Source organism: Rhodobacter aestuarii (assembly GCF_900156655.1).
Lineage (GTDB): Bacteria > Pseudomonadota > Alphaproteobacteria > Rhodobacterales > Rhodobacteraceae > Rhodobacter > Rhodobacter aestuarii.
Genome location: NZ_FTOG01000008.1, coordinates 170,937 through 227,657, shown reverse-complemented (window position 1 = coordinate 227,657; position 56,721 = coordinate 170,937). Strand labels below are relative to the sequence as shown.

Genomic DNA, 56,721 nt, shown 5'->3' with positions numbered 1-56,721 from the left:
GACTTGCCCATGCCAATGCGCGGTTTTTCTGCCCAGAGCCCGGGTTAGGGTTGATCCCCGCCGCAGGCGCGCTGGTGCGTTTGGTGCGCCGCGCAGGCGGGGCGGCAGCGCTTGATGCCGTGCTGGCCCCTACGCCGCTTGATGCCCAGTCCGCCATGCATTTGGGCCTATGCGATGCCGTTGCCTCCGAAGGCACGATTGAGACCGCCGCGCTCAGCGAGGCCTTGCGCGTGGCAGAGGGCGGCGCGCCCTTCACCACGCCCGATGCCGCCTTGGCCGATGCCGGCACAGCGCTTGATGCGCTGCTGCAAGCCCGCGCGCGCCATGCGCAAGGCCCCCATGCATCGCTTTTGCCACAGCTGACCGAATTGGCCGAGGCGGCCTTGCTGTTGCCGCTTGAGGCCGCGCTCGATGTAGAAGCCGTTTTGATGGCAGACCTGCTTTCGCGCGAAGACAGCGCCGCGCTGCGCCATCTTAGCCGCGCACGCCGTATCGCTCTGCAACTGGGGGGGCTTCCCACAGAGATTGCCGTGGCCGAGCCGCGCCGGATTGCGCTTTGGAACCCGCCGGAGCGGTTGGTGCGCGCCCTGCTGAGCCGTGGTGTCACGGTGCAAATCGGTGCCAGTCAGCCTGAGCGGCTGGAAGCCACGCTCACCGCCGTTGCCCACGCCCAGCACAAGGCCCTGACAGCAGGCCGGATTGATGCTGCCCGGCGCGATGCCGATTGGGCAAGGCTGGAACCCGTCGCAAGCCCTGCCGATTTCACGCAATCCGATCTGCTGATTGCCAACCCCACGACGCCCGAAGACCTTGCCGATTTGCGCGCGCGCCCCGCTTCCGCCGGGATCATGGCACTGACCGGGGCCACCCCGGCCCCGGGCGAATTGGGCGTGGATCGCACGCGCGGCCTTGCCGCGATTTGGGCACCCGAACCGGGCCACGACGGGTCCCTCGCCCAGCTTGCCATGGTGCTGCGCACGGATGGCACGCAGATCATTCATGGGGTGGCACTGCCGCTGCGCCTTGAGGTGGCTTTTATCGCTGCCGCCGAGCGGGCCATTTTGGCGGGCGCAAGCCCGGCGCAAGTGGATCGCGCCTTGACCGAGTGGGGCTTTCCTGAAGGGCCTTGTGTGCGACTGGATGCGCTTGGGCTGAATGCAGTGCAGGCACGCTTTACCGTCGCCGGGCGGCGGGGACGCGCGCTGATCGCGGCTCTTGTCGGCACCGGGCGGTTGGGCAAAGCAAGCGGCGCGGGGGTCTATGACTACCCCGATGATGCGCCGCCCCAGCCCCGTGTGGGCGAGGAAAACTGGCTAGCGGCCTTACGACTGGCGGAAGGGATCACCCCACAGGGTCTGACCGATGCAGAGATCGTCGCGCGTGTTTTGGCCGAGCTTGCGGGCGAAGGCGCCGCCGCGCTCGAAACCGGGCGCGCCCACCGTGCCAGCGACATTGACCTTGCCGCAGAGGCTGCGCTTGGCTTTCCACGCCGACACGGCGGCCCAATGTTCCAAGCGGACCGGATCGGCGCCCTTGCGCTCCGCAAACGGCTGCGGGCGCTTGTGGCTGAGGGATGCCCCCTGCCCTCCCCGCGCCTCGATCGCATGATCCGCGATGGCGAAAAGTTCTTTGAAGACGAAAGCTAAAGCGGCGCTTATTTAAAGGTGATCCCGATCACCACAAGCATCAGCCCAATCGCAGAGACGAACAGCGCCCCAAGGTTCAGCGCCACGATCTGGCGCAACCGATCGCGCAAGCCCGCATCATCAAGCCCTGCGCCCTTTGCCTTGGCCACAAGCGAGGCACAATAGAGAATGCCGACAAGACCCACCAGCGACACGGCTGCTCCGATCCAGATCAGTATTTCCATGGCTCCCTCCGCTTTCCCTTGGGCTACACGGATGGCGCAGCAATGGCAAGCGCAGGCTGTGCCAAGTGGCTTGACCACCCTCAATGCTTGAAGCCCGGCGGGGGCTGCGCTAGGGAGAGGCTCCATCGCCAGCGAGGATCCCATGCCCAACGACGTCTATAACGTGGCCGCCGACGAACTGCGCCAGTTCATCGAGCAATACGAACACCTCGAAGCCGAGAAGAAAGACATCACCGAGCAACAAAAGGATGTCATGAGCGAGGCCAAGGCCCGCGGTTACGACACCAAGGTGATGAAAAAGATCATTGCCATGCGCAAGCGTGACAAGAACGATCTCGCCGAAGAAGAGGCGATCATGGACATTTACAAAGCCGCGCTTGGAATGATCTGAGCGCAACCGCGCGTTTAAAAAGGAACAGGGCTGGGGCGTTCCCCTGCCCGTTCCAGCACGAAATGTTGCATATTCAACAGCACTTGACCGCATTCCGCGCGGTTTTCCCGTTCGAAAATGAACGTCTTTCACCGCCAAACGGCCCCGCAATCATCTAAGATGTTGCATTTGGGCAAAAGAGTCTGGCCGCGCTCACGGCGTGATCAGCGTCACCCCCGGCAATTGCGCAATTGCCTCGATGTCTTCGTCATAAGCGGCCCCGATTTCGGCGACAAGCTCATCGGTCCAGCCCGGCAGCGGCAACTCTGCCTCCAATGCTTCGGGGCGCGCGAATTTATCCAAGAACGCGATCAACACTTTGCGGCGCTGCTCAACCGAAAGCGGCGGATGCTGCGCCACGTAAGCGCGCAGGCGCTTCACGCCCTCGGGTTCCATGATCTCTTCGACCAGAGCCATTTCCCCCTCAACCACCACATCATCGGCAATGCCGGACATGGCGCGCAGCACCTCTGGGAAAATCAGCGGCAAATCTTCATTGCACCACAAAACAAGCTTGGCATCGCAGCGTGCGGCCGCCTCGGCCATGCGCGCGACCACCGGCCCCCAACGCAAGTCAAGCGGGTCTTGCCCGGCCATCATCTCCGTATAATCGCGCCCATTCTGCCGCGCCATCAAGGCGGCAATCAAGACGGCCGGATTGATGAGCCCCAGATGAAACTCGGTCTCTTCTTCCGGGAACAGATTTGCAAGCGGGCCGAGTTTGTCCGCCGCCGAAGGGTAAAAGCCAGAGCCACCAATCGTCCGGTCCGGCAGCGCTAAGAAATTTTCATAGCTGAACACCAGTCGTTCAACCGGTCCGCTCGCCCCCCGAAGACAGGCGGTGCGCAAGTTTTCTTGCGTTTCTTCATCCGCTGGCCCGCCCTTGAGCGCGAGCAGCGCGTCGCGCAGCGCCGTGCGATAGGCACCGGGCGCGGGCGCATGGGCCTGCGCTTGCGCCATTTTTTCGGGGTTGGCGGCCAACGTGCGGATCAAACGCCCCTCGTCGGTCGCATGCGCGCCAAGATGAAAAACCAGTTGCATGATCCTGCTCTCCTCCGGCGGACCATAACCGGGCGGCAGATGTGTGGCAAATCGCTTCTGATCACCCCACCACGCCCCTTGCGCGCCCCTTCGCCCGACGTTATTTCAAGGCAAGGCCGGCGTAGCTCAGTTGGTAGAGCGTCTGATTTGTAATCAGGGGGTCGGGAGTTCGAGTCTCTCCGCCGGCACCATGAAATCCTTCAAAATACTGACAAGGCTCCGCTTTATCGCGTGATGGCGTATGCGTAGAACACAGTCGCGTACAAAGCGGCGTCGAGCTGTTTCGCGAAAGCGGCCCGCGCCGAATGGGCGGGACTGAGTCCGCTAGGCCCGTGCCAGCACGCAATACGCTAAAATCTTCTGTAGTTTGTTGGGGCGTTTGGAGGCGGGCAGGATGGACGCTGCGCGTCGGTTCCGCCCGTGAAACCCCGCCCGTTCCCCTGCCTTTTTGCGCCCCAGAACGAATGACCTTCAGTCAGATAATTCTGACCCAGGGTCATTTGATAAAGGAAAATGCGCGCTCAACGCGCAAAACTGGACGGTTTCCAAGAACAGGTGCGCGTGGCGAACACCGTCGCGTTTGGCGGAGCAGCCCTTCCGGTCAGCTCGACAAAATATTATCTATATCAATAGTTTGAATGCGTTTTTCGAATAGCCATGACAACCATCCGTTAAGACCCGAGGCATAGACAAAAAGCACCCAAGCTGAGGAACTACCATGCGGTTCATGTCGTCATTGAAGATTGGTGCTCGTATCTATTTCATCGTTTTAGCTTCGATCCTAGCCAGCGCGGCCATTGCCGGCACGATGTATGTTCTGGCCGTCGATAACGTCTATTCCATGCGGGAAAAGAACCTCACGGATGTCGTTGACCTTGCGGTCAGCAAGCTCGATCAGCTCAACACACGCGTAGAAGCGGGAGAAATCAGCCTTGATGCGGCAAAGGCCGAGGCCCGCGATTTCATCAGCACGCTGCGCTATGACAATGGAAACTACCTATTTGCCTTTGACTATGATGCGGTGGTGGTGGCTCATGGCACCAAACCAAGCCGGGTCGGCGCGAACCAGATGGACCTGCAAGACCCGAACGGTGTCTATTTCTACCGCGATATGATCGATGTCGCGCGCACCAATGGCGGCGGCATTGTCATGTATAGCACCGCGCGGGCGGGCACCAATGGCGGCCCCGACACGCTGATTCCGAAAATGAGCTTTAGCCGGAATTTTCCGCAATGGGGCTGGGTCATCGCGACCGGGACTTATATCGAAGATTTGCACGCGGTGATTGCCACATTGCGCAACTCTGCCCTGATCGTGTTCGGAGTGGGCATTCTGCTTTTGTCCTTGCTCAGCGTGGCCATTGCCCGCAGCGTGACGAAGCCGATCCAAGGCCTGAACACCCGCATGCGCGCCATGTCAGATGGCGATATTGCGGCGCCGATCCCGTTCATCGAAAAGCGCGATGAAATCGGGGAAATGGCCGCCTCGGTTCAATCCTTCCAGCATGGGCTTCAACGCACCGCCGAATTGGAAGAGGCGAACGCTCGCGCGCGCCGTGAACAAGAAGAAGCACGTTTGCAAGCCGAGGCGGAGCGGGAAGCCCGGCTTGCCCGGGAAGCCGCCATGGAACGCGAAGCTCAAGAACGCGAAGCCCAAGAAGCCGCCGAGCGGGAACACATGCGCGAACTTGCGGAAGCGGAGCGCACTGCCCATGCCGAACAGCAAAAAGTGGTTGTGGACGCCTTGGGGCAGGCGCTCAAGCACCTGTCACAAGGTGATTTGACCAGCACGATCGCCACCCCCTTCTACGGCGCCTATGAGGTGATCCGGACCGACTTCAATGCCGCGGTTGCCAGCCTGCGCGAAGCGCTTTCAACGGTGATTTATAATGCGGGTGCGATCCGTTCTGAAACCTCGCAAATCAGCACTGCCTCGAATGAATTGTCGCATCGCACCGAACGGCAGGCGGCAACGCTGGAAGAAACCGCTGCCGCGATGAATGAATTGGTGGCCTCGGTCAAAGAAGCCTCGAAAAACGCGAGTGAAGCGAATGTCATGTCGAAAGACGCGCGCCATAACGCCACCAAGGGCAGTGAAATTGCCACCCTTGCGGTAGATGCAATGGATGCGATCCGCGTGTCTTCGGAGGAGATTTCGAAGATTTCGTCGGTGATTGAGGATATCGCCTTCCAAACCAATCTATTGGCGTTGAACGCAGGTGTCGAAGCCGCGCGCGCGGGCGAAACGGGCCGTGGCTTTGCGGTGGTTGCGACCGAGGTGCGCGCACTCGCACAGCGTTCTTCAGAGGCGGCAGGCGAGATCAATGATTTGATCGAAAAGTCCGGCCAACACGTGGCCACCGGGGTGAAATTTGTCAAAGAAACCGGCGGGGCGCTGTCTTCGATCTTGGCATCTATCAAAGATATCTCGGGACGGGTCGAGGATATTGCAACCTCTGCTGCCGAACAGGCGAGCACATTGGTCGAAATCAATTCGGCCGTCATCGATCTTGATCAAGTGACCCAGCACAATGCGGCCATGTTCGAGGAAACCAACGCCGCCACACATTCGCTGCGCCGCGAAGTGGATGCCCTGTCCGATGCGGTCTCAGTGTTCAACTTGGGCACGCCAGAAGCGCAAGCTGCACGGCAAACGGCAGCATGAGGCAAAACACGAAGTTGTTCGCATCCGGCCCTTCAGATGCGGGCAATCGGTCAAGCATCCCCCTTAGCGCGGCGTAGCTTGGGGGCGATGCGCGGCCTCAAACCTTGCCATTTCGCGCGCGTTTGGCGCGGCTCCGGTGTAAATTTTCACGTAATCGGGGATCCTTGCGAGCCGTTCTTCAAAGCTTTCGCGCATCTGCATCGAGATATAACCGATCTGCACAAGATAGGCGTTGCGCGCGCGGACATCGGCCTCGTGCGCAGGCACGCCAAAGCGCGTAAAGAGCGCGGTAATAGCGGCGAGCCGCGCGGCATCCGCCGCCTGCACCCGCGTGGCCACCGCCGCATCGCCATGCGCCCAACCGCGCACGGCCCGCTCAAACCCAGGGGAAAAGGCACCATCTTCCAAGAATACGCCGATTAAGTTCAGCGCCGTTTCCTGCAGCGTTTCGGCATAGGCCGTGCTGGCGCCCAAAATCGCGCCGGTGTTGGTTTCCTCCCAATCAGAAAGCAACGCCTGCAGCAACGCCTCGCGATTTTCAAAAAACCAATAAAACGAGGTCCGCGAAAGCCCGAGCCGCTGCGCCAAAGGTTGGATTTTTACCGCCTCAAAGCCTGTCTCGATAAAGACCTCCCGCGCGGCGGCAAGCCATCCTTCGCGCGAACCGCGCCATCCTCCGGGCTGATCTTCTTTTTGTTCCATCCTCTTAGCTTAAATGCTGAGCAACGCGGGCACAAGAAATATACACCTATGACCTAATACTTGACAGTTGTGAACATTTCTTCGCATCCTGCCCCAAACTAGGAGGCCGCGATGTCCAACGATCCGCTTTTGCAACCCTATCAACTCAAGCATCTGACCCTGCGCAACCGGATCATGACGACGAGTCACGAGCCCGCCTATCCCGAGGATGGCATGCCGAAAGAGCGCTACATCGCCTATCACGCCGAGCGCGCGAAGGCGGGGGTGGCGCTCGCCATGACGGCGGGCTCGGCGGCGGTGTCGCGCGACAGCCCACCCGTCTTCAACAACGTGCTGGCCTATCGCGACGAGGTGGTGCCGTGGGTGCGTCGGCTGACCGATGCGCTGCACGAACATGGCTGCGCGGCGATGATCCAGCTCACCCACCTTGGCCGCCGCACCACTTGGTCAAAGGGCGACTGGTTGCCTTCGGTCTCCTCCTCGCGCCACCGCGAACCCTCGCACAAGGCCTTCCCCAAGCTTGCCGAGGATTGGGATATTGCTCGCATCATCAACGACTTCGCCGATGCCGCCGAGCGGATGCAGGCGGGCGGCATGGACGGGATCGAGCTTGAGGTTTACGGCCATCTGCTCGATCAATTCTGGTCGCCGCTGACCAATGACCTCGAGGGGCGCTATGGCGGGCAAAGCCTCGAGACCCGGATGCAGATGCTGACGGATGTGCTGGGCGCGATCCGGGCGCGGGTGGGGGCGGAATTCATCGTCGGCATTCGCTACACGGCGGATGAGGCGCAGGCGGGCGGCATCGACGCCGCCGAGGGGATCGAGATTTCCAGACGCCTTGCCGCCTCGGGGCAGGTCGATTTTCTCAACGTGGTGCGGGGGCGCATCCATTCCGACCCGGCGCTGACCGACATGATCCCGGTGCAAGGCATGCCCGCCGCGCCGCATCTGGATTTTGCCGGGCAGGTGCGCGCCGCGACCGGCCTGCCCACTTTCCACGCCGCGCGCATCCCCGATGTGGCGACGGCGCGGCATGCGGTGGCCTCGGGGCTTTTGGACATGGTGGGGATGACGCGGGCGCATATGGCCGACCCGCATATCGTGCAAAAGATCCTCGCCGGACGCGAGGACGAGATCCGCCCTTGCGTTGGTGCCACCTATTGCCTTGACCGGATCTATGCCGGGGGGCCGGCGCTCTGCATCCACAATGCCGCGACCGGGCGGGAGTTGAGCCTGCCGCATGCAATTGCCCCAGCCGAGACGCGCAAGAAGGTGGTGGTGGTCGGCGCCGGGCCGGGGGGCCTTGAGGCCGCACGGGTGGCGGCCGAGCGTGGCCATGCGGTGACGGTCTTCGAGGCGCAGCCCGACCCCGGCGGTCAGCTGCGGCTTTGCGCGCAAAGCCCGCGTCGGCGCGAGATGCTCTCGATCATCGACTGGCGCATGGCGCAATGCGCCGCGCGCGATGTGGTGTTTCGTTTCAACACTTGGGCCGAGGCCGAGGATGTGACCGCGCTTTCCCCCGATGTGGTCATCATTGCCACCGGCGGCCTGCCGAACCTGACCCTGTTCGAGACGAAGGCGGAAGCGGCGCTCGTCACCTCGACCTGGGATATCATCGCGGGCGATGTGAAGCCGGGGCGCGAGGTACTGGTTTACGATGAAAGCGGCGATCATCCGGGGCTGATGGCGGCGGAAGTGGCGGCGAAGGCGGGGGCTGCGGTCGAGGTGATGACGCCCGACCGGACCTTTGCCCCCGATATCATGGCGATGAACCTTGTGCCCTACATGCGCGAATTGCAGCCGCGCGGGGTGCGCTTCACCGTGGCGCGGCGGCTGTTGGGGGTGAGCCGCGCGGGCAACCGGCTTTGCGCGCGCATCGGCTCGGATTACGGCGATTTCACCGAGGAGCGGCTGGTCGATCAGGTGGTGCTGAACTACGGCACCTTGCCGCTCGATGACCTTTACTTCGCGCTCAAGCCGCTCTCGACCAACCTTGGCGCGGTCGATTACGACGCGCTGATCGAGGGCCGGGCGCAAGGGCTCGCGCCGAACCCCGCAGGCGCCTTCGCGCTTTACCGCATCGGCGACGCGGTCAGCGCGCGCAACACCCATGCGGCGATCCATGATGCGCTTCGGCTGATGAAGGATATCTGAGGAACAAAACTGCGCAGGCGATGAACCGAGCGATCTTAGCCGTTCAACGCCTCGCGCAGGCTCGCATAGGCCGTGGCGCGGTGGCGCAAATCGAGCGAACTGAGCAAATCCAGCAGATGGTTTTTCATCAATTCCTCGGCCAAGGCGCCGTCGCGTGCAGCAAAGGCTTTCATCAGCGCGTGATGGGCATGGCTTTCGCACAGCGCGCCGCGGCGCTGCCAGTAAAGCGCGATGATCAAGGACGAGCGCGCGATCAATTGGTCCGTGAATTCCGCGATGGTTTCTTGATCGGCGATCCGGGCGATCTCTCGATGAAAAAGCCCAGAAAGATGCAAGGCGCGCCCCGCCTCCCCCGCCGCAATCGCGGCATGTTCATCGTCGATATGATGCTGTAGCGCGGCCAGATCTGCCTCGGTGATCCGCTCTGCCGCCGAACGCGCGGTGCGTGGCTCCAAAAGCGCGCGCGCCTCAAACACTTCGCGCGCCTCGCGCACCGTGGGCTGGGCGATAAAGGCCCCGCGGTTGCGGCGCAACTCCACCAAGCGATCATGGGCGAGCCGTTGCAAAGCGGCGCGAATGATCGTGCGCGACACGCCATAAATCTCGCCCAATTCTTCTTCCGAGAGCTTCGTGCCGGGGGCAAGACGATGCTCGTGAATCGCCAACGCCAAATCGGCGGCGATGGTCTCGGGAATCGGGTGGGGCTGCGGCGCACTCATATCGGAATCCTTTTGACTTCAACTTGCGGGCACGCGGTCAAGAGAGGCAAGCCGCAGCGTTCGTATCGAAGATTGTATACAATTATGTTTCACGTTTTGCGCACAACCTATCCAACAATGGTGAATTTTTTGGCACTGTCTGTTTCGCATTCCACCAAAGACAAAAAACTGTCGCCCGCAGCGCAAAGCCAAGCAAAGGATGAACCAACCCACAGGACACGGATGCGATGCGAACAGCACACGATCTCGAATTGGCTAATCTGACAAAGCGTTATGGCGACACCATCGCCGTGAATGCGATCAACCATGTCTTTGCGCCGGGCAGCTATGTCTGTTTGCTTGGCCCCTCCGGCTGCGGCAAAAGCTCGACACTGCGGATGATCGCCGGGCATGAAAGCGTCAGCGAAGGCGCGATTTTGCTGAGCGGGCGCGATATTTCGGCCCTGCCCCCCGCCCGGCGCGGCACCGCGATGATGTTTCAAAACTATGCGCTCTTTCCGCATCTATCGGTCAAGGACAATGTCGCCTTCTCGCTGCGGATGAAGGGCGTCGACAAGCCGACCCGCCACGCCAAAGCGATGGAGCTTTTGGAGCTTGTCGATATGGCCCCGCTGGCCGAACGGCTGCCCGCGCAGCTTTCGGGCGGGCAGCAACAGCGCGTCGCGCTGGCCCGGGCGCTGGTCACCGAACCCGAAGTGCTGCTGCTTGACGAACCGCTTTCCGCGCTTGACCCGTTCTTGCGCATCCGGATGCGGGCCGAGTTGAAACGGCTGCAACGCGAGTTGGGCATCACCTTCTTACACGTCACCCACGGCCAAGATGAAGCGCTCGCGCTCGCCGATGAGGTTGTGGTGATGAACAACTCCGTCATCGAACAGGCTGGCCCCGCGCGGGAGGTGTTCAACACCCCGCGCACGGAATTTGTGGCGCGCTTCATGGGCGGGCACAATGTCGTCACGCTCGATGGGCAACGCCATGCTGTGCGCTCGGATGCGGTGCGTCTGGCAAGCGACGGCCTGCCCGCGACGGTCAGCGCGATTGAATATCAAGGCGACCGCGTGGCGGTGACCGCGCAGGCCGAAGGGCAAGAACCGATTATCGCGCTTATGAGTGACGAGGCGTTTTATTCCAATGACATAACGCCGGGCCAACCGGTTCACCTTGCCTGGGACGCAGGGCGGCTCCACCGCCTTCAGGCATAATCTACGACAGTTCAACGAGAGGAACTCCCTAACATGGCAAAGACCGGTTTCACCCGCCGTTCGCTTTTGAAGACTGGCGCTGCGGCGGCGGTGGCCTCGGCGCTTCCCGCGCCGATGATCTGGGCGCAAGAGATCAAAAACATCACCCTGCGCCAGTTCGGCACCGGTGTGTCCAACCTCAATGATGTGGCCACCCGCGTGAAAGAAGACCTTGGCTTCACGCTGGAAATGACAGCGCTTGACAGCGATGCGGTGACCCAACGCGCCGCCACCCAACCCGACAGCTTCGACATTGCCGATATCGAATACTGGATCTGCAAAAAGGTCTGGCCGACCGGCAACCTGCAAGCGATGGATACGTCGAAAATTGCCAATTACGACAAGATCGTGGGCATCTTCCGCAGCGGCAAACTGACCCCGGAAAGCACCATCGCTCAAGGCACCGCGCCCCATAGCGTGGGCTTTGTCGAAGGCCCCGGCGGCACCAGCTTCGCGAAAGAAGAAACCGGCTGGATGACGCTGATCCCGACGATCTACAACGCCGATACGCTGGGCATCCGCCCCGACCTGATCGGCCGTCCGATCAGCAGCTGGACCGAGCTTCTAAACCCCGAGTTCAAAGGCAAAGCCTCGATCCTCGACATCTCCTCGATCGGCATCATGGATATGGCCATGGTCTGCGAAGCGATGGGTGAAATCACCTATGGCGACAAAGGCAACATGACTCGCGAAGAGATCGACAAAACGATGGCGATCTTCACCGAAGCGAAGAAAAACGGCCAGTTCCGCGCATTCTGGAAAACCTTCGACGAGTCGGTCAACCTGATGGCCTCGGGCGAGGTGGTGATCCAATCCATGTGGTCGCCCGCGATCACCGCAGTTAAATCGCGCGGCATTCCGTGCGTCTATCAACCGCTCAAAGAAGGCTATCGCAGCTGGGGTGGCGGGCTTGGCCTGTCGAAATCGCTCACCGGCATGGAGCTCGATGCGGCCTATGAATACATCAACTGGTATCTCTCGGGCTGGGTCGGCGGCTATCTGATGCGCCAAGGCTATTATTCGGCGGTGCCGGAAACCTCGAAGAACTTCATGTCGGAAAACGAATGGGGCTACTGGTTCGAGGGAAAAGCCGCAACCGATGTCATCACCTCGCCCACCGGCGACGTGCTCGCCCAAGCTGGCGAAACGCGCGATGGCGGCTCGTTCTACGACCGCATGGGCGCCGTCGCCTGCTGGAACGCGGTGATGGACGAAAACCAATACATGGTCCGCAAATGGAACGAGTTCATCGCTTCCTAAGCACTGCCTTGTAAGGGGGCGCAAGCCCCCGCCCGAACCGGCGCGCCCCCGCGCCGGTTCCCTCTATGACCTCCTGTTTTGATCAGATCGAAGGGACGCCGCGCGATGAAACATGCACGCGAGACGGTGATCGGATGGCTCCAAGCCGCGCCGCTAACGCTGGTGCTGCTGGGCTTCCTTGTGGCGCCGATCGTCACCATTTTTATCGTCAGCTTCTGGCAGGCGACGGAATTTTCGATCATTCCGGCTTTCAGCTTTGAAAACTACGAATTCCTGTTTGGCTCGCCGGTCACCTATAAAGTGTTCATGGCGACCTTCCGCTATGCCTTTCTGACATGGGCCTTCACGCTCGCGATCGGCTTTACGGTCGCCTATTACCTCGCCTTTCATATCCGCTCCCAAACGATGCAGATCGCGCTATTCCTGCTGTGCACGATCCCGTTTTGGACCTCGAACATCATCCGCATGATTTCGTGGATCCCCTTCCTTGGCCGTAACGGGATTGCCAACCAGACGCTGATGTCATGGGGGGTGATCGACCAGCCGCTGGAATGGCTGCTTTATTCCGATTTCTCGGTGATCTTGGCCTTTGTCCACCTCTACACGCTGTTCATGGTGGTGCCGATCTTCAACACGATGATGCGGATTGACCGCAACCTTCTGGAGGCCGCGCGCGACAATGGTGCCTCGGGGTTTCAAACGCTGATCCATGTGATCGTGCCCCTGACCAAGCCCGGGATCATGATCGGCACAATCTTCGTGCTGACGCTGGTGATGGGCGATTTCATCACCGTGCGCTTCATGTCCGGCTCGCAACGCGCCAATGTCGGTCGCCTGATCTCGAACGATATCAGCCTGTTGCAATACCCCTCCGCCGCCGCCACTGCCGTGGTTTTGCTGTGCACCGTGCTGATCGTGATCGGTATCCTGCTGCGCTTCGTCAACATTCGGAAGGAGCTTTAATATGGAAAAGCGTCCGCGCTCCTTTTACGTGCTCAGCCTCTTCTTCGCGCTCTTTGTGCTATTCCTTTACGGCCCCACGCTGACCATCGGCATCTTGAGCTTTCAAGGCCCCGAAGGCGGGCTGACCTTCCCGATGCGGGGCGTCTCGCTCAATTGGTTCCACGAGCTTTTCCAACAGCAAGCCGTTGGCGACATTTGGGGCGCCTTCCGCCGCTCTTTCGCGCTGGGGCTGATGGTGATGGTGACCACGGTCGTGGTTTCGGTGATGGCGGGGCTTGCGTTTCGCAAGAAATTCCCCGGGTCCGGCCTGCTTTTCTATCTGACCATTGCGTCGCTGGTGATCCCCTCGATCCTGATCTCGCTTGGTGTTGGGCTGATCTTCAACCAACTCGGGCTGAAGGTGCATTGGGCCACCTCTGGCTTTGGCAGCCAACTCACTTGGACCCTGCCCTTTGGCCTGTTGATCATGTTCGCCGTCTTCAACCGCTTTGACAAAAGCTATGAAGAAGCCGCGCGCGACCAAGGCGCAACCGCTTGGCAAACGATCCGCTATGTGGTGCTGCCGATCATTGCGCCCTCGCTGATTGGCGTCGCGCTTTTTGGCTTCACGCTGAGCTATGACGAATTCGCCCGCACGCTCTTGACCGCTGGCAGCTACAACACGCTTCCGCTTGAGATTTACGGGATCACCACCAATGTCACCACGCCGGTGATCTATGCGCTTGGCACGCTCACCACCGCTTTTTCCCTGCTGATCATCGGGGCGTTCCTGCTTACGGCTTGGGTGATGGCACGCCGCCGCGCGCGGCATGGCTCGGACGCGGGCAAGGGTGTGTAAGCGAAAATGCGGCTTTTATACATCAACCCCAATTCCACCGCCTCAATGACCGAGCAGGTCGTGGGCGTGGCCCGCGCCGCTTTGCCAGAGGCCGAGGTCATGGGCTGGACGAATGACAATGGCCCGCCCGCCATTCAAGGCGCAGCAGATGGCGCCGCCGCCTTGCCGGGGCTGCGTGCGCTTCTGCCCAAGGCGAAGGACGCGGGCGTGGATGTGATCGTCATCGCCTGTTTTGACGACACCGGGCTCGAGGAATTGCGCGCAGCGGCACATTGCCCGGTAATTGGCATCGGACAATCCGCCTATACGCTTGGCGCGCTGGCCTTTGGCGCCTTTTCGGTGGTGACCACCCTGCCCGTCTCTGTGCCGGTGCTTGAAGAGAATATCACCCGGCTTGGACTTGAGGGCCGTTGCTGCTCGGTCCGGGCGAGTGGGCTTGGCGTTTTGGAGGTGGAAGACGGCTCCGAACCCGTGCGCGCGCGCTTGGCCGCAGAGATCGAGGCCGCCGTGGCCGATGGGGCAAAAGCGGTGGCGCTTGGCTGCGCGGGCATGGCGCATCTGCGCGCCGATCTTGCCACGCGCACATCGGCTGCGCTGATTGATGGGGTCGTCGCCTCGGCCCATTTGGCGCGCGCGATCACCGCCAGTTTGGCTTGAGCCCGCGTCTCCCCCCACCGCAACACTCCACAAAAAGAAACGCCGCCCCTAAGGGCGGCGTTTTGTGTTCGCATGAGAGACGCTTATTCGGCAGCGGCAGCAATCGCGGCTTGCGCAGCGGCGAGCGCGGCGGCAGCAGCGGCATTGGCGGTCGCAGCGGCTTCTTGCGCAGCAGCGGCGGCGGCAACGGCTTCAGCAACCGGGTCGACAGCGGCTTCTTCAACCGGAGCAGCTTCTTCGGCGGCCGGCTCTTCAGCAGCAACTTCTTCAACCGGGGCAGCTTCTTCAGCGGCCGGCTCTTCAGCAACAGCTTCTTCAACCGGGGCAGCTTCTTCAGCGGCCGGCTCTTCAGCAACGGCTTCTTCAACCGGGGCAGCTTCTTCAGCGGCCGGCTCTTCAGCAGCAACTTCTTCAACCGGGGCAGCTTCTTCAGCGGCCGGCTCTTCAGCAGCAACTTCTTCAACCGGGGCAGCTTCTTCAGCGGCCGGTTCTTCAGCAACGGCTTCTTCAACCGGAGCAGCTTCTTCAGCGGCCGGCTCTTCAGCAACGGCTTCTTCAACCGGGGCAGCTTCTTCAGCGGCCGGTTCTTCCGCAACGGCTTCTTCAACCGGGGCAGCTTCTTCAGCGGCCGGCTCTTCAGCAGCAACTTCTTCAACCGGGGCAGCTTCTTCGGCGGCCGGTTCTTCAGCAGCGGCTTCTTCAACCGGAGCAGCTTCTTCAGCGGCCGGCTCTTCGGCAACGGCTTCTTCAACCGGGGCAGCTTCTTCAGCGGCCGGCTCTTCAGCAGCGGCTTCTTCAACCGGGGCAGCTTCTTCAGCGGCCGGCTCTTCGGCAACAGCTTCTTCAGCGGGGGCAGCTTCTTCGGTCGCGGCTTCTTCAACAACCACGACTTCTTCAACCACAACGACTTCTTCAGCCGGGGCAGCTTCTTCGGCCGGAGCCGCCACAGGGGCCGCCGCTTCCGTCACGTATTTGACTTCATATTTCGGGGCCGAGGCGCCGAGGACCGCCGCGAGGACGATACCACCGCCGAGAACGGTCAGCATCACCTTTTGGTTCTGCGGCAGGTCTTTCCAGCTTTTCTTATCGCTCATCTTTTCCCCCTCTGTTCTGTTGGGAATCTCATGGGAACACGTCAATACTGCTATTAATGGACTCGCAAATTTCGAAAGGAAACGTGTCGCATTGCCGCCTTTCGCCCGTAGGCGGATCGATTCTCATTGATGCGGATGCGATTCGCAACAAAACCGGTTGAAACACTTGGGGGCAGAGCCTATTTTGCCCGCCATTCTTGGACCTCAGAAGGAACACAGTCATAGCTCGCAGACCGCACAATGCCCCGCCGCAACGCGACACCGGCCCCCGGATCAATGATCGTATCCGCGCGCCCGAAATCCGCCTGATTGGTGCGGATGGTGAAAATGTGGGGGTGGTCACCCCGCAGCGCGCGATGATGATGGCGGAAGAGGCTGGCCTCGACCTCGTGGAGATTTCGCCCACCGCAGTGCCGCCGGTGTGCAAGATCATGGACTTCGGCAAGTTCAAATATGAACAGCAAAAGAAAGAAGCCGAAGCCCGCAAGAAGCAAAAGGTCATCGAGATCAAGGAAATCAAGTTCCGCCCTGGCACCGATACGCATGACTACGAGGTCAAAATGCGCTCGGTGATGAAGTTCTTGGGCGAGGGCGACAAGGTGAAGGTGACCCTGCGGTTCCGTGGCCGCGAGATGGCGCACCAACAACTTGGCCTTGAGCTTTTGAACCGCGTGGCCGCTGATGTGGGCGATGCTGGCAAGATCGAAAGCATGCCCAAACTTGAAGGCCGGCAAATGGTGATGATGATCGCGCCGAGATAAGCCGCGCTTCACCCGCTGACGAACGGGCCCTCTTCGGAGGGCCTGTTTCGTTTGTCTGCTCCGTTTGCCTGCGGGGTGTCACCGGCTCGTGAGGGGGCGTGATTTGCTCGGATCACTGCGCCGTGGCAAAGGTGAATGTCACAAACAACATTCGAGCACATCCGATGACCCTTATGACCCGCCGCACGGCCCTACTGACCGGGGCTGCCAGCTTGTTCGCCCCTGCCCTCGCCCGCGCGGGGACGCAAGATATTCCGATGGCCGAACAGCCCGCGATCATCGCCCCCGCAGAGCGCCACAACATCTCTTCCTTCCGTGAAATTGATTGGCGCGCGCATTTCGACACTCTGGACCGCGTCACGCTGATTGCCGATACCCGCTCGAAAGCGCTGCATTACTGGGCCGCAGGCGGCACCGACTACCGACTTTACCCGACCTCGGTGCCCAAATCGCCGGAACTGACAAAAACCGGCTATACGGAAATTGTGCGCAAGCGCGAAAACCCCAGCTGGACGCCCACTGCCTCGATGATCGAGGCCGATCCAAGCCTGCATCCGATGGAGCCGGGTCCCGACAACCCCTTGGGCACGCGGGCCATGTATCTGAGTTGGCCCGCCTATATCATTCACGGCACCCATGACACCCGCAAGATTGGCCGCAAAAGCTCGTCTGGCTGCATCGGACTTTTCAACGCGCAGGTGGAAGAGCTTTATCCGCTTTGCCCGGTCGGCACGCAGGTGTTGATCCTTTGAGTCTTGGCCAAAAATAAAGCGCTGCGGGAGGGAGGCCCGCAGCGCGTTTTTGGAACCCGACGAGGGAGAACGTCTTGGGTTCTGACCACGGGTTTCGCAGGCTTGCGCCATTTCAGGGAGATCTGAAACCCGATGCCCCCTTCTAAAGTTTGGCGCGCGGAACCACTTTGACTTAGGTCAAAATCATGTGACAGCCCTGTGCGACATTTTGGCGAGTGCAAAACAGCCGGTTTTCCCGGTGCCGCGCGCGCTCATCCCCCGCGCCGCCCCCTTGCTCGAACCCGCCGCTAGATGTAGAGAAACGCCAACCCAAGGAAGGAGTTTCCATGCGCGCCGAGATGCTCACGATCGTCGATGCGGTTACCAAAACGCTGAAACTGCTTGGTCAGCGGATGGATATCGAGACGGCGCCGCACCGGCTCGAAGAATTCGATGCGATGATCGAAGATGGCGATCTTTGGTCTGACCCCGCGCGCGCGCAAAAGCTGATGCGCGAGCGGCAGATGCTGATCGACAAACTCGCCACCTATCGCAAGATCGACCAGGAACTGACCGACAACGTCGAGCTGATTGAGCTTGGCGAAATGGAAGAAGATCCCGAGATCGTCGCGGAAGCCGAAAAAAGCCTGCGCGAATTGAAAGAATTCGCCGCTGCAAAAGAGCTCGAAGCGCTTTTGGATGGCGAAGCCGATGGCAACGACACTTTCTTGGAGATCAACGCAGGCGCAGGCGGCACCGAAAGCTGCGACTGGGCCTCGATCTTGGCGCGGATGTATACCCGTTGGGCCGAGAAAAAGGGCTACACGGTCGAACTGCAATCGGAAACGCCCGGTGAAGAAGCGGGCATCCGCTCCGTCGCCTACAAGATTTCCGGTCCGAACGCTTATGGCTGGCTGAAATCGGAAAGCGGCGTGCACCGTTTGGTGCGCATTTCGCCCTACGACAGCGCCGCGCGGCGGCATACCTCGTTTTCCTCGGTCTGGGTCTATCCGGTCGTCGATGACAACATCGAAATCGACATTCCGGCCTCGGACATCCGGATTGACACCTATCGGTCCTCGGGCGCGGGCGGGCAGCACGTCAACACCACCGACTCGGCGGTGCGGATCACCCACTTGCCCACCAATATCGTGGTGACAAGCTCGATGAAATCGCAGCACCAAAACCGCGAAGCGGCGATGAACGCGCTCAAAGCGCGGCTTTACCAAATGGAGCTTGATCGCCGGAACGCCGCGATCAACGCGCAGCACGAAGCCAAGGGCGATGCCGGTTGGGGCAACCAGATTCGCTCTTATGTGCTGCAGCCCTATCAGATGGTGAAAGACCTGCGCACCGGGCACGAAACATCCGACACGCAAGGCGTGCTTGATGGCGATCTCGATGGCTTCATGGCCGCCACGCTGGCCATGGATGTGGCCGGGAAATCGCGCGCGGACGCCCAAACGGACAATTAATCGGGTGGCGGCGCGGGTCTATATCACCGGCGCCGCAGGGGCGGGAACCTCCACGCTCGGGCGAGCGCTGGCGGACCAACTCGGTGTGCCTTTTCTCGACACCGATGATTTCTATTGGACCCCGACCGAGCCGCCCTTCACCACCAAACGCCCGGTGGCGGAACGCCTGGCGTTGATTGCAGCCGCGCAATTGGGCCAAGGCGAGGATGGCGGCTGGGTGCTTGCAGGCTCCTGCGATGGCTGGGGCGATGTCGCCATCGATGGTGCCGATCTGATCGTCTATATTTCCACCCCCGCGCCCTTGCGGCTTTCGCGCATTCGCAAACGTGAAGCCGCGCGCTGGGGCGACCGGATCCAACCCGGTGGCGATATGGAGCGCCAACACGCGCAATTCATCAAGTGGGCGGCTGGCTACGAAGACCCCTATTTCTCGGGGCGCTCGCTCGCGCGCCATTTGGCGTGGCTTGTGGGGCGAAATGAACCGGTGATTGAAGTCAGCGGCACCACGGCGCTCGGCGATTTGGTGGCAAGTGTCACCGCAAAGCTCACAGAGATCACGCAACAGCGTTGACTCGCGCCCCCTGGCTGCGACAGGCTGTCACTGCTTGCAATTTGTGCATCCCTGCCCAGAAAACGGCACCTGCCCTAGAAAGCGTCAAGGGATGTGTTAGCGCGCAAAACGGCAAGCGCGAACGAATTGACCATTAGGTGCGACAAGTTTAATCACCTGATCAAAACCACGCTTTCCGCCCCTCACCAATAGGAGATATCCAGTGGCTGCCAAGACCCCCTCCCTCCCGCTTTCGCGGCGCGCCTTCTTGCTGTCGAGCCTTGCAGGCGCCGCCCTTTTGGGCACCGCGCCGGGCATGGTGCGCGCGCAAGACGCCAAAAAGCTGAAAGTCGCGGGGATCTACACCGTGCCGGTGGAACAGCAGTGGGTCAGCCGCATCCATATCGCCGCCGTTGCGGCGCAAGAGGCGGGCGGGATCGAATATACCTATTCGGAAAACACCGCCAACGCCGACTATCCGCGCGTGATGCGCGAATATGCCGAAAGCGGCTATGACCTGATCATCGGCGAAGTCTTCGGTGTGGAACAAGAAGCCCGCGAAGTCGCGGCGGACTACCCCGAAGTGGCCTTCCTGATGGGCTCGTCGTTCAAACCCGAAGCGGGGCTTGCGAACTTCGCCACCTTCGACAACTACATCCAAGATGCCTCCTATCTCTCGGGCATCATCGCCGGTGCGATGAGCAAATCGGGCAATATCGGCATGGTTGGTGGCTTCCCGATCCCGGAAGTGAACCGCTTGATGCATGCCTTCATGGCCGGTGCGCGCGAAGTGAACCCGGACATCACCTTCCAAGTTGCCTTCATCGGCTCGTGGTTCGACCCGCCGAAAGCCAAAGAAACCGCCTATGCGATGATCGAAAACGGCGCCGATCTGCTTTACGCGGAACGCTTTGGTGTGTCCGATGCCGCGAAAGAAAAAGGCATTTTGGCGATTGGCAACGTGATCGACACGCAAGCCGATTACCCGGAAACCGTGGTGGCCTCGGCGATCTGGCACTTTGAACCGACGCTTGGCCATGCGATTGCACAAGTGCAGGCGGGCGCATTCTCGGCGGAAGATTACGGCACCTTCTCCTTCATGAAAGAAGGCGGTTGCTCGCTTGCGCCGTTTGGCACTTTTGAGGGCAAAATCCCGCAAGAGGCGCTCGATCTGGTGGCGTCGCGCTCGGACGAGATCAAAGCAGGCAGCTTCGCGGTCGAGATCAACGATTCCGAGCCGAAATCCTCCTGATCCATGTCACAAAAGGCGCAGGCGCAGACCGTTCTGCGCCTTTCCAACATCACAAAGCGCTTTGGCGCGCTCACAGCCAATGATGATGTGAGTTTTGATCTCAAGCGGGGCGAAGTCATTGCCCTGCTTGGCGAAAACGGCGCGGGCAAAACCACGCTGATGAATATCATCTTTGGCCAATACACCGCCGATACCGGCGCGGTGGAGGTGTTTGGACAGGAACTTCCCCCCGGCAACCCGCATGCGGCACTCGATGCGGGCGTGGGCATGGTGCACCAGCATTTCACCCTCGCGGGCAATCTGACGGTCTGGGAAAACATCGTTTTGGGTTCGCAGCGGCTTCGGTCGCTGCGCCTTGATTCCAAAGCCGCCAAGGCCAAAATCGCGGGCCTTGCGAAGCGCTTCCATCTGGTGGTGGACCCCGAAGCGAAAGTGGGCCGCCTCACCGTGGGCGAGCGCCAGCGCGTCGAGATTTTGAAAGCGCTCTATCGCGAGGCGCGGATTCTCATTCTCGATGAGCCGACAGCGGTTCTGACCCCACAAGAAAGCGATGCGCTGTTTGCCACCTTGCGCGAGGCAGTGGGGCAAGGGCTTTCCGTCGTCTTTATCTCGCACAAGCTGCATGAGGTGATGGCGATTGCTGACCGCACCTTGGTGTTGCGGCACGGGAAATTGGTGGCCGAACGCGCGATTGGTGACACCTCGCGCGAGGAATTGGCCGCGCTGATGGTGGGCGGCAAAGTCTCCCCGCCAAAGATCGACGCAATGCCCGCAGGCCCCGCGCTGATGCGACTGACGGGTGTGTCCACCAAAGGAGAGGGCCGTGCGCCGGGGCTACAAACGGTGAACCTGACTTTGCACGCGGGCCAGATCACCGGGCTTGCGGGCGTCTCGGGCAATGGGCAAAAGGCGCTCTCCGATCTGATCTCGGGCCTTGTGCAGCCAAGCGCCGGCGGCTTTGAAATTGCAGGCGCGGAGGTCGCCGATTGGTCACCCCGGCGCGCGCTGTCGCGCGGCATTGGCCGTATCCCGGAAGACCGCCACCACACTGGCACGATTGCCGATTTCGATCTGACCGAAAACGCCGTGCTGGAAACCTATGCCAAAGATTTCGCCCGCCATGGCTGGATGAATTGGGCAGACGCGAAGGCGCGGGCCGAAAGCCTGATTGCCACCTATGACGTGCGCTGCCCCGGCCCCGACACCCGCATTCGGCTACTCTCAGGCGGCAATATGCAAAAGCTGATCTTGGGCCGGGTGCTGGAAACCGCGCCGCGGATCATTTTGGCAAACCAGCCCGTGCGGGGCTTGGATATTGGCGCGGTGAACTATGTCCACGGTCGCTTGGCCGAGGCGCGCGAAAAGGGGGCCGCCGTGCTTCTGATTTCCGAAGACCTTGATGAGATTATGACGCTTTCTGACGTGATCCATGTGATCTCTGAGGGGCGGCTGAGCCCCGGCTTTGTGCGCGGCACGATGCGCGCCGAAGATTTGGGGCAATGGATGGCAGGTGCAGGCTTTGCGGAGGCAGCACATGCGTCTTGAACCGATCCCGGACCCCAGCCTTGCGCGTAAATTGCTGCCCCCGGCGCTCGCCATTTTGGGCAGTTTTCTGGTCGCAAGCCTTTTGGCGCTGATTGCGGGCGGCAACCCGCTTGCCGTTTTTGGCGCGATCGTCAAAGGCGCGGTCGGCTCCAAATTCGCGCTTTTGGAAACGCTCAACCGCGCCACACCGCTGATTTTCACCGGGCTGGCCGTCGCCGTTGCCTTCCGGGCGAAGCTTTGGAACATCGGTGCCGAAGCGCAGCTTTATGCGGGCGCGGTGGTCACCGCCGTTTTGGGCACCGGGCTTTTGCCTTGGCCCCCTGCCCTGCTCCTGCCGGTGCTCGCATTGGTGGCCATGTTGGCGGGCGCGCTTTTGCTGCTTGGCCCTGCGCTTCTCAAAACCCGGCTTGGGGTAGATGAGGTCGTCACCACGCTTTTGCTCAACTACATCTTCCTGCTTTTCGTCAGCTACTTGCTGGAAGGCCCGCTGAAAGACCCGATGGGCATGGGCTGGCCCAAATCGGCCCGGCTTCTGGCCGAGGCACGGCTGCCGCGCATTGTTGATGGGTTGCGGCTGCATTGGGGCTTTGCGCTCGCGCTCATCTCTGCCGTAGCGCTTTGGGTGATCAACACCCGCACCACGCTTGGCTTTGAAATGCGCGCCGTGGGCCAAAACGCAGAAGCCGCGCGCTTTGCGGGGATGCCCGTCACCCGGATCATGCTCAAAACCGCGCTCCTGTCTGGCGGGCTTGCGGCGCTCGCGGGCTTTTCCGAGGTCTCGGGACTCAAAGGCTCGCTCACGCTCGATCTCTCGCCGGGCTATGGCTACACCGGGATTGTGGTGGCGATGCTCGCGCTTTTGCATCCGCTGGGCGTGGTGGCCGCGGCCCTGTTTGTGGCGGCCATTTTCGTTGGCGCCGATGCGATGAGCCGCGCGCTTGGGGTGCCGAGCTACATTGCTGATATCATGCTGGCCTCTGCGCTGTTGATGATGGTGCTGGCGATCTTGCTCACAAAATTCCGCGTGGTGAGGGACTGATGGACTTTTTCGACATCCTCACCTCTGCCGCCTTTTGGGCCGCAGCGATCCGCATCGCCTCGCCGCTGATTTTCGCCACGTTGGGCGAATTGATCTGCGAGCGCGCCGGGGTGCTGAACCTTGGCATTGAAGGGATCATGGTCGCGGGCGCGTTTGCGGGCTGGATCGCGGTCTATATGGGCTTGCCGCTTTGGGGCGGTGTCGCGGTGGCCTTTCTCACCGGCATGGGCTTTGGGCTGCTGCACGGCACGCTGTCTGTGCCCTTTGGCCTTTCGCAACACGTGGTGGGCATTGGGCTCACGCTTCTGGCCACGTCGCTCACGTTCTACACCTATCGCGTGGTGCTGCCCGAGGTCTCCTCCCCGCCGAAGATTGAAGCCTTTCAACCCTTTGAAATCCCGCTTTTGTCTGACATTCCGCTGCTGGGCCCCGCGCTTTTCAGCCAAACGCCGCTCACCTATGCGGCCTTTATCATGGCCGCTCTTGTGGCCTTTGTGCTTTACCGCACGCCTTTGGGCTTGGCGGTCCGCGCGGCGGGGGAAAGCCCCTCGGCCGTCGCCGCACAGGGGCTTTCGGTCACCGCCATCCGCATGGGCGCGGTGATTGTGGGCTCGGGCTTCATGGCGGTGGGCGGAGCGTTCCTGACCCTGTCCGCTTTTGACAGCTTCTTCTTTGACATGGTCAACGGCCGCGGCTGGATCTGCATTGCGCTGGTGGTTTTTGGCGCGTGGAAACCCGGCAAAGCGGTGTTGGGGGCGATCCTGTTCGCCGCCTTCGACGCGCTGCAAATCCGGCTGCAACAAACCACAATCGGCGCGGTGGTGCCTTATCAGTTGTTCCTGATGATGCCCTATCTGCTCTCGATCCTTGCGCTTGTTTTGATGTCGCGCCGCGCAGAGGTGCCTGCCGCCCTCATGGTCCCGTTCAATAAAGGGGAAAGATGATGTTCGATCTGTTGATCAAAGGGGGCACCCTGCCCGATGGCACGGTGGCCGATATCGCCATTGCAGGCGACAAGATCGCCGAGATCGCCCCGAAGATCGAGGCCGAGGCGCGCGAGGTGATTGAGGCCACCGGTGATCTGGTCACGCCTCCCTTTGTGGACCCGCATTTCCACCTTGATGCAACGCTCAGCTACGGGCTGCCGCGCGTGAATGCCTCTGGCACGCTGCTTGAAGGTATCTCGCTTTGGGGTGAGCTGCGCGAGATCGCCACGGTCGAGGAAATGGTCGCGCGCGCGCTGCAATATTGCGATTGGGCGGCCTCGATGGGGCTTTTGGCCATTCGCTCGCATGTGGACACCACGCCCGATCACCTCAACACCGTTACGGCGATGCTTGAGGTGCGTGAGAAGGTGAAAGACTACATCGACCTGCAACTTGTGGCCTTCCCGCAAGACGGGCTTTACCGCGCGCCGAATGGCCGCGAGAACCTGATCCGCGCGCTCGATATGGGCGTGGAGGTCGTGGGCGGCATTCCGCATTTTGAACGCACAATGGCGGATGGCGCGGCGAGCCTTGCGGACCTGTGCCAAATCGCAGCCGACCGGGGCCTGTGGGTCGACATCCATTGCGATGAGACCGACGATCCAATTAGCCGCCATATTGAGACGCTTGCCTATGAAACGCAGCGCCTTGGGCTGCAAGGGCGCGTTGCGGGCTCGCATCTGACGTCGATGCATTCGATGGACAATTACTATGTCTCGAAACTGCTGCCGCTGATCGCCGAGGCGGGCATTTCCGCGATCCCGAACCCGCTCATCAACATCGTGCTGCAAGGACGGCATGACACCTTCCCCAAACGCCGTGGCCTGACCCGTGTGAAGGAAATGCAGGCGATGGGGATTGCGGTCGGCTGGGGGCAAGATTGCGTGCTCGACCCGTGGTATTCGCTCGGCACGGCAGACATGCTGGATGTGGCCTTTATGGGGATGCATGTCGCGCAGATGACCCACCCGGCGGAAATGGCGCGCTGCTTCACGATGGTGACCGAAACCAATGCCCAGATCATCGGGCTTTCGGATTACGGGCTGAAGAAGGGCGCGAAAGCCTCGCTCGTGGTGCTTGATGCCGCAAACCCCGTTGATGCGCTGCGCCTACGCCCCGCGCGGCTGGCGGTGGTGGCCAAAGGCAAGGTGATCGCGCGCAGCCCCCGCGCCGACGCGGTGCTGTCGCTGCCCGGGCGCCCCGGTTCGGTGCGTCGCCGCGCGCCGCGGCGCTGAGTTCAGAAAACAGGGCCGGGCCCGAAAGAGCCCGGACCTTGTGCGCAAGCCAGTCGCGTTTAGACGCGCCCGCTGACTTCTTTTTGATGCCGCCGCAGAAGATCGACCATCCGGCGGTCCGAAATGAGTTGATCGCGCCGGAATTCCACGATCAAGCATTCCGTCCGATCCAGACCGGCACTATCCAAGCGGTTGGAAAACAGCGCCTCAATGGAGCTGTCACGGCAAGGCCCGTCTGGATCGATGTGATGCAGGCGGGCATAACGCGTTACGATCTGATTGACCGAATTGCGGGCAGTTCCCATTGCAAGTCCCCACTTCAAAAGTTGAGTCCTTCCTCCCAAGAGAATTTTACCACGCTGGGGGCAGTTTTGTCGTGTGACAAGTTCCCCATTGGGCAGAACCGAACCTTCCGCCTAAATTTGCCGCAGACCCTTTGCCCAATCGAGAAGCAGATTTCTGTTTTTGCATCACGTTGACCTTGATGCATCGAAGCGGCCTAAAATGGCGTCCACGCCCCCCCCTTTTGGCGCTCCCGGTAACCCTGCGGCAACATTTACCTTGGGTTCACACCTATGCAGGCCTAATCTCTGGCTATTGCGGCCATTCCGCAAAGGAGGTTGAAATGCATTTCCGTCAACTTCGTTCTGTCGTGCTTGGGGCGGCGCTTGTTGCGCTCATGGCAGTTCCCGCCGCCGCGCAAGATGTTGTGGGCGCCTATGTCGCCTATATCGGCACCGACGATCTTTTCAATTCACGCGGCCAGCGGCTAAGCGCGCCGTGGCAGGTGCTGCGTCAAGACAGGGCGAACTTCCATAAATTCGGCCTCTCGCAACCCGGCGATGAATGGGACCCGTTCTTTGGCGATGTGAACAACCGCGCCGCGATGGAGCGGATGGTGATGAATGGCTCGATTGAGCCTGCCGCTGCGCGCAAGATCATGGCTGGTGGGGCGACCGTCTTTGTGCGGATTTACGGCTATGGATCGCGCGGCGACTATGTCCGCGTTACCGTGACCCGCTAAGCCCGCCCAAAAGACCGTAGCGCACAAGATACCAAAGGCTGGCCACTGCTTCGCGCAGGGCCAGCTTGGATCGTTTCAGGGCGGGCAAATACGGCGCGGGCGGGCAAGATAGGCTGATCGTAAGCCCAAGCCCCCGCGCGGCCAAACGCGCGCGCCGCGCGTGATAAGTGTCTGTCACCACAATCAAAGCCGGATCAGAAATCAGCGGCTTTGCGCAGGTGAAATTCTCCCGCGTGTTGCGTGCGCGGGGCTCTAAGACGAATGCGCTTTCGGGCAGCCCTGCGTCCCGGCACAGATCGGCCATCACTGTCGCTTCAGCCGGTGCCCCATCAAATGCGCCACCGCTCAGGATCAGCCGCGCCACCTGCCCTGTTTGATAGAGCTTAACCGCATGGCCCACCCGGCGCCGCAACGCCGCAGAGGGCGCGCCATCAGGCGCGACCCGCGCACCAAGCACAAGGGCGGTGCGCGGCATCATTTGCGTTTGAGCTTCGCCGCAAGCGCGATGATCGGGTCGATCACATACATCGCCAGCGGAATAAGCGCGAAGCCGTAGATCAGCCCAAGCACGCCATCAATCGCCGCGCCGATGCTCCAGCCCACCGCGCCCGCAAGCACCTCGGGCACCAGATGCGCACCCGCTTCGGCCAGATGGTGGATCGCGTCGTAAGGGGCCGCAAAGCCCAATTCGGCCAGCCCATGGAGCACGATTGAACCGCCGACCCAGAGCATCGCCGCCGTGCCCACAATCATCAGCAGTTTCATGAAGCCGGGCATCACCGCCACAATCACGCGCCCCAAAGCGCGGGTGAGCGAGAGCCGCCCCGTGCGCGCCAAAAACAGCCCCACATCATCGGCTTTCACAATCAGCGCAACGCCCCCATAGACCAGCGCCGTGATCCCCAGCGCCACCAGAACCAGCGCCATCGCCTGCATCCAAACCGGGTTATCGGTCGGCAGGGCGGCGAGCGCGATGGTCATGATCTCGGCCGAAAGAATGAAATCGGTTTTCACCGCGCCCGAGACCTTTTCCTCCTCCAACCGCAAGGGATCGCCCGCCGGATTGCCGCCGGGATCTTGATGCCCATCGGCATGGGGGGCGTGCGGGAAAAGGAGATGGAACACCTTCTCCGCCCCCTCAAAACAAAGATAGCTGCCGCCCAGCATCAAGAGCGGGGTGATCGCGCCCGGCCAAAACGCCGAGAGCAAAAGCGCCAACGGCAAAAGCACCACAAGCTTATTGCGGATCGAGCCGAGGGCGATCTTGCCCACAATCGGCAATTCCCGCGCAGCCGCAAAACCATGCACATATTTGGGTGTAACGGCGGCATCATCAATCAGCGCGCCCGCCGCCTTTGCCCCCGCCTGCGCCGCCTGCCCCGCGACATCGTCCACCGAGGCCGCCGCAATCTTGGCGATGCCCGCCACGTCATCCAAAAGGGCAAGAAGGCCGCTCATAGAGTTCTCCGAATGGGTTTTGGGAAAGGTAGGCGCGACAATAGGTGGGGGCAAGGCCCGCCAGAAAATGCGCGCCCCACCCAAACCAAAAGGCGCCCCGTGGGGCGCCTTTCTTTTACAGACCGAGTTTTTGGGCGACGATCTCGTTCACCGCCTTGGGGTTGGCCTTGCCGCCAGAGGCTTTGATCACCTGACCCACGAACCAGCCCGCCAGTTTCGGGTTGGCTTTCGCTTTTTCAACCTGATCAGGGTTGGCCGCGATCACCGCATCCACCGCCGCTTCAATCGCGCCGGTATCGGTGACTTGGATCATGCCGCGCTCTTCGACGATCTTCTCGGGGTCGCCCCCTTCGGTGAAGACGATCTCAAACAGATCTTTGCCGATCTTGCCCGAGATTTTGTCCGATTTGATCAGCCGGATGATGCCGCCAAGCTGCGCGGGCGCAACGGGGCTTTCGCCAATTTCCAGCCCCTCTTTTTTCAAGCGGCCAAAAAGCTCGTTGATCACCCAGTTCGCAGCCAATTTGCCATCTTCGGCCACGGTCACCACGGCTTCAAAGTAATTCGCGTTTTCGACCTCGGCGGTCAGCACCGAGGCGTCATATTCGCTCAGACCGAGGTCTTTCACGAAGCGAGCTTTTTTCTCATCGGGCAGTTCGGGCATTTTCGCGCCGATATCGTCGACCCAGTCTTGCTCAATCTCCAGCGGCAGAAGATCCGGGCAGGGGAAATAGCGGTAGTCATGCGCTTCTTCTTTGGAGCGCATCGACCGGGTTTCGCCTTTGTCCGGGTCATAGAGCCGGGTTTCTTGCACGATCTTGCCGCCATCTTCCAAAATGGCGATCTGGCGGCGAGCTTCATAATCAATCGCCGCTTGAATGAAGCGCATCGAGTTCATGTTCTTGATCTCGCAGCGCGTGCCAAGACGGCTGAAATCTTGCGTTTCTTGGTATTTCTCATACTGGCCCGGACGGCAGACCGACACGTTCACATCGGCGCGCAGGTTGCCGTTTTGCATATTGCCATCGCAGGTGCCGATATAGCGCAGGATCTGGCGCAGCTTGGCCACATAGGCCGCCGCTTCCTCCGGCCCACGAATGTCGGGGCGGCTCACAATTTCCATCAGCGCCACGCCGGTGCGGTTGAGGTCCACAAAGGACATATTCGGGTCCATGTCGTGGATGGATTTGCCCGCGTCTTGCTCAAGGTGGATACGCTCAATACGCACCTTGCGCGCCACGCCCGGCCCCATATCGACGATAATCTCGCCCTCGCCCACGATCGGGTGGTAAAGCTGGCTGATCTGATAGCCTTGCGGCAGGTCCGGGTAGAAATAGTTTTTCCGGTCAAAGGCCGAGCGCAGGTTGATCCCGGCTTTCAACGCAAGGCCGGTGCGCACCGCTTGGGCGACGCAAAATTCGTTGATCACCGGCAACATGCCGGGCATCGCGGCGTCAACGAAAGCCACGTTTGAGTTCGGTTCGGCACCGAAAGTGGTCGAGGCCCCCGAGAAGAGCTTGGCGTTGGAGGCCACCTGCGCATGCACCTCCATACCGATGACAAGTTCCCAGTCGCTTTGCGCGCCGGCAATGACTTTCGGCTCGGGGGCGGTGAAGGCAAGGTGATCGAGCATCGCATGTTCCCTTTTTGGCTTGCGCCCTTCTAAGACAGCCGCGCGCGCGGGGCAAGATGGCGGGCGCGCGGTATGGGGCCGTAGAGGGGCTCTGCCCCCGGCGGCCTTGCCGCCTCCCCGGGAAATTGAGACCAAGTCGAAGCGGAACACGGCCCGGCCTTCGACTTGGGTGCATTATCCTGAGGTCCGGGGCGGCATAGCGGTGCTTAGCCTAAAAGCCGACCGACCATTTCCGACAGATCACGGCTCAAGCCTTGCGTGCCCGCAATCCGCTCCAGCGCCGCTTTCGCATGGGTTTGGCGGGTCGCGTCATAGCGCCGCCAGGTTTCAAAGGCGGTGGACATGCGCGCCGCCGTTTGCGGGTTGAGCGGGTCAAGCTTGATCAGCCAATCGGCAAACAGCGCATAGCCCGCGCCATCCGCCCGGTGAAAGCCCGCATGGTTGGCTGCAAAGCCCCCCAAAAGCGAGCGGAAGCGGTTCGGGTTTTTCCACTCAAACGCGCCGCTCTCGGCAATGGCGGTCACCACCTCCACGGCCGTTTCGGGCGGGGAGAGCATCGCTTGCACCGAGCGCCATTTGTCCATGACGAGCGGATCAGCCCCCCAGCGCGCGGCGAAAGCCGTCAGTTCCGCTTGGCCCGCGCCTTGCGCGACCAAAAGCCCAAGTGCGCCGATGCTCTCGGTCATATTCGTGGCCTCGGCGTAAAGCGCGCTCGCGCGGCGGCCTTGATCCAGCGTGGAAAGGAGCGCCAGCGCCGCCAACCGCAATGCGCGTTTGCCCGCAGGCGCAGCATCGGGGCTATAGGGGCCGGGCACGGCGCTGCCTTCATAGGCCCCCACAAGCGCCGCTTCATGGCGCTGTGCCAAGGTGGCCATCAGACCGCGGCGCGCGGCGCGGATGGCGTCCGGGTCCGGCACGACATCCTTTTTCGCGAGCGCCGCGGCAATTTCATCTTCGCCCGGCAGGCGCAAACACGCGGCGCGAAAGCCCGGCGTAGCGGCGTCATCGGCGAGCATTTGGCCAACAGCCTCAAGATAATCCGGCGCGGGGGTGGCCCCTTGCGCCATCGCCATCAGCGTGTCGCGCGCCAAATTGCGCCCCGCTTCCCAGCGGTTGAACGGATCGGTGTCATGGGCCAAAAGAAAGGCTTGCTCGGCAGGCGTTGTGTCCCGTTCCAACACCACGGGAGCAGAGAAGCCGCGCAAGATTGAGGGGACAGGCTTTGCCGCAAGCCCGGTGAAGGTGAAACTTTGCCGCCCCTTGGTCATTTCCAAAACTTGGGTCGGCACCACCTCATCGCCATTTTGCCCCAAGAGCCCCACCGCAGTCGGAATATGGCGCGGCGGCTTTTCCGGTTCGCCCGGCGTCGGCGCAGTCACCTGTTCAAAGGTCAGCGTATAGGTGCCATTTTCAAACTGCTCCGACACGCTCAGATGCGGGGTGCCCGCTTGTGTGTACCAAAGCTTGAACTGGCCCAGATCGCGCCCCGAGGCATCCTCAAAGACCTTGATCCAGTCTTCAATCGTGCAGGCCTGCCCGTCATGGCGCTCAAAATAAAGATCCAGCGCTTTGCGGTAGCCCTCGGCCCCCAAAAGCGTCGCCAGCATCCCCACCACCTCAGCGCCTTTTTCATAGACGGTGGCGGTGTAGAAGTTATTGATCTCACGATAGCTCGACGGGCGCGGCGGATGCGCAAGCGGCCCCGCATCTTCGCGGAACTGGCGCGCGCGCAGCATCGCCACGTCATCAATGCGCTTGAGCGCGCCCAACCGCACATCGCGGGTAAAGCTTTGGTCGCGGTAGACCGTTAGCCCCTCTTTCAGGCACAGTTGGAACCAATCGCGGCAGGTAATCCGGTTGCCGGTCCAGTTGTGGAAATATTCATGCGCGATCACCGCCTCGATCCGCTCGTAATCGGTATCGGTCGCGGTTTCGGGGCTGGCCAGAACAAGCTTGGAGTTGAAGATATTCAGCCCCTTATTCTCCATCGCCCCCATATTGAAATCATCGACCGCAACGATGTTAAAGAGGTCGAGGTCATATTCGCGCCCGTAAGCCTCTTCATCCCATTTCATCGAGCGTTGCAGGGACGCCAGCGCGAAGTCACAACGGTCTTCATCGCCGGGGCGCACCCAGATATTGAGGTCCACTTTGCGCCCCGAAGCGGTGGTGAAGCTCCCCGAGGTGGCGCGCAAATCGCCCGCGACAAGCGCAAACAGATAGGCGGGTTTCGGCCAAGGGTCATCCCATTCGGCAAAGCCCGCGCCCTGCCCCACCGGGTTGCCGTTTGAAAGCAGCACCGGCAGGTCACTTTCAATCCGCACATGGAACCGCGTCATCACATCGGGGCGGTCGGGGTAGAAGGTGATCTTGCGGAAGCCCTCGGCCTCGCATTGCGTGCAATACATGCCGTTTGACATGTAGAGCCCTTCAAGCGCGGTGTTTTTGGCGGGTGCAATCTCTACCTCGGTTTGCAATTCAAACGCCCCTTCGGGCAGCGCGCTTGCCGCAATGGTCAGCCCGGTCGTGGTCAGCGTGTAAGCCTCTGCGGCGAGCGGGGCGCCATTGAGCGCCACACCCAAAAGCTTCAAATCCTCGCCATCAAGATGCAGGTCTGCCACGCCATCACGCGGGGTCATAGCGAGCGTCGCGCGCACCTTTGTGGCCTCTGGCGCCAGTTGGAACACCAGCGAAATTTTTTCAATTTCATAGGGATATGGTTTGTAATCGGAAAGAAGGGTCACGCCGTCCATGGGGTCCTCGTGCTGTCGTTATCCCATAGCTAGGCCCCCAAGCGGGCAGCGGCAAGACCCTGCGCACCGCCAGTGCGCCGCAACGCAGCAATGCGCTTTTCGCTGGACAGAGGCGGCTTGAAGCACAAGATACCGCGCAACGAACGAACAGGGAGGGCAGAATGACAGAACGCGTCGAGCGCGAAGGTTTGCAGGTCGCCACGGAGTTGGCCGACTTCATCGAAACCGAGGCGCTGCCCGGCTCTGGCGTGACGCCAGCACGGTTTTGGGCGGGTCTGTCCGAACTGATCCACGATTTTGGGCCAAAAAACCGCGCGCTTTTGGAAAAGCGCGAGGCGATGCAGGCGCGCATTGACGATTGGCATTTGCACCATCGCGGCAAGGGCCATGATGCCCGCGCCTATCGCGCCTTTTTGGAAGAGATCGGCTATCTGATCCCCGAAGGCCCCGATTTCACCATTGAGACGCCCGAGACCGACCCCGAGATTGCGACCGTTTGCGGCCCGCAACTTGTCGTGCCGATCACCAATGCGCGCTATGCGCTGAACGCCGCCAATGCGCGCTGGGGCAGCCTTTATGATGCGCTTTATGGCACCGATGCTTTGGGCGAAGCGCCGCAATCCAAGGGCTACAACCCCTCGCGCGGGGCGAAAGTAATCGCTTGGGCGAAGAAGTTCCTCGATGACGCCTGCCCGCTGGTGGCGGGCTCTTGGGCGGGGGCCTCAAAACTGCGCCTCCATGATGGCGGGCTCTTTGCCGAGGTCGCGGGCGAAGAAACCGGCCTTTCCAACCCGGCACAGCTGGCGGGCTATACTGGCGACCCCGAAGCCCCCCAAGAAATTTTGATCAAACATAATGGCCTGCACATCATTCTTGTGATTGATGCGAGCCACCCGATTGGCGCGGCAGACCCTGCCGGCATTGCCGATGTGAAGCTGGAATCCGCCGTGTCCTCAATCATGGATTGCGAGGATTCCGTCGCCGCCGTTGATGCCCATGATAAGGTGCATGCCTATCGCAACTGGCTCGGCCTGATGCAGGGCACGCTGACCGAAACCGTCACCAAGGGCGAGACCACCTTCACCCGCGCGCTTTCGCCCGATCTGACGTTTACCGCGCCCGATGGCGGCACGGTCACGCTCAAGGGCCGCGCGCTGATGCTGGTGCGCAACGTCGGCCATTTGATGCCGAACCCGGCGATCCGCTGCCGCAATGGCCGCGAGGTCTGCGAAGGGCTGATGGATGCAATGGTCACCACGCTTTGCGCGCTGCACGACCTGCGCAAAGAAGACGGCGCGCGCAACTCCACCACAGGCTCGGTTTATGTGGTGAAACCGAAGTTGCATGGCCCCGAAGAGGTGGCCTTTACCGATGCCATTTTTTCCCATGTCGAAGAGGTGCTCGGCTTGCCACTGCACACCGTCAAACTGGGGATCATGGATGAGGAACGCCGCACCTCGGTCAACCTCAAGGAATGTATCCGCGCGGCAAAACACCGGGTGGCCTTTATCAATACGGGTTTCCTCGACCGCACCGGCGACGAGCTTTACACCTCGATGGAAGCCGGGCCGATGCTGCGCAAAGGCGAGATGAAATCGCAGCCGTGGATTTCGGCCTATGAAGATCGCAACGTCGATATTGGGCTGAAATGCGGGCTCGCAGGGCGCGCGCAAATCGGCAAAGGCATGTGGGCCGCGCCCGACAATATGGCCGAGATGCTGAGCCAAAAGATCGCCCATCCGATGGCGGGGGCGAACTGCGCTTGGGTGCCCTCCCCAACCGCCGCGACGCTGCACGCCACACACTACCACCGCATTGATGTGAAGGCGCGCCAACGCGAGATTGCCGCGCTCGCCCGCCCCGAACGGCTGGAAGATCTGCTCACGATCCCGCTCGCCGCCGGGCGCAACTATTCCGAAGAGGAAATCACCACCGAGATTGAGAACAATGCCCAAGGCATTTTGGGCTATGTGGTGCGCTGGGTGGACCAAGGCATCGGCTGTTCAAAAGTGCCCGATATTCACGACGTTGGGCTGATGGAAGACCGTGCTACTTTGCGCATCAGCGCGCAAGCGCTCGCGAACTGGCTGCATCATGGTCTTGTGAGCGAGGGCCGGGTGATGGAGGCTTTGCGCAAAATGGCGAAAGTGGTGGATCGGCAAAACGCCCATGATCCGCATTACCGCCCGATGGCGCCCAATTATGACGGGCTCGCCTTCCAAGCCGCCTGCGATCTGGTGTTCCTCGCGCGCATTCAATCGTCGGGCTACACCGAGCCGGTGCTGCACCAGCGCCGCGCGCAGGTGAAGAAAGAAGCCAAAGCGCAGGGCTAGGCCGCAGCCAGTCCCCCCAAACACACAAGGGCGCCCACGGGCGCCCTTTGCTTTTGTGCCTTCGACTTTGTGCAGATATCCTCGGGGGTGAGGCCGTTAGGCCGAGGGGGCAGACAGGCCCCTGCCCGGTCCGCCGCCCTTACTTGAAGTTGCGGCTGTCTTTGACCTGATCCCACGCCCAAACGACCTGCTGCAAAAGCTCTTCTTGGCTGCGGTCACCGCCGTTCATATCGGGGTGCAGCACCTTGATGAGCGCTTTGTAGCTTTTGCGGATCTCGGCCTTGGTCATCGTATCCTTGGCATCCAAGATCTCAAGCGCGCGCCGCTCGGTGGGCGGCAGCTTGCGCCCCACCGCCGCGCGACCGGGGTTTTGCGTCGCGTTCTGGCCCAGTAGTTCCATCGGGTCCGTAATACCGTGCCGCGCCCAGCCCATTTCCTCTTTCGAGCGCCCAAAGGGCTTGGTCGGGCGTTCCCAGACATTCCCGCTATCGAGGAACTGCTGGAATTCCTCTTCGCTTTGGCCTTGGAAATAGTTCCATTTCAAATTGTATTCGCGCACGTGGTCCTTGCAGAACCAAAAATAGTCATCCAGCACTTTGGGGCTTTTGGGCGCGCGATATTTGCCCGGCTCGTTACAGTCGGGGTGGTCACATTTGCGCGTCGAGGTTTCGAACGCGCCCGACATGCCGCGCTTGCCCTTGGTGCGGCGCTGTTTGTCAGCAGCGGCGGAGATGTTGAAGCCGAAAGGGTCGGTCTTGCTCATGGGGCCTCGCAAATTCACTTCCTCGGCGCGGCTCTTGTGGCAGCTGACCGACTCGAGGGGGGAGAGGATAGAGCATTTCGCCCGGAGGCCAAGAGCAAACCGTGCAGCTGCGGCAAGAACGGTCAATACGCCATCAACCAAAATCACGTGTCGGGCGATGATGCTTCCTTGTAAGTGAATGAGGCCGCGCCCTTTGGCGTGGCCTCATGGTTTTCACACAACGAAGCGGCGCGCTTATTTCTTCAGCGAGGGACAATCGACACCGTCATCCTTGGTGGGAGTGAAGGCAAATTCACCGAAGTCGAACACATCAGCGCTGAGACCATAGTCCTCTTTGTAGGAAAAATAGGTCACAGAACTCGCGGCCGTGTCGGAGCTTCCATCGGAACCGCCTTCGCCCCCCGTGCGCGACAGCGCATCACGGGACTTGTTGACGCTGTTTTGCAGACTTTCGCTAAAGCTGACGATGCTTTCAGCGTCTTTCAGAGTCTGATCGATGACGGCCATTAAGCGCTCGTCAATTTCCCCATTGCCATCCGTCAAAAGATCGGTGGCGGCTTCTTTCAGGTCCTGTGCGGCCTCAAGGACAGCAACGGTCGCACGAAACGCCGGATCTGCATTCAGCTTTGAAACGAGCAGATCCATTGGATCAGCCGAGGCGCCGTCAAGGAAGACCGGCAAATCCGGATGGCGCAGATCATCAATCCCCACCAAGATCACCGGCGCTTTGCCGTCATTTTCGGGGGTGGAATCGTAGGGCGTCTCAAGCAGGTCAAACATAGTGGCGCTTCCTTCGCGGCTGTAGGCCCGGCTGCCCCGGGCGGATGGGGAAGCCTCGCAAAGGGGGCGCATCACTCGCAATTCCCCCGGCGGGGGATAAAATGCGCAAATAGGATGCCATAAAGGGCGAAAGGGCGCTTACTCCTCCGCCTCCTCGGCGGGGCCAAGGCGCGGCGCGCGGCCCTCGGGGGCCTTGGTGCTGAGCAAACCGCCCCGGCGCGCGGGCGTTTCGTCTTCCACAGCCTCCATACCCTCGGGCGCCTCATCCACAATTTCAGCGCGGGCGCGACGCGGCGGAGCGTTTTCCACCACCCGGCGGAACACGAGCATATTGTGATAGACGGTGGTTTTGGAGGTCAGGCCAGAGCGTTCCTCGGCGGGAAGAGTTTCGGCCCGGCAATAGTCCCAACCCTCTGCCGCCATTTCATTCATCACCCGGCTGAGCGCGTTGGCAAACCGATCCGCGCCCGTTTTCAGCCCCCGCCCCTTTTCGCCGCGTGTCGGCGCGGGCACCACTTTGTATTCGTAAGCCTGCATCTCAATTCCGTTCTGAAAAACGCGCGCGGTCACAAAACACCGCCCCGGCCCTAGGGTCAAGGAACGAAGGGGTGAAGGCAGGCCAAGCCGTTTGGCCTGTGCCCCTTACAATCCCCCCCCTTGCGCGGCCCTTTGCGATGCGCCACAAATCGCTAACCCGATCAAGAGGACGCCGAGATGCTCGATACCACTGCCAAGCCCACTGAAGAGATTGATCTGCGCGAGGTCTTCGGCCTTGAAAGCGATATGAAGGTCAAGGGCTTCGCGGAACGCACCGACCGCGTGCCCGACTTTGATTCGACCTATAAATTCGACCCAGACACCACGATGGCCATTCTGGCGGGCTTTGCCTACAACCGCCGCGTGATGATTCAGGGCTATCACGGCACCGGCAAATCGACCCATATCGAGCAAGTCGCGGCGCGACTGAACTGGCCCTGCGTGCGGGTCAACCTTGATAGCCACGTCAGCCGGATTGACCTCATCGGCAAAGACGCGATCAAGCTCGTCGATGGCAAACAAGTCACCGTGTTCCACGAGGGCATCCTGCCTTGGGCCCTGCGCAACCCGACCGCGATTGTGTTTGATGAATACGATGCGGGCCGCGCCGATGTGATGTTTGTGATCCAGCGCGTGCTGGAGGCCGATGGCAAGCTGACGCTTCTGGACCAAAACGAAGTGATCACGCCGAACCCCTATTTCCGGCTGTTCGCCACCTCGAACACTGTAGGTCTGGGCGATACGACCGGGCTTTACCACGGCACGCAACAGATCAACCAAGGCCAGATGGACCGTTGGTCGCTCGTCTCGACGCTGAACTACCTCAGCCACGATGCGGAAGCGGCGATCGTGCTTTCGAAAGTGCCGCATTACAACACCGAAAAAGGCCGCAAGGTGATCAGCCAAATGGTCACCGTGGCGGACCTGACGCGGACCGCGTTTATGAACGGCGATCTGTCCACCGTTATGTCGCCCCGCACGGTGATCGCATGGGCGCAAAACGCCGACATCTTCCGCAATGTGGGCTATGCCTTCCGCCTCACCTTCCTCAACAAATGCGACGAGTTGGAGCGCGCCACCGTGGCCGAGTTCTACCAGCGCCTGTTTGATGAAGAACTGCCGGAATCGGCGGCGGTGATTGCGGGGCGGTGATGCGGCCGGGCTTGATCCTTGCGCTTTGCCTTGCGCCGGTTTCGGCGCAGGCCGAGACGTTGGACACGCCGGTTTACGCCCCCATGCAGCCCTTCGTGGTCCGGCCCCTGCCCGCAGATGACGGGGACGCACCGCCAAAGCCCGACCGTCCCGAATGTATCGCGGTCGATCTGGCGATGCGTGCCGCCCATGCCAAGGCGGGTCAGCCCCTGCCCGGGGAAAACCCGTTGCGCAGCACCGAGGCCGAGCGGCAAGCGGCCCACCCCCGTGTCGCGGAACTGACCCCGGCGGCGCAGGATTACGTCGCAACCTTGCAGCAACTCCAACAGGGCCACGAAATCGGTTTCCGCCGTGAAGCCTTTGCGCTTTTCGTCCTCCACATGACCTGCATTCAGCCTTACGCCCAACCCTCGGCGGACCTTCCATGAGCAAGCCCACCGACATGCCGCCGATCCGTTGAAGGCCCCCTTCGGTGCACGGAGCACATGCAAACGGCGCGCCCAAGGGCGCGCCGTTTCGTTTCGTGAGTGGGTTTGAAACTTAGCCGCGGGCGGCTTTGGTGGCAGCGCCCCACCAAGCGATATCGGCCAGAAGGCCCTTGGCCGAACCTTCGATATGGCCGGCAATTTCCGACATCTCGCCATTGGCGCCGAGCGGCGAGATCGCCATGAAATCGCCCCCGCCAATGTGCACCGCATTGCGCACCGGAACCATTTGCAACTCAACCGCGATCGCGCGCAGATGCTCAATCGCGCGCCCGGCGCCAAGGCCACCATAGCCCACAGCGCCCATCGGCTTTTTCGCCCATTCAACGTAAGCTTGATCCAGCGCGTTTTTCAAAGCGCCAGTGATCGAGTGGTTGTATTCGGCGGTGACGAAGATGTAGCCGTCGAATTCGGCAATCTTTTGTTGCCACTTCACCGCCTCGGGCGATTGCGAGGGCGCCCAAGCGTTCGAGGCGACCTCGTCAAAGAACGGCAGGTTGAAATCGCGCAGATCCACCAGTTCAAAGGTGATTTCAGGGTGCTCGGCGCGGGCGAAATCCAAGAACCATTGCGCGGGTTTGTCGGCCAAGCGCGCTTGGCGGGTCGACGACAGGATCACGGCAATTTTGAGTTGAGCAGACATAGGAACCTCTGTTGTCCGGTGTGGCTTTCCTCAAATATGGCGCACAATTCCGCAAAGAAAAGCCACAGTTCTGCGCGCGGATGAACAGCCTCCGTGCTTTCACAAGATCTTGCTTGCGCACGCATTGTGCCGCTGGACGGCGCGGCTTGGCGGTGCTTTACATGCACTATGACGAAGCCCACGCAAAACCCCGCCGATCCGTTCAAAAAGGCCCTCGCCGAGGCCACGAAGACGCTCGCCGATGCGCCAGAGATGAAGGTCAGCTATACGGTTGACCCCTCGGGGGTGTCAGGCGATGCGATGCGGCTGCCGCAGGTGAGCCGCCGCATGACGCGCGACGAGATCATGCTCGCGCGCGGCACGGGCGATGCGCTGGCGCTGCGCGAACGTCACCATGATACCAAGGTCGCGGCGCGCTACACACCCACCGGCGATATGGCGAAAAGCCTGTTTGAGGCGATGGAGACCGCGCGCTGTGAGGCTTTGGGCGCGCGCGACATGCCCGGCACGCTGACGAATATTGATTTCAAAATCGGCCATGAGGCGGAGCGGAAAGGCTACGGCCAAATCCGCACCCAATCCGAGGCGCCGCTTCCGGTAGCGGCGGGCTATTTGGTGCGCGAACTGGCGACCGGGCGCAAACTGCCTGCGGCGGCGGATCATGTGCTGGATCTGTGGCGCGGCTATTTGGAAGACAGCGCGGGCAAAGACCTTGAAAACGTCAATCATGTGCTCGCCGATCAGGCCGCTTTTGCGCGGCTCGCGCGGCAGGTGATTGCCGATCTGGGCTACGCCGATCAGCTCGGCGATGACCCGGACGAGCCCAACAATGACGACAGCGACGCGGACGAAAGCGAAAACGATCCCGAGGCGCAAAACCAAGACCGCAATGAAGATGAGCAGGTCGAGGACGACAGCGAGTCGACGCCCGAGCGCAGCCAAGAAGAACAGCAAGACCAAACCCAAACGACGGTAAGCCAAGACGATCTTTCCGACCAAGAACTGGGCGAAGAAGTCGAGATGCCACAAGCGGATGCGCCGCTTGAGCCCCCGCCGCCCCCACCGCATTCGCAGGCCGACCCGAATTACACCGTCTTCACCACCGAGTTTGACGAAGAAATTCGTGCCGAAGATTTGGCCGAACCGGCGGAGCTGGAACGGCTGCGCGCTTACCTTGACCAGCAACTCGAACCGCTCAAAGGCGCGGTGGCGCGGCTGGCGAACAAGCTGCAACGTCGGCTGCAAGCGCAGCAAAGCCGCTCGTGGGAATTTGACCGCGAAGAGGGCCAGTTGGATGCGGGGCGTTTGGCGCGTGTGGTGGCCAACCCGACCACGCCGCTCAGTTTCAAAATCGAAAAAGACACCGAGTTTCGCGATACCTGCGTGACGCTGCTGCTGGATAATTCCGGCTCGATGCGGGGCCGCCCGATTTCGATTGCCGCGATCTGCGCCGATGTTTTGGCCCGCACGCTGGAGCGTTGCTCGGTCAAGGTGGAGATTTTGGGCTTCACCACCCGCGCATGGAAAGGCGGCCAAGCGCGTGAGAAATGGTTGGCCGAAGGGCGCCCGCAAAGCCCCGGTCGGCTCAACGATCTGCGCCACATCATCTACAAAGGGGCCGATGCGCCGTGGCGGCGTGTGCGGTCAAACCTTGGGCTGATGATGAAAGAGGGCCTGCTGAAGGAAAACATCGACGGCGAGGCGCTCGAATGGGCCTACAAACGCGCCGTCTCGCGCCCGGAATCGCGCAAGATTTTGATGGTGATTTCCGATGGTGCGCCGGTGGACGACTCAACTTTGTCCGTCAACCCCGCGATCTATCTCGAAAAACACCTGCGCGACGTGATCGAAATGGTGGAGCGTAAGCGCGCGGTGGAACTGATTGCCATTGGCATCGGCCATGATGTGACGCGCTATTACAGCCGCGCCGTGACCATCACCGATGTCGAGCAGTTGGCGGGCGCAATGACCGAACAACTCGCCGCGCTTTTTGACAATGATCCGCGCGCCCGTGCCCGGGTGTTGGGGATGAAAAAGGCGATCTGACCCAGCCTTCGGGGGACATATGTTTCAAGATTTCACCACCCGCTCTGCGCCAGAACATGGCCCCGCGCGGCTTGAACAGCTACGGGAAGCGATCACGCACGCCGGTCTGACCGGGTTCATTGTGCCGCGCGCAGATGCGCATCAGGGCGAATATGTGGCCGATTGCGATGCGCGGCTTGGTTGGCTGACAGGCTTCACCGGCTCGGCAGGGTTTTGTGCGGTCCTGCCCGAGGTGGCCGGGGTCTTTATTGATGGCCGCTACCGGGTGCAGGTGCGCGCCGAGGTGGATTTGGCGGCTTTTACTCCGGTGCACTGGCCCGAAATCAAACTGGCGGCTTGGCTGATTGAACAGCTTCCCAAAGGGGGGCGCATTGGCTTTGACCCTTGGCTGCACACGCGCCGCGAGATCGACGAATTGCGCCGCGCGTTGGAGGGCAGCGGGATTGAGCTTGCGGAGAGCGCCAATCTGATCGACGCGATCTGGTCCGACCGCCCTGCCCCGCCGCTTGCGCCCGCGCGCATTCATCCGCCGGAATTTGCTGGAGAGACAAGTGGCGAGAAGCGCGCGCGTCTGGGCGCGGCTTTGACCGATCTTGGGGCTGAAGCCGCCGTGCTGACCCTGCCCGACAGCATCGCTTGGCTTTTGAACATTCGCGGGGCCGATATTCCGCGCAACCCGGTGATGCAGGCGTTCGCGGTGCTGCATGCCAATGGCCATCTGACGCTTTTCGTTGAGGGCACGAAGCTTTCAGAAGATGTCCGCGTGCATTTGGGCGACGAAGTTACCTTGCGCCCGATCTCCGCTTTTGAGGCCGGTTTGCGCTCGCTTACCGGGCCGGTTCTGGTCGATCCGGGCTCTGCACCGCATCAGGTGGGCCGCGAATTGCAAGAGGCCGAAGTGGCGGTGATTTGGGGCGAAGATCCCTGCATCCTGCCCAAAGCCTGCAAAAATGCCGCCGAAGTGGCAGGCATGAAAGCCGCCCATATCCGCGACGCGGCCGCGCTGGTGGAGTTTCTGTGCTGGCTTGACCATGCCGCGCCGCAAGGCGGGCTGACCGAAATTGATGTTGTCAAGGCGCTCGAAAATGCGCGACGCGGCACGGGTCAACTGCTCGATATCAGCTTTGACACGATCTGCGGCGCGGGGCCCAATGGCGCGATTGTCCATTACCGCGTGACCGAGCCAACAAACCGCCCCGTCAATGCAGGCGAATTGCTGTTGATTGATAGCGGCGCGCAATATCCCGATGGCACGACCGATATCACCCGCACACTCGCCATAGGCCAGCCCCCCGAAGGCGCGGCAGAGGCCTTTACCCGCGTGCTGCAAGGGATGATTGCGCTTTCACGCGCGCGCTTCCCCAAAGGCTTGGCGGGGCGCGATCTGGATGCTTTGGCGCGCAGCGCGCTTTGGGCCGCAGGCTATGACTATGACCACGGCACCGGGCATGGTGTGGGCGCGGCGCTTTGCGTGCACGAGGGCCCAGCGCGGATTTCGCGCATCTCTGATGTGCCGCTCGCACCGGGAATGATTTTGTCCAATGAGCCGGGCTACTACCGCGAGGGGCATTGGGGCATCCGGATCGAGAACCTGATCTTGGTCGAAACCGCGCCGAAACTGGGCGACGGGCGCGATCACCTGGCCTTTGCCACGCTCACATGGGTGCCAATCGACCGCCGCCTGATTCTGGTGGAGCGGCTCAGCGCCACCGAGCGCGACTGGCTGGATACCTACCATGCCGGGGTCTTTGCCCGGATTGGCCCGTTGGTTTCGGCCCCGGCCCGCGATTGGCTCAAGGCCGCTTGCCAGCCGCTTTAATCCCAACACCGATACGACGTTTCTCGCCCCGACCTCGCGCCGGGGCGATTGGCATTTACCATTAACTTTAATGATTTTCCCTTGTCGCATTAAGCAGCCAGCAAGCAGGTATGTCGCATTTTCAATGTGCAATTCTAAAATGGAAACGATGTAGGGAAATCTGCGTCATGCGATCCTACCTGATACTCGTGGGCATTGTTGCTTTCACGATACTTGGCGATTATGCGTTGAAATCTGCGGCGATCAAAACCGCGCCCTTTACGACCTCTTGGTTTGCTGCGGGCACCGTGCTTTATGCCGTCACCGCGCTTGGATGGGTCTTCTTGATGCAGACCCACAACCTCGCCCAAATTGCCGTTCTTTACAGCTCCGCCACGATCTTGGGGCTCACGGCCGTTGGCGTCGCCTTCTTTGGCGAAACCCTCTCCCTTAGACAAATCGTTGGGCTTGGCGCCGCGCTTTTTGCCGTGGTGATCATGGAAACCGAAGCCTGAAATCGTAAACGAAAAATTAACCAAGAGGTCGCACGATGCTCTTAGTGAACCACTATGTCTCGCAAAGCCCCATCCACGGTTTGGGTGTTTTCACCAGGGAACCCATCCGTGCGGGCAATACGGTCTGGAGGTATGACCCGATGTTCGATGTGGACATCCCGGCCAGCGCATTGGCGCATTTCCCCGAGGAAGCGGTGGAAACCGTGCTGCATCATGCCGAATTTATCCCGCATCTTCAGGTGTTTCGGCTTGGGAATGACGGGGATATGTTCATGAACCATTCCGAGACCCCAAGCCTTATTGATTGCGGCGAGGAAATGATTGCGGCGCGCGATCTGCCCGCAGGCACCGAACTGACCTGCAATTATGCCCATGTCTGTGTGCTCGGCTTTGCCGATACCGCTCCCGCTCCCCTAATTCACGGGCCTCTAATTCACGGGCCCCTAATGCACGGGGTTGCCGCCTGATGAGCAGCAACACCCTTCCTCGGCAAATTGTTGGTCTTGTAACAGCGGTTTTGCTCGCGGTGTTGGCGGTGTTGTGGCTCGCGCTTCTGTCTGTGCGCCAGACGATGGATGCCAATGCGATTGAAGATTCCTCGCAACGGGTGATCGGTCGGGTGCATAGCTTGCAAGATTCCGTCTCCCTTTTGGCGGGGGATTATCATAACTGGACCGATCTTTATCTGGCGGCCCAAAACCGCGCGACGGATCGCTTGTCTTCGAATTACGGCATCACCGCACATCGGGGAGATGTCTTCCAATATGCGGAATTGTTCGACGGGCCACTGCCCGCACCTGTGTCGTGGCAAGCCGGGGCGGGCCTTGCGCCGCAAGGCGGCCTTTTAAGCCCCCAGACCCGCGCCGCCTTGCGCGCGGTGGTGCCAACACTCGACAGTTCCGAACGGCAAACCTTTGATTTCTTTGAAATGCGCGATGGAATGCCGGTGATGTTCTCGGCCTCTTATCTGCTGCCGGAAAACGCTCAATTGCTGGCCGAGGTGCAACCGAACAGTGCCGCGATTGCGGTGATCGGCAAGATTTTGGAAAAAGACCGCTTCCAAGATATGGAGCAGGAATTGTCCATCAGCGGGCTGGATGTTCTGCCTGAGCCACCTCCCAAAGATACGGTGTTCACCACCCTGGCTGGCGTGAGCGGCGAACCTGTCGCCTGGATGCGCTGGTCCCCCCCGCAGCCAGGCACACAACTTTTTTGGAAGATGTTCCCGATCATGGGGGCCTTTAGCGTGGTGTTCGTGATCATGTCCTATTGGGCGGCGATGCTGCTGCGCTCAAAAGCGGCAGTGCTGATCGAACGTGAGGCGATTTCCTCTGGGCGCGCGCGCAGCGATGCGTTGACCGGCTTGCCAAACCGCTACGCAATGCGCGAGCACTTAAGCAAATTACGCAAACAGGCCGAGCAGCAATGCGCGGTAATCGCCATTGATTTGGTCCGCTTCAAAGTGATCAACGACACCGTTGGCCATTTGGGCGGTGACGCTTTCTTGGTAGAATTCTCAAAACGGCTCAATGAACTGCGTGACGAACATACCTTTGTTGCACGCTATGGCGGTGATGAGTTTTTTGTGGTGAGCGCCGCCCCCGAAGGGCTCGAAGAGATCGTCGCGCGCAAATGCCTTGCGCTTCAGCGGCTCTCAGATACGCCGATCATCTGCCACGGCGTCAGCTTTGAGGTGCAAACCTCCAAAGGGCTTGCCTTCGATGATCGCCAAGCGATGGATCACGAGGAGCTTTTGCGCCGTGCCGACCGGGCGATGTATTCCGCCAAGCTGCGCGAGACGCTGGAGGTAATCCGCTACGACCGGCGCATGGAAAGCGAAGACCTCGACCACAAGCATATCGAGCGAGAACTGCGCCGCGCCCTGACGGATGGGAGCGGTTTCACCATGTATTACCAACCGATCCTGCCCGCAAAAGGGGGGGATGGCCCGCTGCGCTATGAAGCGCTGGCGCGTTGGTTCTCGCCAGAATTGGGGCAAGTCCCACCGGATCAGTTTATCAAAGTGGCCGAAGCCAGCGGGCTCATTATGCAACTGGGGTGGGTTTTGCTCGATCATATCTGCAAGGATATGAAGCTGCTCAAAGACGCCAAAGTCAGTATCAATGTCTCCCCCACACAATTGATGAGCCGTGGCTTTGCAGAGAAATTCACCGCCTATGTGCGCGCCCATGACATTTCGCCGGAGCGGATTGAGGTCGAGGTGACCGAGCAAATCGTGCTGCGCGACGATGTCACCATCTCGCAAGAGCTGATCACACTCAGCGCCAATGGCTTCACCCTCGCGCTGGATGATTTTGGCACCGGCTTTGCCTCAATCGGCTATCTGATGCGGATGCCCTTTGACGCGCTGAAGATCGACCGCTCCTTTGTGCGCGCGATCGAAGAGGGGGAAGACGGGATGCGAATGATCCGTTCGATCATCGGTCTTGCCCGTGCGATGGGGCTGAGCATCGTCGCCGAAGGGGTCGAAACCGAAACCGATGCCGCGCGGCTGCGCATCAACGGGGCGGATTTCTTGCAAGGCTATCATTACGGGCGCCCTGCCCCGATTGATCATTATCTCAGAACCGCGACCCCAGCCTCTTAAACGCGATATCGCCTCCGGGTGACTGCCTGTTGAACAGGCAAATATGCCGTTTTTGGGAGGCATTGCGTCGGATTTCGAAAAAATCCGTTCCGATGGGTTTAGTTGTGGGCCCGTTTGTGCGATGAAGTATTCAGATATCTGAGGAGTTTTGCGGGCATCAAGCGCCCCCGCCGTCATCTGGCGCGCTCCTTGGGCGCGGTCCGTCTGGATCGGCTTTGGCCCTTGGTCATCGAGCCGTGACGCAGTTGGCGCAAAGGCGCTGGCATGGCCGCACCAATCCAAGAGGGCCCCTAGGGGCCAGACTTCACCGAAATCGCGCCTCGGCGCGAAACCAGGAGGCATAACCTTCATGGATTTGTTGGCTGAAACCGCCCCAGATAAGACCACGCAAAAGCTCCAGTCCCGTCCTGTCCCAAGGATTGATGCGCGTCACGTGCTGCACCCTTGGGCAGATCTCAGCAGTTTAGGCACGCAAGACGCATTGGTGATCCACTCCGCCAAGGGCGTGCGGGTGCGCGACAGCGCGGGCAAAAGCTACCTCGATGCGATTGGCGGTATGTGGTGCATGACCTTGGGCTATGGCCGCGAAGAATTGGCCGAGGCAATGGCCGATCAAGCCCGCCAGATGGCCTATTACACCCCCTTTGGCGATGTTTCGAGCGAGCCTGCTGCGCGTTTGGCAGAAAAGCTCGCCAAGCTTTCGCCGGGGGATTTGAACCGGGTGCATTTCACCACCTGCGGCTCGACCGCAGTGGAATCGGCCATCCGCATCGCGCAGTATCATTTTGCTGCGCAAGGCCAGCCGCAACGGCGCCATGTGCTCTCGCGGATCAATGCCTATCATGGCGGCACCTATCTGACGCAATCGCTTTCGGGCAAATCGGCGGATCGGACCTTGTTTCATTATGAGGCCGAGTTCGTGCACCATCTTTCCAGCCCCGGATATGACCCGGACCGCTCCAACATCTCGGCCGAAGCCAAACTGCAAGAATTGCTGTCTGAGATGGAGGCCGAGATTGCGCGCATCGGCCCCGAAAACATCGCCTGTTTCATTGCCGAACCAATCATGGCGTCTGGCGGCGTGCTGACCCCGCCGGAGGGCTATCAAAAAGCCACCTGCGATCTGTGCCACAAATACGGCATCCTCTACATCTCGGATGAGGTGGTGACGGGCTTTGGCCGGCTAGGGTATTTCTTTGCTTCTGACGTCCGCTTTGGCCTCGCGCCCGATATGATCATCACCGCCAAGGGGCTTTCCTCGGGCTATCAACCGCTGGGCGCGGTGTTGATCTCGGACCGCATTGCCACAGCGCTTGCGCGCAACGCACCCGCCGATAAGCCTGTTTTTTCAAACGGGTTCACCTATTCGGGCCACCCGGTCGCCTGCGCGGTTGCGCTTGCCAATATCGAGATCATGGAGCGCGAGAATATTTGCGGCCATGTCCGCGATGTTGGCCCCTATTTCATCGACAAGCTGCGCGCGCTGCGCGGCAAAGACATCGTCTATACGGTGCGCGGCGACCATCTGATGGCCTGTGTCGAATGCTGGACGGGCGAAGAGGTGGGGCCAACGGCCGCCAATATGGCGCTTGCGCAGCGGGTGGACAGCTATTGCCAAGAGGCGGGGCTGCTGGTGCGGCCTTATGAAAACCTCTGCATCCTCTCCCCGCCGCTGATTATCACGCGCAGCGATATCGACCGGATTGTTGCGATCCTGTCGGAGGCGCTTGACCGCGCCGAAGCCGATCAAAAAGCGGGCAAGATCTGAGCCCCAAAGCCACACCCCCCTCGGTGCGAAGGAGACAAGATATGAGCCAACCAACAAGCTTCATTGATTGCCGCGGGCTTTCGGCACCGCTGACGGTGTTGCGCATCAAACAAGCCGTGGTCGGGCGCCAAGATTGTGGCCTGCCGCTTGACGTTTTGGTCGACCGTCACTGCAACGCGCCCGAGCGTATCGCGCACAGCCTGAAGCATGACCCGACCGATATCCGGCTTGTCTACTCCACCCAAGACCGTCGCGCATTGGCGAAAGCCGGCAAAGGAATGCTCCGACATGGCTGACACCGACATCGCCCCGGAAAACCGCGCACAAAAGACCGTCGCCCCTTGGTGGCAACGCGAAGATTTGGCCTATCGGGGCGGACGGCTGCATCTGGGCAGCACCGATCTGGCGGCCTTGGCCCGCAAGCTCGGCACGCCGACTTATGTGATCCGCGCGCGGCGTGTGGCGCAGAAGGCAGGGCTTTTGCACCGCGCCTTGGACCGTGTCGGGCTGGACCATCACCTTTATTACGCGATCAAGGCCAACCGCACGCCCCAGCTTTTATCCTACCTTGCGGGGCAAGGGCTGTGCGGGGCCGATGTCTGCTCCCCCGAAGAGTTGATACATGCGCTTTCTTGCGGCTTTCGTGAGCAAGATATCTCGTTTACGGGCACCTCGCTCAGTGCTGCCGATCTTGAGATATTGGGGCGGTTCGAAAGGATCGCCATCAACTTTGATGCGCTTGCCGCGCTCGACCGCTTTGGCCGCGCGCATCCGGGCCGCAAAGTTGGGCTGCGGATCAACCCAGACCGCGGCATCGGCTATGGCGGCAGTCAGATGCTGCAGTATAGCGGGGCGGCAGCGACGAAATTTGGCATCTATCTGGATCGGTTGCCGGAGGCGATTGAGATCGCCAAGCGCCATCGGCTGAAGATCACGCGGCTTCATTTCCACGCGGGCTGTGGCTACCTAGATCGCGAGATGACGCAATTTGCCGCCGTGCTGCAAGAAAGCCGCCGCTTCACCGAACAGCTTCCGGGGCTGAGTGAAGTCAATATCGGCGGCGGCTTGGGGGTGCCACATCGCGCTTCTGACAGGCCGCTCGACCTTGATCATTGGGCACATACCATCGCGCAAGCCTATGGTGGCACGGGGCTGACGGTTGCCGTCGAACCGGGAGATTTTCTGGTCAAGGATGCGGGCGTGCTTTTGGCATCCGTCACCTACCGCGAACGGCGCAAGACGGTGGAGTTTTTGGGCCTTGATGCCGGGTTCAACTTGGCGATGGAGCCTGCCTTTTACGACCTGCCCTGTGAACCAGTCCCAACCGTGCCGCGCGAGGCGCCGCCGAGCCGTTTTACCGTGGTCGGCAATGTCAATGAAGCGCTCGACAAATGGGCCGAAGATCACCCGATGCCACCGCCCGAAGAGGGTGATGTGATCGCGCTCCTGAATGCGGGGGGCTATGCCGCCGCGATGCGCTCTGACCACTGCCTGCGCGGCGCGGCGCGCAATCTCATGCTGCTCGACTAAGAGCCGCCCCGCCGCTTGGGCGGCACTTTGGACCCTTATGACGGAAGACAGATGAGCCATTCACACATGACCGAACCTCAGCTTTCCGACGCAAACACTTCCACCGCCGCGCATGCGCCTGAATTTGCTTTTGATCCGCGCGACCCATGGACACAAACCTTTCAACGCGCGCTGGAACGGGCGAACCTGCACGGCAAGCGCATCTATGAAGTGGGGATCGGCACGGGCGCGAACGCCGCTTTCTTGCTGACAATCTGCGGCGCGGCCCGCGTTTCGGGCAGTGATCTTGATCCGCGCATGGCCGATTTATCTGCCCATAACGTGCTGACCCTTGCGCCAAGCGCGGCACATCGGTTTCAGCCCGTGCATGGGGCTGTGAGCCTAATCGACACACCCGAGGCTCTGGCCGAGGTGGAACAGGCGGATGTGGTGATCGGCTGCCTGCCACAAGTGGCCTGCCCGGGCGATCCGCGGTTTGAGGCGTTCCGCAACGCGCATCGCACCAAATTGGGCGTGGCGGCAGATGTGCGCGAAGATGACCATATCGCGCATTACTACCCTTGGGCTGATTTTGAGGAATTTCCCTTCAATACCGTTGGGCTGGGCTTGAACGAGGCTCTGTTGCGCCGCTTGCGTGCCTGTGCGCCAAGGGCCGAGGTGATCTTGAATTTCGGGGCCCGTGTTGGCGTGCCCGTCTTGTGCGATATGTTTGAAGCCAACGGCTACCGCCCCGAAAAGCTGCAATCCCAGATCGTCGAGCAACATGCCGGGACCGACATTTCCTTCTTTGTGGCGCTGGAAAAGGCGCTTGGCGGCACCGGCTTTGATGAGGCTTTCAATTGCGCTTTTTACCGCGATGCGGCGGGAGCCGAACCGCTCACCGCGCGGGCGGCACAAGCGATGATGGATGCAGATCCACAAGCGGCGATCTATCATGAGGTCTGCACGATCCGCGGCACGCCTGTTTGAGCGAGGAACCTACTCATGACGATGAACGCGGAGCGTTTTTATATTGATGGCGCATGGGTTGAGCCTTTGGGAGGCGGTTCCATGCCAATCATGGACCCCGCGCAAAACGCCAAAATTGGCACGGTCGCTTTGGGCACCGCCGCAGATGTGGATCGCGCCGTAGACGCCGCGACCCGCGCCTTTGAGGAATTTGGCCTCTGGCCCAAAGCCGAACGATTGGCGCTGTTGCGCCGCATCCGCTTGGGCACCGCCGCGCGGCAAGAGGATTTGGCTTGGGCGATGAGCCATGAGATGGGCGCCCCGATTTCGATGGCGCGCGCAATGCAAGCCGAAGCTGGTATTGGCCATGCCGATGGCTTCATCGAAGCGCTCGCCAAACAAGACGAGCGCTGGACTTTGCCAAATGGCGACACGCTGACCCGTGAGCCGATTGGCCCGGTGGGCGCGATCACGCCTTGGAATTGGCCGATCAACCAGATCGCGCTCAAGGTGCTGCCCGCGCTCGCCACCGGCTGCCCGGTCATTCTCAAACCATCGGAACACACGCCGCTTTCGGCGCAGCTTTACGCCGAAATTCTACATGAGGCGGGCGTGCCAGCGGGGGCCTTTGCGCTCATTCACGGCACCGGGCCAGAGGTAGGAGAGGCGCTTTCGACCCATCCGGGGCTGGCGATGGTCTCTTTCACCGGCTCAACGCGTGCGGGAATTGCGGTGTCCAAAGCGGCGGCAGAAACCGTCAAACGGGTCACGCTCGAACTCGGCGGTAAAAACCCCAATCTTGTCTTTGCCGATTGCGGCGCGGCGCTGGCAGAACGCGTGCGCTATGCAGTGGCGGAGTGCTTCCTCAACACCGGGCAATCATGCGACGCCCCAACCCGGCTGATTGTCGAGCGCGCCTGTTATGACGAGGTGCTTGAAATCGCCGAAGCCGCTGCCAAAGCCACCAAGGTCTCCGACCCAAAGCAAGAGGGCGATCACCTTGGCCCGCTGTTTGATCAGCTACAATGGGACCGGGTGCAGGCGCTCATTGCCAAAGGGATTGATGAAGGCGCCCGGCTTTTGGCGGGTGGGCTTGGCAAGCCCGAAGGGTTGGAGCACGGCTGGTATGCGCGCCCGACCGTCTTTGCCGATGTCACCCCCGAAATGACCATCGCGCGCCAAGAAATCTTTGGCCCGGTGCTATCGATCCTGCCTGCCGAAGACGAAGCCGAAATGATCGCGCTCGCAAATGCCACCGACTATGGCCTTGCAGCCTATATCCAAACCGGAGACCCGATGCGGGCCGAACGGGTGGCGCGGCGGCTGCGCGCAGGGGCGGTGCATATCAATGGCGGTGGCCTTGGCTGGGGCACACCCTTTGGCGGTTACAAAGCCTCTGGCAATGGGCGCGAAGGCGGGATGCAGGGGCTTGAGGACTATCAAGAGGTGAAAAGCCTGCATTTTGGCTAGTTCGCGTAAAGAGACCCGCGTCAAATCGCGCGCAGGCTTGATTTTTTACGCGCCCTTTACGGCTGCTGGTCCTAGTCTGGATCAATCACTTTCAGACCAAAGGCCTCATCATGTTTGCAAAGCCCACCGCCATTTTGCTTGCCGCCACGCTTGCGCTTTGCGCGCCCACCGCTGGCATGGCGGAATTTTCTCCGGCTGAGGCCAAGCTTTATGTGGGTTGGCCGGGGCTTGAAGGGGTCGATTTCCCGCAAGGTGCCGAGGCCAAGGTCTATTCCATCATCGACAATATGGGCGGCTGGCCGCGCCCCGTTTATGTGGTGATGCTGGACAATGGCCGCGCGCTCTCGCCCGTCGGCACGATGCAATGCGAAGTGACTTTCCAAGTGCTGAAAGACCAGCACCATGGCTGGCATGATATCTTGTGCGAAAACTCCGGCTGGTCAGAGATTTGGAAAATGGGCTCTGATGGGCTGTATGCGCCGCGCTAAGGGAAAAAGCGGATGACGGAACAGCCTCCCTGCCCCGACTGCGGCGCGCCCACCGATCCCGTCGAAATGGTCACCGGCGGTGGCTGGGGTGGGCATGGCCGCGTGGTAATTTATCAATGCCCGGCCTGCGGCACAAAGCTGGAACGCGACGCAGACCCATCACGGCAGTTCAATAGCGCGATTGGGCTGTTGGAAATTGCACTTGGTGTGCTCGCGCTTTGGCTGTTGCCGCCGCCCGCCAGTTGGGTCTTGGGCGGGCTCTTACTTTTGCTTGGGGCCTTCGGGCTGCGACAAGGTGGCACGCATCGGCACAAGGGAACCCGACGTTAACCAGTGATTCCTAGTCTGGCACAACAGTGCCCTCGCTCCAAAAGTCGGTCTCAGGGCATGTCTTTTATACGCCCAACGAAGATTTGAGGAGGACGACCATGCCACGGAAATACTTTCAAAAATCACTCGCAAGCTTGGCACTCGCCTGCGCCGCTCTGGCTGCGCCCCAAGCGATGGCGCTGAGCGGTGGCGTCTATAACCAGTGTAACGGGATAGAATGGCATTCCTCTCCTTCCGGCCCGCAGGGCTACGGCAAAACATGCATCCACTGCAACGCAGGCAATGAGGTCCGCTTTTGGTCCGAATACCAACATAATTCTGCGGGCCAATACACGGGCAAGATGAACTATTATGACCTGAACGGTCATTACATTTGCACCGGATCGCGGGTGGATTGCGTGATCCGTTACTATTGCGGCGGCTAAATGCCAGATGCGCGCCCCAAACGACCGGGGCGCGCGCCTCATTTCGCGGGAGGATTTGATGAAACGGTTTTGCTTCGCCCTTGCGCTTCTTGGCGCGGGCCTTTTGCCCCCGGCGGTCGCGCAGGCGACCCCCGCCAGTTCTTTTGCCGAAGCGGTCGATTTGTGCCTACGTTTTGGCGCCGATCCTTGGTTCGCCCAAGATCGGTTCGAGGAAGCGGGCTGGCGCAGCTATGAAGACCCCGATTTTGGCTCCCTAGCCTTCAAAAGCCCAGATGGCGCGGTGATCGCCCTGCCCCCCACGAGCGACAGCTTTCCAATGTGGTGCAGCGTGATGAGCGGAAGCGTTTCCTTCGTGAAAGGCATGGCTGCTGCCGAAAATGCGCTTTTGGCAAGCGGCATACTGATCCAGCGCGAAATCCGCGACAATTGCCCGGTCTACCATGGCACGGGCGGACAAGAGCTGCGCATCTTCTCTGAGGGCAATGACGATTTGTGCAACGATCCGGAGACCGCGCTTGTGCATGTGGTCACCTTCTCCAACCCGCTTTCCGGGCAATAAATTCCGCGCAGCCTAACGATTTATTTGCTCCCTTGCATCAAACTTACCCGGTGAAAAGTCCGGGTAGGTTATTCGGTGCAAAGGTTAAGATTATGAATGAGTTGAAGGAAAGCGCACTTGATTTGGTGAAGTGCGAACAAGAACCGATTCACGCGCCGGGGGCCATTCAATCTGCCTCGATCTTGCTGCTTTTCGACCCCGATCAAGGGGCACTTGCCGCCGCCAGTGACAACCTAGAACCCCTTTTTGGCGCTTCTGCCAGCGCGCTTTTGGGCACCCCGGTAGAGCGGTTCTTCACAATCCGCGACGCCACCACGATCCGCGCCATTGCCGCAGGGCAAATGCCCATGAATACTGGCTATTTTCGGCTCAAGACCGGGCAGGAACATTGGGTCAGCCTGCTCCGCACCGATGGGTTATTGGGGGTCGAAATCAACACCTACGAAGGCGCCGATCATGACGTGGTCGGCTTTGGCCTTGGTGTGGGCGAAGCGCTTACCGAAATCAGCGAAATCACCGATCGTTTGACCCGCGCGGATGAGGCAGACCTGCGCCATCTGGCCACGGTCGTCACCCGGCGGTTTCACGAATTGTCCGGCTACGACCGGGTGATGCTCTACCGCTTCGACACCGACTGGAATGGCGAAGTGATTGGCGAAACCTTCGCGCCCCATGTGGATCATTCCTTCAAAGGGCTGTCCTTCCCATCTTCCGACATCCCCAAACAGGCGCGCGCGCTGTTTTTGCGCAACCGGGTGCGGCCGGTGGTTGATGTCGCCTCTGCCTCTGTCGCGATTGTGCCGCCCCTGCATCCAAGCACGGGCCAACCCTATGATTTGTCAGATTGTTCGATCCGCGGTGTTTCACCGGTGCATCTCGAATACCTTTCGAATATGGGGGTCTGTGCCACGCTCACGCTCGCGCTGATTGTGCGTGGCAAGCTCTGGGGGCTTTTGGCCTGCCACCATTATTCGGCCCCCTATCGGCTCACGCCGGGGCGGTCTTCGGCCTGCCGTTTGTTTGCCGAGGCGGTCTCAAGCACAATCGCGCGCTTGGTCGAACGGTCCGAAGCTGAAGCGATTGATCATGTGCGCCAAAGCCTGCGCAAATTGCGCAACACACTTTTGCAGGGGCCAAAATCCGGTGGGTTTGATGCCTTCTTGCGCGATCAAGCCACCGATCTTTTGGCGCTGATGCAATGCGACGGCATGGTCTATCGGCTTGATGGGCGCGACTATAGCTTTGGAGACTTGCCCGACAAACCGCTGATGGCCGCGTTGCGCAACCGGCTTGAGGCGCATCGGAATGGGGTCGACCGCGATGGGTTCTCCACCCATTTTGCCGCCGGGCTTTGGCCCGATCTGTCAGAGCAACTTGGCGAGGCGGCGGCGGGCGCGCTGATCTACCAACCGCGCCAGTGCAATTACGATCTGATCTTGCTGCGCAACGCGCGTGAAACCGACCTGCATTGGGCGGGCGATCCCTACAAACGTGTAACCGCCGAAACCGCGGGCGAACGGTTGCACCCGCGTGGCTCGTTCAATCTGTGGCGCGAAAGCGTGCGCGATCGTGCGCTGCCTTGGGAGCCCGAGGCGATGATCGCGGCGCGCGAATTGACGATGGGCCTCAACGAGATCGACTGGCTGTTTGAATGGCAAAAGTCGGAAGCCGAACTGGCCCAAGCGCGCGCAGAAACCGAACATAACGCCTTGCATGATGCGCTCACCGATTTGCCGAACCGGCGCTATCTGCAGCGCCGCTTGGATGAGGCGGAGCAAAATGCCGAAACCCGCCCCTCAGCGCTCGTGCATATCGACCTTGATCGGTTCAAGCAGGTCAATGACACGATGGGCCATTCGGCAGGCGATGAATTGCTGATCGAGGTGGCGCGGCGGCTTAAGCGGGTCTTGCGCAGCGGCGATTTCCCAGCCCGCGTAGGCGGAGATGAATTCCTGATCTTGGCCGCGCCCGGCACCCATCCGTGGGAATTGGATGCGATGGGAGACCGGATCATTGCAGCGCTCTCTCGCCCGGTGACGCTAAGCTGTGGCGAGGTCGAAATTGGCGCCTCGGTCGGGATCGCGCTCAACACCGGCACTGTTGGTGCCGATGAATTGTTCTATCAGGCCGATCTCGCGCTTTACGAGTCAAAGCGCAACGGCCGTGGTCGGGTCACCCAATTCAGCGAAGTGCTGCAACGCCGCCAGGAAGAAAAGCAACGCCTTGGCGAGGATATTCGCGAAGGCATCCGTTCGGGCCGGTTTGAAGTCTGGTATCAGCCGCAATTCAAAGCCAGCGATTTTGCCCTTTGCGGGGTAGAGGCGCTGCTGCGCTGGAACCACCCCGATCATGGCATCCTGTCCCCCGCGCAGTTCTTGGACATGGCCGAGGATTTGGACCTTGTCGCCACGCTCGACAGTATCGGCATGCAAGCCGCGTTGCAGGATTTGGCGCGGCTGGAAACCGAGGGGCTCACGATCCCCAAGCTTTCGCTCAATGTTTCCGCCCGACGTTTGCAAGACCCGAGCTTCTTGGAGGCTGCGCGCAATATCGGCGCGCACCGGGAGTTGGTTTCCTTCGAACTGCTCGAGTCGATCTATCTTGATGAGCTCACGCCCGAGATGGAGGCCAATCTGACCGGGCTGCGCGAGATGGGAATTCCGATTGAGGTTGATGATTTCGGCACCGGGCGCACCTCGATTGTCAGCCTTGTGACCTTGCGCCCGGATCGCTTGAAGATCGACCGACAACTGATTGAACCTGTTGTCAGATCTGACTCCGCGCGCAAACTGGTCGCGTCGATTGTGGAAATCGGCCAATCGCTTGGCATCGACATCACTGCCGAGGGCGTTGAGACGCGCGATCACGCCGAGGTTTTGCGCGGACTTGGCTGCACCGTGCTACAAGGGTTCCATTTCGCCCGCCCAATGCCCGTGGCGGATCTGCGCAGCCTGCTTGCGGGGGAGCAGCGGCGCCATGGTTGATCTCTCGCGTGTCCCAGAACCGGCCCATGTCGACCATTGCATGACGGTGTTGAAAGAAGCGACCTCTGCCGCTCATGCCCGGATTGAGGCCGTGTCGGTGATGCGCGATCTGACCGCGCCAGAGGTGACACATGCGCAATATACGGCGGTGCTTGGGCGGTTACACGCGCATTTCGCCCGCTATGAACCGGTGATCCATGCCGCCCTCGCCCCGCATCTGCCGCCGCAAAGCTTGGCAGAGCGCGCCGCCCTGCCCGCATTGGAAGCCGATCTGGCCGATCTGGGGCTTGATACGGCCACGCAAACACCTGCGCCGCCTGCACCTTGCCCGGCCCATGCGGCGGGGTGGCTTTACGTGCATGAAGGCACCGGGCTTGGCGGACTGGTGATCTTGCGTGGATTGCGCAACAGCCTTGGCGACGAACTCGGCACCGCCACGCGCTACTTTCAACGCCACGGCAAAGCGACAGCGATGCGTTG

General features: G+C 60.8%; 52 protein-coding genes and 1 tRNA gene (2 of these 53 running past the window's edge). 39 read left to right on the top strand and 14 right to left on the bottom strand.

Annotated features, from left to right (window positions below; all coding sequences use genetic code 11):
• Positions 1–1,646: the 3' portion of an enoyl-CoA hydratase-related protein gene (locus tag BW967_RS12950; protein WP_083952228.1), read on the top strand. Its footprint begins 343 nt before the window's first position; the window shows 1,646 of its 1,989 coding nt (coding positions 344–1,989); the start codon falls outside the window, past its left edge; the stop codon is at positions 1,644–1,646.
• Between the two features lie 8 nt (positions 1,647–1,654).
• On the opposite strand, the gene BW967_RS12945 is transcribed toward BW967_RS12950, so the two are convergent.
• Positions 1,655–1,870, bottom strand: a complete 216-nt coding sequence (locus tag BW967_RS12945; protein ID WP_076485494.1) for a hypothetical protein — start codon at positions 1,868–1,870, stop codon at positions 1,655–1,657.
• A 142-nt stretch (positions 1,871–2,012) separates the two neighbouring features.
• Between BW967_RS12945 and BW967_RS12940 the strand changes: the two genes are divergently transcribed.
• Positions 2,013–2,261 (top strand): DUF2312 domain-containing protein, encoded by a 249-nt coding sequence (locus BW967_RS12940; RefSeq protein WP_076485493.1) that lies wholly within the window; start codon positions 2,013–2,015, stop codon positions 2,259–2,261.
• 192 nt (positions 2,262–2,453) lie between these two features.
• Here the strand turns inward: BW967_RS12940 and BW967_RS12935 are convergent, their stop codons facing one another.
• The gene (locus tag BW967_RS12935) at positions 2,454–3,341 is read right to left on the bottom strand and encodes a hypothetical protein (RefSeq protein ID WP_076485492.1); all 888 of its coding nucleotides are present in this window, start codon (positions 3,339–3,341) and stop codon (positions 2,454–2,456) included.
• A 115-nt stretch (positions 3,342–3,456) separates the two neighbouring features.
• On the opposite strand from BW967_RS12935, the gene BW967_RS12930 reads away from it, so the two are divergent.
• Both BW967_RS12930 and BW967_RS12925 read left to right on the top strand, forming a co-directional pair.
• Positions 3,457–3,532: transfer RNA gene (locus tag BW967_RS12930), tRNA-Thr, on the top strand.
• A gap of 536 nt (positions 3,533–4,068) precedes the next feature.
• Positions 4,069–6,006: a methyl-accepting chemotaxis protein gene (locus tag BW967_RS12925; RefSeq protein ID WP_076485525.1), complete on the top strand. Its 1,938-nt coding sequence runs from the start codon at positions 4,069–4,071 to the stop codon at positions 6,004–6,006.
• Between the two features lie 63 nt (positions 6,007–6,069).
• Here the strand turns inward: BW967_RS12925 and BW967_RS12920 are convergent, their stop codons facing one another.
• Positions 6,070–6,708 carry a TetR/AcrR family transcriptional regulator gene (locus BW967_RS12920; RefSeq protein ID WP_076485491.1) on the bottom strand — a complete coding sequence of 213 codons (639 nt, stop codon included), beginning with the start codon at positions 6,706–6,708 and terminating at the stop codon, positions 6,070–6,072.
• A 111-nt stretch (positions 6,709–6,819) separates the two neighbouring features.
• On the opposite strand from BW967_RS12920, the gene BW967_RS12915 reads away from it, so the two are divergent.
• Entirely contained in the window at positions 6,820–8,865 is a 2,046-nt protein-coding gene (locus BW967_RS12915) for an oxidoreductase (RefSeq protein ID WP_076485490.1), read from the top strand.
• Positions 8,866–8,900: 35 nt separating this feature from the next.
• Here the strand turns inward: BW967_RS12915 and BW967_RS12910 are convergent, their stop codons facing one another.
• Positions 8,901–9,584, bottom strand: coding sequence for a GntR family transcriptional regulator (locus tag BW967_RS12910; RefSeq protein WP_076485489.1), 684 nt, complete (start codon positions 9,582–9,584; stop codon positions 8,901–8,903).
• Between the two features lie 227 nt (positions 9,585–9,811).
• Between BW967_RS12910 and BW967_RS12905 the strand changes: the two genes are divergently transcribed.
• The 5 genes from BW967_RS12905 to BW967_RS12885 all read left to right on the top strand — a co-directional run bounded on the left by BW967_RS12905 (position 9,812) and on the right by BW967_RS12885 (position 14,543).
• The gene (locus BW967_RS12905) at positions 9,812–10,786 is read left to right on the top strand and encodes an ABC transporter ATP-binding protein (RefSeq protein WP_076485488.1); all 975 of its coding nucleotides are present in this window, start codon (positions 9,812–9,814) and stop codon (positions 10,784–10,786) included.
• Positions 10,787–10,819: 33 nt separating this feature from the next.
• A complete protein-coding gene (locus tag BW967_RS12900) occupies positions 10,820–12,085 on the top strand; it encodes an ABC transporter substrate-binding protein (RefSeq protein ID WP_076485487.1) in 1,266 nt (421 codons plus the stop codon).
• Between the two features lie 105 nt (positions 12,086–12,190).
• On the top strand, positions 12,191–13,048 hold the full coding sequence (locus tag BW967_RS12895) for an ABC transporter permease (RefSeq protein ID WP_076485486.1): 858 nt from the start codon (positions 12,191–12,193) through the stop codon (positions 13,046–13,048).
• 1 nt (position 13,049) lies between these two features.
• The gene (locus BW967_RS12890) at positions 13,050–13,886 is read left to right on the top strand and encodes an ABC transporter permease (protein WP_076485485.1); all 837 of its coding nucleotides are present in this window, start codon (positions 13,050–13,052) and stop codon (positions 13,884–13,886) included.
• A 6-nt stretch (positions 13,887–13,892) separates the two neighbouring features.
• Positions 13,893–14,543, top strand: a complete 651-nt coding sequence (locus BW967_RS12885; RefSeq protein ID WP_076485484.1) for an aspartate/glutamate racemase family protein — start codon at positions 13,893–13,895, stop codon at positions 14,541–14,543.
• Between the two features lie 83 nt (positions 14,544–14,626).
• On the opposite strand, the gene BW967_RS18740 is transcribed toward BW967_RS12885, so the two are convergent.
• The gene (locus BW967_RS18740) at positions 14,627–15,637 is read right to left on the bottom strand and encodes a hypothetical protein (protein WP_076485483.1); all 1,011 of its coding nucleotides are present in this window, start codon (positions 15,635–15,637) and stop codon (positions 14,627–14,629) included.
• A gap of 197 nt (positions 15,638–15,834) precedes the next feature.
• On the opposite strand from BW967_RS18740, the gene infC reads away from it, so the two are divergent.
• The 9 genes from infC (at position 15,835) to BW967_RS12835 (ending at position 25,211) form a co-directional block, all read left to right on the top strand.
• Positions 15,835–16,398 (top strand): translation initiation factor IF-3, encoded by a 564-nt coding sequence (infC, locus tag BW967_RS12875; protein ID WP_245826545.1) that lies wholly within the window; start codon positions 15,835–15,837, stop codon positions 16,396–16,398.
• Positions 16,399–16,562: 164 nt separating this feature from the next.
• Complete coding sequence (locus tag BW967_RS12870) at positions 16,563–17,150, top strand: L,D-transpeptidase (RefSeq protein WP_076485482.1); 588 nt, start codon at positions 16,563–16,565, stop codon at positions 17,148–17,150.
• A gap of 326 nt (positions 17,151–17,476) precedes the next feature.
• Positions 17,477–18,604: a peptide chain release factor 2 gene (prfB, locus tag BW967_RS12865; RefSeq protein ID WP_076485481.1), complete on the top strand. Its 1,128-nt coding sequence runs from the start codon at positions 17,477–17,479 to the stop codon at positions 18,602–18,604.
• Positions 18,605–18,608: 4 nt separating this feature from the next.
• The gene (locus tag BW967_RS12860) at positions 18,609–19,175 is read left to right on the top strand and encodes a P-loop NTPase family protein (protein WP_083952224.1); all 567 of its coding nucleotides are present in this window, start codon (positions 18,609–18,611) and stop codon (positions 19,173–19,175) included.
• Between the two features lie 202 nt (positions 19,176–19,377).
• The gene (locus BW967_RS12855; RefSeq protein WP_076485479.1) at positions 19,378–20,406 is read left to right on the top strand and encodes a BMP family protein; all 1,029 of its coding nucleotides are present in this window, start codon (positions 19,378–19,380) and stop codon (positions 20,404–20,406) included.
• Positions 20,407–20,409: 3 nt separating this feature from the next.
• Positions 20,410–21,951: an ABC transporter ATP-binding protein gene (locus tag BW967_RS12850; RefSeq protein WP_076485478.1), complete on the top strand. Its 1,542-nt coding sequence runs from the start codon at positions 20,410–20,412 to the stop codon at positions 21,949–21,951.
• The gene (locus tag BW967_RS12845) at positions 21,941–22,990 is read left to right on the top strand and encodes an ABC transporter permease (RefSeq protein ID WP_076485477.1); all 1,050 of its coding nucleotides are present in this window, start codon (positions 21,941–21,943) and stop codon (positions 22,988–22,990) included. The genes BW967_RS12850 and BW967_RS12845 overlap by 11 nt, the downstream gene beginning before the upstream one ends.
• Positions 22,990–23,934 carry an ABC transporter permease gene (locus BW967_RS12840; protein WP_076485476.1) on the top strand — a complete coding sequence of 315 codons (945 nt, stop codon included), beginning with the start codon at positions 22,990–22,992 and terminating at the stop codon, positions 23,932–23,934. Before BW967_RS12845 ends, BW967_RS12840 begins: the two co-directional genes overlap by 1 nt.
• Positions 23,934–25,211, top strand: coding sequence for an amidohydrolase family protein (locus BW967_RS12835; protein WP_076485475.1), 1,278 nt, complete (start codon positions 23,934–23,936; stop codon positions 25,209–25,211). Before BW967_RS12840 ends, BW967_RS12835 begins: the two co-directional genes overlap by 1 nt.
• A 59-nt stretch (positions 25,212–25,270) precedes the next feature.
• Here the strand turns inward: BW967_RS12835 and BW967_RS12830 are convergent, their stop codons facing one another.
• On the bottom strand, positions 25,271–25,516 hold the full coding sequence (locus BW967_RS12830; RefSeq protein ID WP_076485474.1) for a hypothetical protein: 246 nt from the start codon (positions 25,514–25,516) through the stop codon (positions 25,271–25,273).
• Between the two features lie 320 nt (positions 25,517–25,836).
• Here BW967_RS12830 and BW967_RS12825 point away from each other — a divergent pair, with 320 nt between their 5' ends.
• Positions 25,837–26,235, top strand: a complete 399-nt coding sequence (locus BW967_RS12825; RefSeq protein WP_076485473.1) for a hypothetical protein — start codon at positions 25,837–25,839, stop codon at positions 26,233–26,235.
• Here BW967_RS12825 and BW967_RS12820 read toward each other — a convergent pair.
• The 4 genes from BW967_RS12820 to pepN form a co-directional block, all read right to left on the bottom strand.
• The gene (locus BW967_RS12820) at positions 26,219–26,713 is read right to left on the bottom strand and encodes a YdcF family protein (RefSeq protein WP_083952222.1); all 495 of its coding nucleotides are present in this window, start codon (positions 26,711–26,713) and stop codon (positions 26,219–26,221) included. The genes BW967_RS12825 and BW967_RS12820 overlap by 17 nt on opposite strands.
• Positions 26,710–27,693, bottom strand: a complete 984-nt coding sequence (locus BW967_RS12815) for a DUF808 domain-containing protein (RefSeq protein ID WP_076485472.1) — start codon at positions 27,691–27,693, stop codon at positions 26,710–26,712. Before BW967_RS12815 ends, BW967_RS12820 begins: the two co-directional genes overlap by 4 nt.
• A gap of 115 nt (positions 27,694–27,808) precedes the next feature.
• The gene (gatB, locus tag BW967_RS12810; RefSeq protein WP_076485471.1) at positions 27,809–29,326 is read right to left on the bottom strand and encodes an Asp-tRNA(Asn)/Glu-tRNA(Gln) amidotransferase subunit GatB; all 1,518 of its coding nucleotides are present in this window, start codon (positions 29,324–29,326) and stop codon (positions 27,809–27,811) included.
• Between the two features lie 206 nt (positions 29,327–29,532).
• A complete protein-coding gene (pepN, locus tag BW967_RS12805; RefSeq protein WP_076485470.1) occupies positions 29,533–32,079 on the bottom strand; it encodes an aminopeptidase N in 2,547 nt (848 codons plus the stop codon).
• A gap of 161 nt (positions 32,080–32,240) precedes the next feature.
• Here pepN and BW967_RS12800 point away from each other — a divergent pair, with 161 nt between their 5' ends.
• The gene (locus BW967_RS12800) at positions 32,241–34,412 is read left to right on the top strand and encodes a malate synthase G (RefSeq protein WP_076485469.1); all 2,172 of its coding nucleotides are present in this window, start codon (positions 32,241–32,243) and stop codon (positions 34,410–34,412) included.
• A gap of 139 nt (positions 34,413–34,551) precedes the next feature.
• Here BW967_RS12800 and BW967_RS12795 read toward each other — a convergent pair whose 3' ends face one another.
• From BW967_RS12795 to BW967_RS12785, 3 genes are all read right to left on the bottom strand, one after another.
• Positions 34,552–35,175: a J domain-containing protein gene (locus tag BW967_RS12795; protein WP_076485468.1), complete on the bottom strand. Its 624-nt coding sequence runs from the start codon at positions 35,173–35,175 to the stop codon at positions 34,552–34,554.
• Between the two features lie 234 nt (positions 35,176–35,409).
• Positions 35,410–35,955 carry a hypothetical protein gene (locus BW967_RS12790; protein ID WP_076485467.1) on the bottom strand — a complete coding sequence of 182 codons (546 nt, stop codon included), beginning with the start codon at positions 35,953–35,955 and terminating at the stop codon, positions 35,410–35,412.
• Between the two features lie 138 nt (positions 35,956–36,093).
• A complete protein-coding gene (locus BW967_RS12785; RefSeq protein WP_076485466.1) occupies positions 36,094–36,492 on the bottom strand; it encodes a DUF4177 domain-containing protein in 399 nt (132 codons plus the stop codon).
• A 177-nt stretch (positions 36,493–36,669) separates the two neighbouring features.
• Between BW967_RS12785 and cobS the strand changes: the two genes are divergently transcribed.
• Together cobS and BW967_RS12775 are read left to right on the top strand one after the other, a co-directional pair.
• A complete protein-coding gene (gene cobS / locus BW967_RS12780) occupies positions 36,670–37,644 on the top strand; it encodes a cobaltochelatase subunit CobS (protein WP_076485465.1) in 975 nt (324 codons plus the stop codon).
• Complete coding sequence (locus tag BW967_RS12775) at positions 37,644–38,072, top strand: hypothetical protein (RefSeq protein ID WP_076485464.1); 429 nt, start codon at positions 37,644–37,646, stop codon at positions 38,070–38,072. The genes cobS and BW967_RS12775 overlap by 1 nt, the downstream gene beginning before the upstream one ends.
• Positions 38,073–38,184: 112 nt before the next feature.
• Here BW967_RS12775 and BW967_RS12770 read toward each other — a convergent pair whose 3' ends face one another.
• Positions 38,185–38,772 (bottom strand): NADPH-dependent FMN reductase, encoded by a 588-nt coding sequence (locus BW967_RS12770; protein ID WP_076485463.1) that lies wholly within the window; start codon positions 38,770–38,772, stop codon positions 38,185–38,187.
• Between the two features lie 168 nt (positions 38,773–38,940).
• Between BW967_RS12770 and cobT the strand changes: the two genes are divergently transcribed.
• The 16 genes from cobT to BW967_RS12690 form a co-directional block, all read left to right on the top strand.
• Positions 38,941–40,818 carry a cobaltochelatase subunit CobT gene (gene cobT / locus BW967_RS12765; protein ID WP_076485522.1) on the top strand — a complete coding sequence of 626 codons (1,878 nt, stop codon included), beginning with the start codon at positions 38,941–38,943 and terminating at the stop codon, positions 40,816–40,818.
• 19 nt (positions 40,819–40,837) lie between these two features.
• Entirely contained in the window at positions 40,838–42,637 is a 1,800-nt protein-coding gene (locus tag BW967_RS12760) for an aminopeptidase P family protein (RefSeq protein ID WP_076485462.1), read from the top strand.
• A 167-nt stretch (positions 42,638–42,804) separates the two neighbouring features.
• Complete coding sequence (locus BW967_RS12755; RefSeq protein ID WP_076485461.1) at positions 42,805–43,131, top strand: hypothetical protein; 327 nt, start codon at positions 42,805–42,807, stop codon at positions 43,129–43,131.
• A 35-nt stretch (positions 43,132–43,166) separates the two neighbouring features.
• Positions 43,167–43,598, top strand: coding sequence for an SET domain-containing protein-lysine N-methyltransferase (locus tag BW967_RS12750; RefSeq protein WP_076485460.1), 432 nt, complete (start codon positions 43,167–43,169; stop codon positions 43,596–43,598).
• Positions 43,598–45,739 carry a putative bifunctional diguanylate cyclase/phosphodiesterase gene (locus BW967_RS12745; RefSeq protein ID WP_076485459.1) on the top strand — a complete coding sequence of 714 codons (2,142 nt, stop codon included), beginning with the start codon at positions 43,598–43,600 and terminating at the stop codon, positions 45,737–45,739. Before BW967_RS12750 ends, BW967_RS12745 begins: the two co-directional genes overlap by 1 nt.
• A 349-nt stretch (positions 45,740–46,088) precedes the next feature.
• Positions 46,089–47,507 (top strand): aminotransferase, encoded by a 1,419-nt coding sequence (locus BW967_RS12740; protein ID WP_083952220.1) that lies wholly within the window; start codon positions 46,089–46,091, stop codon positions 47,505–47,507.
• 41 nt (positions 47,508–47,548) lie between these two features.
• Positions 47,549–47,803, top strand: coding sequence for a sulfurtransferase TusA family protein (locus BW967_RS12735; protein ID WP_076485458.1), 255 nt, complete (start codon positions 47,549–47,551; stop codon positions 47,801–47,803).
• Positions 47,796–49,037 (top strand): diaminopimelate decarboxylase, encoded by a 1,242-nt coding sequence (locus BW967_RS12730; protein ID WP_076485457.1) that lies wholly within the window; start codon positions 47,796–47,798, stop codon positions 49,035–49,037. Before BW967_RS12735 ends, BW967_RS12730 begins: the two co-directional genes overlap by 8 nt.
• A 51-nt stretch (positions 49,038–49,088) precedes the next feature.
• Positions 49,089–50,006, top strand: a complete 918-nt coding sequence (locus BW967_RS12725) for a hypothetical protein (RefSeq protein ID WP_217696382.1) — start codon at positions 49,089–49,091, stop codon at positions 50,004–50,006.
• A gap of 21 nt (positions 50,007–50,027) precedes the next feature.
• Complete coding sequence (locus tag BW967_RS12720; RefSeq protein WP_076485520.1) at positions 50,028–51,455, top strand: aldehyde dehydrogenase family protein; 1,428 nt, start codon at positions 50,028–50,030, stop codon at positions 51,453–51,455.
• Between the two features lie 110 nt (positions 51,456–51,565).
• Complete coding sequence (locus BW967_RS12715) at positions 51,566–51,943, top strand: hypothetical protein (protein ID WP_076485455.1); 378 nt, start codon at positions 51,566–51,568, stop codon at positions 51,941–51,943.
• A 12-nt stretch (positions 51,944–51,955) separates the two neighbouring features.
• A complete protein-coding gene (locus tag BW967_RS12710) occupies positions 51,956–52,273 on the top strand; it encodes a hypothetical protein (protein ID WP_076485454.1) in 318 nt (105 codons plus the stop codon).
• A 98-nt stretch (positions 52,274–52,371) separates the two neighbouring features.
• Positions 52,372–52,698, top strand: a complete 327-nt coding sequence (locus BW967_RS12705) for a hypothetical protein (protein ID WP_076485453.1) — start codon at positions 52,372–52,374, stop codon at positions 52,696–52,698.
• A 58-nt stretch (positions 52,699–52,756) separates the two neighbouring features.
• Positions 52,757–53,257, top strand: a complete 501-nt coding sequence (locus BW967_RS12700; RefSeq protein ID WP_139327835.1) for a hypothetical protein — start codon at positions 52,757–52,759, stop codon at positions 53,255–53,257.
• Positions 53,258–53,349: 92 nt separating this feature from the next.
• Positions 53,350–56,241, top strand: coding sequence for a bifunctional diguanylate cyclase/phosphodiesterase (locus BW967_RS12695; protein WP_076485451.1), 2,892 nt, complete (start codon positions 53,350–53,352; stop codon positions 56,239–56,241).
• On the top strand, positions 56,234–56,721 hold the 5' portion of the coding sequence (locus BW967_RS12690; protein ID WP_076485450.1) for a biliverdin-producing heme oxygenase. The gene runs 142 nt beyond the window's last position; only the first 488 of its 630 coding nucleotides appear in the window; it begins with the start codon at positions 56,234–56,236; the stop codon falls past the right edge of the window. Before BW967_RS12695 ends, BW967_RS12690 begins: the two co-directional genes overlap by 8 nt.

What these genes read in the sequence shown, in the direction of transcription:
- BW967_RS12790 (WP_076485467.1), bottom strand. Translation starts at nt 35,955, where the DNA reads ATGTTTGACCTGCTTGAGACGCCCTACGATTCCACCCCCGAAAATGAC.
- cobT (WP_076485522.1), top strand. Translation starts at nt 38,941, where the DNA reads ATGACGAAGCCCACGCAAAACCCCGCCGATCCGTTCAAAAAGGCCCTC.
- BW967_RS12920 (WP_076485491.1), bottom strand. Translation starts at nt 6,708, where the DNA reads ATGGAACAAAAAGAAGATCAGCCCGGAGGATGGCGCGGTTCGCGCGAA.
- BW967_RS12755 (WP_076485461.1), top strand. Translation starts at nt 42,805, where the DNA reads ATGCGATCCTACCTGATACTCGTGGGCATTGTTGCTTTCACGATACTT.
- BW967_RS12785 (WP_076485466.1), bottom strand. Translation starts at nt 36,492, where the DNA reads ATGCAGGCTTACGAATACAAAGTGGTGCCCGCGCCGACACGCGGCGAA.
- BW967_RS12835 (WP_076485475.1), top strand. Translation starts at nt 23,934, where the DNA reads ATGTTCGATCTGTTGATCAAAGGGGGCACCCTGCCCGATGGCACGGTG.
- BW967_RS12735 (WP_076485458.1), top strand. Translation starts at nt 47,549, where the DNA reads ATGAGCCAACCAACAAGCTTCATTGATTGCCGCGGGCTTTCGGCACCG.
- BW967_RS12890 (WP_076485485.1), top strand. Translation starts at nt 13,050, where the DNA reads ATGGAAAAGCGTCCGCGCTCCTTTTACGTGCTCAGCCTCTTCTTCGCG.
- prfB (WP_076485481.1), top strand. Translation starts at nt 17,477, where the DNA reads ATGCGCGCCGAGATGCTCACGATCGTCGATGCGGTTACCAAAACGCTG.
- BW967_RS12845 (WP_076485477.1), top strand. Translation starts at nt 21,941, where the DNA reads ATGCGTCTTGAACCGATCCCGGACCCCAGCCTTGCGCGTAAATTGCTG.
- BW967_RS12910 (WP_076485489.1), bottom strand. Translation starts at nt 9,584, where the DNA reads ATGAGTGCGCCGCAGCCCCACCCGATTCCCGAGACCATCGCCGCCGAT.
- pepN (WP_076485470.1), bottom strand. Translation starts at nt 32,079, where the DNA reads ATGGACGGCGTGACCCTTCTTTCCGATTACAAACCATATCCCTATGAA.
- BW967_RS12820 (WP_083952222.1), bottom strand. Translation starts at nt 26,713, where the DNA reads ATGATGCCGCGCACCGCCCTTGTGCTTGGTGCGCGGGTCGCGCCTGAT.
- BW967_RS12940 (WP_076485493.1), top strand. Translation starts at nt 2,013, where the DNA reads ATGCCCAACGACGTCTATAACGTGGCCGCCGACGAACTGCGCCAGTTC.
- BW967_RS12915 (WP_076485490.1), top strand. Translation starts at nt 6,820, where the DNA reads ATGTCCAACGATCCGCTTTTGCAACCCTATCAACTCAAGCATCTGACC.
- BW967_RS12745 (WP_076485459.1), top strand. Translation starts at nt 43,598, where the DNA reads ATGAGCAGCAACACCCTTCCTCGGCAAATTGTTGGTCTTGTAACAGCG.
- BW967_RS12715 (WP_076485455.1), top strand. Translation starts at nt 51,566, where the DNA reads ATGTTTGCAAAGCCCACCGCCATTTTGCTTGCCGCCACGCTTGCGCTT.
- cobS (WP_076485465.1), top strand. Translation starts at nt 36,670, where the DNA reads ATGCTCGATACCACTGCCAAGCCCACTGAAGAGATTGATCTGCGCGAG.
- BW967_RS12750 (WP_076485460.1), top strand. Translation starts at nt 43,167, where the DNA reads ATGCTCTTAGTGAACCACTATGTCTCGCAAAGCCCCATCCACGGTTTG.
- BW967_RS12800 (WP_076485469.1), top strand. Translation starts at nt 32,241, where the DNA reads ATGACAGAACGCGTCGAGCGCGAAGGTTTGCAGGTCGCCACGGAGTTG.
- BW967_RS12870 (WP_076485482.1), top strand. Translation starts at nt 16,563, where the DNA reads ATGACCCTTATGACCCGCCGCACGGCCCTACTGACCGGGGCTGCCAGC.
- BW967_RS12895 (WP_076485486.1), top strand. Translation starts at nt 12,191, where the DNA reads ATGAAACATGCACGCGAGACGGTGATCGGATGGCTCCAAGCCGCGCCG.
- BW967_RS12720 (WP_076485520.1), top strand. Translation starts at nt 50,028, where the DNA reads ATGAACGCGGAGCGTTTTTATATTGATGGCGCATGGGTTGAGCCTTTG.
- BW967_RS12830 (WP_076485474.1), bottom strand. Translation starts at nt 25,516, where the DNA reads ATGGGAACTGCCCGCAATTCGGTCAATCAGATCGTAACGCGTTATGCC.
- BW967_RS12825 (WP_076485473.1), top strand. Translation starts at nt 25,837, where the DNA reads ATGCATTTCCGTCAACTTCGTTCTGTCGTGCTTGGGGCGGCGCTTGTT.
- BW967_RS12710 (WP_076485454.1), top strand. Translation starts at nt 51,956, where the DNA reads ATGACGGAACAGCCTCCCTGCCCCGACTGCGGCGCGCCCACCGATCCC.
- BW967_RS12945 (WP_076485494.1), bottom strand. Translation starts at nt 1,870, where the DNA reads ATGGAAATACTGATCTGGATCGGAGCAGCCGTGTCGCTGGTGGGTCTT.
- BW967_RS12840 (WP_076485476.1), top strand. Translation starts at nt 22,990, where the DNA reads ATGGACTTTTTCGACATCCTCACCTCTGCCGCCTTTTGGGCCGCAGCG.
- BW967_RS12730 (WP_076485457.1), top strand. Translation starts at nt 47,796, where the DNA reads ATGGCTGACACCGACATCGCCCCGGAAAACCGCGCACAAAAGACCGTC.
- BW967_RS12795 (WP_076485468.1), bottom strand. Translation starts at nt 35,175, where the DNA reads ATGAGCAAGACCGACCCTTTCGGCTTCAACATCTCCGCCGCTGCTGAC.
- BW967_RS12935 (WP_076485492.1), bottom strand. Translation starts at nt 3,341, where the DNA reads ATGCAACTGGTTTTTCATCTTGGCGCGCATGCGACCGACGAGGGGCGT.
- BW967_RS12770 (WP_076485463.1), bottom strand. Translation starts at nt 38,772, where the DNA reads ATGTCTGCTCAACTCAAAATTGCCGTGATCCTGTCGTCGACCCGCCAA.
- BW967_RS12905 (WP_076485488.1), top strand. Translation starts at nt 9,812, where the DNA reads ATGCGAACAGCACACGATCTCGAATTGGCTAATCTGACAAAGCGTTAT.
- BW967_RS12925 (WP_076485525.1), top strand. Translation starts at nt 4,069, where the DNA reads ATGTCGTCATTGAAGATTGGTGCTCGTATCTATTTCATCGTTTTAGCT.
- BW967_RS18740 (WP_076485483.1), bottom strand. Translation starts at nt 15,637, where the DNA reads ATGAGCGATAAGAAAAGCTGGAAAGACCTGCCGCAGAACCAAAAGGTG.
- BW967_RS12885 (WP_076485484.1), top strand. Translation starts at nt 13,893, where the DNA reads ATGCGGCTTTTATACATCAACCCCAATTCCACCGCCTCAATGACCGAG.
- BW967_RS12900 (WP_076485487.1), top strand. Translation starts at nt 10,820, where the DNA reads ATGGCAAAGACCGGTTTCACCCGCCGTTCGCTTTTGAAGACTGGCGCT.
- gatB (WP_076485471.1), bottom strand. Translation starts at nt 29,326, where the DNA reads ATGCTCGATCACCTTGCCTTCACCGCCCCCGAGCCGAAAGTCATTGCC.
- BW967_RS12775 (WP_076485464.1), top strand. Translation starts at nt 37,644, where the DNA reads ATGCGGCCGGGCTTGATCCTTGCGCTTTGCCTTGCGCCGGTTTCGGCG.
- BW967_RS12725 (WP_217696382.1), top strand. Translation starts at nt 49,089, where the DNA reads ATGAGCCATTCACACATGACCGAACCTCAGCTTTCCGACGCAAACACT.
- BW967_RS12740 (WP_083952220.1), top strand. Translation starts at nt 46,089, where the DNA reads ATGGATTTGTTGGCTGAAACCGCCCCAGATAAGACCACGCAAAAGCTC.
- BW967_RS12705 (WP_076485453.1), top strand. Translation starts at nt 52,372, where the DNA reads ATGCCACGGAAATACTTTCAAAAATCACTCGCAAGCTTGGCACTCGCC.
- BW967_RS12700 (WP_139327835.1), top strand. Translation starts at nt 52,757, where the DNA reads ATGAAACGGTTTTGCTTCGCCCTTGCGCTTCTTGGCGCGGGCCTTTTG.
- BW967_RS12760 (WP_076485462.1), top strand. Translation starts at nt 40,838, where the DNA reads ATGTTTCAAGATTTCACCACCCGCTCTGCGCCAGAACATGGCCCCGCG.
- BW967_RS12815 (WP_076485472.1), bottom strand. Translation starts at nt 27,693, where the DNA reads ATGAGCGGCCTTCTTGCCCTTTTGGATGACGTGGCGGGCATCGCCAAG.
- BW967_RS12695 (WP_076485451.1), top strand. Translation starts at nt 53,350, where the DNA reads ATGAATGAGTTGAAGGAAAGCGCACTTGATTTGGTGAAGTGCGAACAA.
- BW967_RS12850 (WP_076485478.1), top strand. Translation starts at nt 20,410, where the DNA reads ATGTCACAAAAGGCGCAGGCGCAGACCGTTCTGCGCCTTTCCAACATC.